At 41.1% G+C, this 55,533-nt stretch carries 69 protein-coding genes, 1 tRNA gene and 3 pseudogenes (1 of these 73 only partly in view); 11 read left to right on the forward strand and 62 right to left on the reverse strand.

Going from position 1 to position 55,533, the window contains the following annotated elements:
* Positions 1–133: 133 nt before the first annotated feature.
* The 18 genes and pseudogenes from JO943_RS08750 to JO943_RS08830 all read right to left on the reverse strand — a co-directional run bounded on the left by JO943_RS08750 (position 134) and on the right by JO943_RS08830 (position 16,495).
* Positions 134–898, reverse strand: coding sequence for a molecular chaperone (locus JO943_RS08750; RefSeq protein WP_202740541.1), 765 nt, complete (start codon positions 896–898; stop codon positions 134–136).
* A 78-nt stretch (positions 899–976) separates the two neighbouring features.
* Positions 977–1,519: a fimbrial protein gene (locus JO943_RS08755; protein ID WP_202740542.1), complete on the reverse strand. Its 543-nt coding sequence runs from the start codon at positions 1,517–1,519 to the stop codon at positions 977–979.
* A 330-nt stretch (positions 1,520–1,849) separates the two neighbouring features.
* On the reverse strand, positions 1,850–2,128 hold the full coding sequence (locus JO943_RS08760) for a hypothetical protein (RefSeq protein WP_202740544.1): 279 nt from the start codon (positions 2,126–2,128) through the stop codon (positions 1,850–1,852).
* 359 nt (positions 2,129–2,487) lie between these two features.
* A pseudogene (locus JO943_RS18645) lies at positions 2,488–2,775 on the reverse strand (LysR substrate-binding domain-containing protein); the annotation flags it as partial.
* Between the two features lie 452 nt (positions 2,776–3,227).
* Positions 3,228–3,809, reverse strand: coding sequence for a glycoside hydrolase family 19 protein (locus tag JO943_RS08770; RefSeq protein WP_202740547.1), 582 nt, complete (start codon positions 3,807–3,809; stop codon positions 3,228–3,230).
* Positions 3,810–3,868: 59 nt separating this feature from the next.
* Positions 3,869–4,090 (reverse strand): hypothetical protein, encoded by a 222-nt coding sequence (locus JO943_RS08775; RefSeq protein WP_005231578.1) that lies wholly within the window; start codon positions 4,088–4,090, stop codon positions 3,869–3,871.
* Positions 4,080–4,361, reverse strand: coding sequence for a phage holin (locus JO943_RS08780; protein ID WP_005231293.1), 282 nt, complete (start codon positions 4,359–4,361; stop codon positions 4,080–4,082). Before JO943_RS08780 ends, JO943_RS08775 begins: the two co-directional genes overlap by 11 nt.
* Before the next feature lie 64 nt (positions 4,362–4,425).
* Positions 4,426–5,094, reverse strand: a pseudogene (locus JO943_RS18650) (phage tail protein); the annotation flags it as partial.
* Positions 5,095–5,153: 59 nt separating this feature from the next.
* A pseudogene (locus JO943_RS08785) lies at positions 5,154–7,854 on the reverse strand (host specificity factor TipJ family phage tail protein); the annotation flags it as partial.
* Positions 7,847–8,209: a hypothetical protein gene (locus tag JO943_RS08790; RefSeq protein ID WP_062846825.1), complete on the reverse strand. Its 363-nt coding sequence runs from the start codon at positions 8,207–8,209 to the stop codon at positions 7,847–7,849. The gene JO943_RS08790 and the pseudogene JO943_RS08785, both read right to left, overlap by 8 nt.
* Complete coding sequence (locus JO943_RS08795; protein WP_069576037.1) at positions 8,206–8,712, reverse strand: DUF1833 family protein; 507 nt, start codon at positions 8,710–8,712, stop codon at positions 8,206–8,208. The genes JO943_RS08790 and JO943_RS08795 overlap by 4 nt, the downstream gene beginning before the upstream one ends.
* Complete coding sequence (locus JO943_RS08800) at positions 8,712–9,110, reverse strand: hypothetical protein (protein WP_202740551.1); 399 nt, start codon at positions 9,108–9,110, stop codon at positions 8,712–8,714. The genes JO943_RS08795 and JO943_RS08800 overlap by 1 nt, the downstream gene beginning before the upstream one ends.
* 57 nt (positions 9,111–9,167) lie before the next feature.
* Positions 9,168–9,317 (reverse strand): hypothetical protein, encoded by a 150-nt coding sequence (locus JO943_RS08805; RefSeq protein ID WP_202740552.1) that lies wholly within the window; start codon positions 9,315–9,317, stop codon positions 9,168–9,170.
* Between the two features lie 242 nt (positions 9,318–9,559).
* A complete protein-coding gene (locus JO943_RS08810; protein ID WP_202740556.1) occupies positions 9,560–14,083 on the reverse strand; it encodes a tape measure protein in 4,524 nt (1,507 codons plus the stop codon).
* A gap of 125 nt (positions 14,084–14,208) precedes the next feature.
* Positions 14,209–14,730: a DUF4468 domain-containing protein gene (locus JO943_RS08815; RefSeq protein ID WP_202740557.1), complete on the reverse strand. Its 522-nt coding sequence runs from the start codon at positions 14,728–14,730 to the stop codon at positions 14,209–14,211.
* An 89-nt stretch (positions 14,731–14,819) separates the two neighbouring features.
* Entirely contained in the window at positions 14,820–15,140 is a 321-nt protein-coding gene (locus JO943_RS08820) for a DUF4236 domain-containing protein (protein WP_202740558.1), read from the reverse strand.
* Positions 15,141–15,148: 8 nt separating this feature from the next.
* On the reverse strand, positions 15,149–15,325 hold the full coding sequence (locus JO943_RS08825; protein WP_202740559.1) for a hypothetical protein: 177 nt from the start codon (positions 15,323–15,325) through the stop codon (positions 15,149–15,151).
* A 99-nt stretch (positions 15,326–15,424) separates the two neighbouring features.
* Positions 15,425–16,495: an Arc family DNA-binding protein gene (locus JO943_RS08830; protein ID WP_202740560.1), complete on the reverse strand. Its 1,071-nt coding sequence runs from the start codon at positions 16,493–16,495 to the stop codon at positions 15,425–15,427.
* Positions 16,496–16,678: 183 nt separating this feature from the next.
* On the opposite strand from JO943_RS08830, the gene JO943_RS08835 reads away from it, so the two are divergent.
* The gene (locus JO943_RS08835) at positions 16,679–17,548 is read left to right on the forward strand and encodes an ORF6N domain-containing protein (protein WP_202740561.1); all 870 of its coding nucleotides are present in this window, start codon (positions 16,679–16,681) and stop codon (positions 17,546–17,548) included.
* A 66-nt stretch (positions 17,549–17,614) separates the two neighbouring features.
* Here the strand turns inward: JO943_RS08835 and JO943_RS08840 are convergent, their stop codons facing one another.
* From JO943_RS08840 to JO943_RS08960, 25 genes are all read right to left on the reverse strand, one after another.
* Positions 17,615–17,782, reverse strand: coding sequence for a hypothetical protein (locus JO943_RS08840; RefSeq protein WP_202740562.1), 168 nt, complete (start codon positions 17,780–17,782; stop codon positions 17,615–17,617).
* Between the two features lie 98 nt (positions 17,783–17,880).
* Entirely contained in the window at positions 17,881–18,396 is a 516-nt protein-coding gene (locus tag JO943_RS08845) for a hypothetical protein (RefSeq protein ID WP_202740563.1), read from the reverse strand.
* A gap of 91 nt (positions 18,397–18,487) precedes the next feature.
* Entirely contained in the window at positions 18,488–19,405 is a 918-nt protein-coding gene (locus JO943_RS08850) for a phage tail tube protein (protein WP_202740564.1), read from the reverse strand.
* Between the two features lie 52 nt (positions 19,406–19,457).
* Positions 19,458–20,870, reverse strand: a complete 1,413-nt coding sequence (locus JO943_RS08855) for a phage tail protein (RefSeq protein ID WP_202740565.1) — start codon at positions 20,868–20,870, stop codon at positions 19,458–19,460.
* Positions 20,870–21,223, reverse strand: a complete 354-nt coding sequence (locus JO943_RS08860) for a hypothetical protein (RefSeq protein WP_032866680.1) — start codon at positions 21,221–21,223, stop codon at positions 20,870–20,872. The genes JO943_RS08855 and JO943_RS08860 overlap by 1 nt, the downstream gene beginning before the upstream one ends.
* Before the next feature lie 101 nt (positions 21,224–21,324).
* Positions 21,325–21,723, reverse strand: a complete 399-nt coding sequence (locus tag JO943_RS08865) for a hypothetical protein (RefSeq protein ID WP_202740566.1) — start codon at positions 21,721–21,723, stop codon at positions 21,325–21,327.
* 1 nt (position 21,724) lies between these two features.
* Complete coding sequence (locus JO943_RS08870) at positions 21,725–22,093, reverse strand: HK97 gp10 family phage protein (protein WP_202740567.1); 369 nt, start codon at positions 22,091–22,093, stop codon at positions 21,725–21,727.
* A complete protein-coding gene (locus JO943_RS08875) occupies positions 22,077–22,472 on the reverse strand; it encodes a hypothetical protein (protein WP_202740568.1) in 396 nt (131 codons plus the stop codon). The genes JO943_RS08870 and JO943_RS08875 overlap by 17 nt, the downstream gene beginning before the upstream one ends.
* An 11-nt stretch (positions 22,473–22,483) precedes the next feature.
* Positions 22,484–22,654 carry a hypothetical protein gene (locus JO943_RS08880; RefSeq protein WP_202740569.1) on the reverse strand — a complete coding sequence of 57 codons (171 nt, stop codon included), beginning with the start codon at positions 22,652–22,654 and terminating at the stop codon, positions 22,484–22,486.
* A gap of 2 nt (positions 22,655–22,656) precedes the next feature.
* Positions 22,657–22,890 carry a hypothetical protein gene (locus JO943_RS08885; RefSeq protein WP_005183589.1) on the reverse strand — a complete coding sequence of 78 codons (234 nt, stop codon included), beginning with the start codon at positions 22,888–22,890 and terminating at the stop codon, positions 22,657–22,659.
* A complete protein-coding gene (locus tag JO943_RS08890; RefSeq protein ID WP_202740570.1) occupies positions 22,890–23,258 on the reverse strand; it encodes a glutamate 5-kinase in 369 nt (122 codons plus the stop codon). Before JO943_RS08890 ends, JO943_RS08885 begins: the two co-directional genes overlap by 1 nt.
* Complete coding sequence (locus tag JO943_RS08895) at positions 23,258–23,638, reverse strand: hypothetical protein (protein WP_202740571.1); 381 nt, start codon at positions 23,636–23,638, stop codon at positions 23,258–23,260. Before JO943_RS08895 ends, JO943_RS08890 begins: the two co-directional genes overlap by 1 nt.
* Positions 23,639–23,641: 3 nt before the next feature.
* A complete protein-coding gene (locus JO943_RS08900) occupies positions 23,642–23,980 on the reverse strand; it encodes a HeH/LEM domain-containing protein (protein WP_202740572.1) in 339 nt (112 codons plus the stop codon).
* 87 nt (positions 23,981–24,067) lie between these two features.
* Complete coding sequence (locus JO943_RS08905; RefSeq protein ID WP_123774757.1) at positions 24,068–25,018, reverse strand: major capsid protein; 951 nt, start codon at positions 25,016–25,018, stop codon at positions 24,068–24,070.
* A 12-nt stretch (positions 25,019–25,030) separates the two neighbouring features.
* Positions 25,031–25,822 (reverse strand): hypothetical protein, encoded by a 792-nt coding sequence (locus tag JO943_RS08910; protein WP_202740573.1) that lies wholly within the window; start codon positions 25,820–25,822, stop codon positions 25,031–25,033.
* A gap of 102 nt (positions 25,823–25,924) precedes the next feature.
* Entirely contained in the window at positions 25,925–26,314 is a 390-nt protein-coding gene (locus JO943_RS08915) for a Gp49 family protein (protein WP_047428704.1), read from the reverse strand.
* 55 nt (positions 26,315–26,369) lie between these two features.
* Positions 26,370–26,585, reverse strand: a complete 216-nt coding sequence (locus tag JO943_RS08920) for a hypothetical protein (protein WP_202740574.1) — start codon at positions 26,583–26,585, stop codon at positions 26,370–26,372.
* 19 nt (positions 26,586–26,604) lie between these two features.
* Positions 26,605–27,714 carry a minor capsid protein gene (locus tag JO943_RS08925; RefSeq protein WP_202740575.1) on the reverse strand — a complete coding sequence of 370 codons (1,110 nt, stop codon included), beginning with the start codon at positions 27,712–27,714 and terminating at the stop codon, positions 26,605–26,607.
* A gap of 12 nt (positions 27,715–27,726) precedes the next feature.
* A complete protein-coding gene (locus JO943_RS08930) occupies positions 27,727–29,067 on the reverse strand; it encodes a DUF4055 domain-containing protein (protein ID WP_202740576.1) in 1,341 nt (446 codons plus the stop codon).
* A 40-nt stretch (positions 29,068–29,107) separates the two neighbouring features.
* On the reverse strand, positions 29,108–30,424 hold the full coding sequence (locus JO943_RS08935; protein ID WP_202740577.1) for a terminase: 1,317 nt from the start codon (positions 30,422–30,424) through the stop codon (positions 29,108–29,110).
* On the reverse strand, positions 30,408–30,956 hold the full coding sequence (locus JO943_RS08940) for a DUF2280 domain-containing protein (RefSeq protein WP_202740578.1): 549 nt from the start codon (positions 30,954–30,956) through the stop codon (positions 30,408–30,410). Before JO943_RS08940 ends, JO943_RS08935 begins: the two co-directional genes overlap by 17 nt.
* Positions 30,957–31,015: 59 nt before the next feature.
* Positions 31,016–31,660: a putative metallopeptidase gene (locus JO943_RS08945; protein WP_202740579.1), complete on the reverse strand. Its 645-nt coding sequence runs from the start codon at positions 31,658–31,660 to the stop codon at positions 31,016–31,018.
* Positions 31,629–32,096: a hypothetical protein gene (locus JO943_RS08950; protein WP_202740580.1), complete on the reverse strand. Its 468-nt coding sequence runs from the start codon at positions 32,094–32,096 to the stop codon at positions 31,629–31,631. Before JO943_RS08950 ends, JO943_RS08945 begins: the two co-directional genes overlap by 32 nt.
* 143 nt (positions 32,097–32,239) lie before the next feature.
* Positions 32,240–33,412 carry a hypothetical protein gene (locus tag JO943_RS18515; protein ID WP_227614446.1) on the reverse strand — a complete coding sequence of 391 codons (1,173 nt, stop codon included), beginning with the start codon at positions 33,410–33,412 and terminating at the stop codon, positions 32,240–32,242.
* A 266-nt stretch (positions 33,413–33,678) separates the two neighbouring features.
* Positions 33,679–33,888 carry a hypothetical protein gene (locus JO943_RS08960; RefSeq protein WP_202740581.1) on the reverse strand — a complete coding sequence of 70 codons (210 nt, stop codon included), beginning with the start codon at positions 33,886–33,888 and terminating at the stop codon, positions 33,679–33,681.
* Positions 33,889–34,234: 346 nt separating this feature from the next.
* Here JO943_RS08960 and JO943_RS08965 point away from each other — a divergent pair, with 346 nt between their 5' ends.
* On the forward strand, positions 34,235–34,411 hold the full coding sequence (locus tag JO943_RS08965; protein WP_202740582.1) for a hypothetical protein: 177 nt from the start codon (positions 34,235–34,237) through the stop codon (positions 34,409–34,411).
* Positions 34,412–34,698: 287 nt separating this feature from the next.
* Here JO943_RS08965 and JO943_RS08970 read toward each other — a convergent pair whose 3' ends face one another.
* The 11 genes from JO943_RS08970 to JO943_RS09020 form a co-directional block, all read right to left on the reverse strand.
* A complete protein-coding gene (locus JO943_RS08970) occupies positions 34,699–34,929 on the reverse strand; it encodes a hypothetical protein (protein ID WP_202740802.1) in 231 nt (76 codons plus the stop codon).
* Between the two features lie 435 nt (positions 34,930–35,364).
* Positions 35,365–35,862, reverse strand: coding sequence for a hypothetical protein (locus JO943_RS08975; protein ID WP_202740583.1), 498 nt, complete (start codon positions 35,860–35,862; stop codon positions 35,365–35,367).
* Between the two features lie 257 nt (positions 35,863–36,119).
* Positions 36,120–36,446, reverse strand: a complete 327-nt coding sequence (locus tag JO943_RS08980; RefSeq protein WP_202740584.1) for a hypothetical protein — start codon at positions 36,444–36,446, stop codon at positions 36,120–36,122.
* A 65-nt stretch (positions 36,447–36,511) separates the two neighbouring features.
* Entirely contained in the window at positions 36,512–36,985 is a 474-nt protein-coding gene (locus JO943_RS08985) for a hypothetical protein (RefSeq protein ID WP_202740585.1), read from the reverse strand.
* A gap of 3 nt (positions 36,986–36,988) precedes the next feature.
* Entirely contained in the window at positions 36,989–37,402 is a 414-nt protein-coding gene (locus JO943_RS08990; protein WP_202740586.1) for a DUF1064 domain-containing protein, read from the reverse strand.
* The gene (locus JO943_RS08995; protein ID WP_202740587.1) at positions 37,402–38,325 is read right to left on the reverse strand and encodes a helix-turn-helix domain-containing protein; all 924 of its coding nucleotides are present in this window, start codon (positions 38,323–38,325) and stop codon (positions 37,402–37,404) included. The genes JO943_RS08990 and JO943_RS08995 overlap by 1 nt, the downstream gene beginning before the upstream one ends.
* Positions 38,322–39,161, reverse strand: a complete 840-nt coding sequence (locus JO943_RS09000) for a DNA cytosine methyltransferase (protein WP_202740588.1) — start codon at positions 39,159–39,161, stop codon at positions 38,322–38,324. The genes JO943_RS08995 and JO943_RS09000 overlap by 4 nt, the downstream gene beginning before the upstream one ends.
* Complete coding sequence (locus JO943_RS09005; protein WP_202740589.1) at positions 39,158–39,448, reverse strand: hypothetical protein; 291 nt, start codon at positions 39,446–39,448, stop codon at positions 39,158–39,160. The genes JO943_RS09000 and JO943_RS09005 overlap by 4 nt, the downstream gene beginning before the upstream one ends.
* Positions 39,445–39,672, reverse strand: a complete 228-nt coding sequence (locus JO943_RS09010; RefSeq protein WP_227614448.1) for a hypothetical protein — start codon at positions 39,670–39,672, stop codon at positions 39,445–39,447. Before JO943_RS09010 ends, JO943_RS09005 begins: the two co-directional genes overlap by 4 nt.
* 96 nt (positions 39,673–39,768) lie before the next feature.
* Positions 39,769–40,044, reverse strand: coding sequence for a hypothetical protein (locus JO943_RS09015; RefSeq protein WP_202740591.1), 276 nt, complete (start codon positions 40,042–40,044; stop codon positions 39,769–39,771).
* 10 nt (positions 40,045–40,054) lie between these two features.
* Positions 40,055–40,240 carry a hypothetical protein gene (locus JO943_RS09020; RefSeq protein WP_202740592.1) on the reverse strand — a complete coding sequence of 62 codons (186 nt, stop codon included), beginning with the start codon at positions 40,238–40,240 and terminating at the stop codon, positions 40,055–40,057.
* Positions 40,241–40,341: 101 nt separating this feature from the next.
* Here JO943_RS09020 and JO943_RS09025 point away from each other — a divergent pair, with 101 nt between their 5' ends.
* The 8 genes from JO943_RS09025 to JO943_RS09060 all read left to right on the forward strand — a co-directional run bounded on the left by JO943_RS09025 (position 40,342) and on the right by JO943_RS09060 (position 46,468).
* Positions 40,342–40,989: a LexA family protein gene (locus JO943_RS09025; protein ID WP_202740593.1), complete on the forward strand. Its 648-nt coding sequence runs from the start codon at positions 40,342–40,344 to the stop codon at positions 40,987–40,989.
* A 17-nt stretch (positions 40,990–41,006) separates the two neighbouring features.
* A complete protein-coding gene (locus JO943_RS09030; RefSeq protein ID WP_202740594.1) occupies positions 41,007–42,089 on the forward strand; it encodes a hypothetical protein in 1,083 nt (360 codons plus the stop codon).
* A gap of 5 nt (positions 42,090–42,094) precedes the next feature.
* On the forward strand, positions 42,095–43,201 hold the full coding sequence (locus tag JO943_RS09035) for a hypothetical protein (RefSeq protein ID WP_202740595.1): 1,107 nt from the start codon (positions 42,095–42,097) through the stop codon (positions 43,199–43,201).
* The gene (locus JO943_RS09040) at positions 43,198–43,881 is read left to right on the forward strand and encodes a hypothetical protein (protein WP_202740596.1); all 684 of its coding nucleotides are present in this window, start codon (positions 43,198–43,200) and stop codon (positions 43,879–43,881) included. The genes JO943_RS09035 and JO943_RS09040 overlap by 4 nt, the downstream gene beginning before the upstream one ends.
* A gap of 442 nt (positions 43,882–44,323) precedes the next feature.
* Entirely contained in the window at positions 44,324–44,521 is a 198-nt protein-coding gene (locus tag JO943_RS09045) for a hypothetical protein (protein ID WP_202740597.1), read from the forward strand.
* Between the two features lie 4 nt (positions 44,522–44,525).
* A complete protein-coding gene (locus JO943_RS09050; RefSeq protein WP_202740598.1) occupies positions 44,526–45,071 on the forward strand; it encodes a hypothetical protein in 546 nt (181 codons plus the stop codon).
* A gap of 11 nt (positions 45,072–45,082) precedes the next feature.
* Complete coding sequence (locus tag JO943_RS09055) at positions 45,083–45,808, forward strand: ERF family protein (protein ID WP_202740599.1); 726 nt, start codon at positions 45,083–45,085, stop codon at positions 45,806–45,808.
* A 360-nt stretch (positions 45,809–46,168) separates the two neighbouring features.
* Positions 46,169–46,468: a hypothetical protein gene (locus JO943_RS09060; RefSeq protein ID WP_202740600.1), complete on the forward strand. Its 300-nt coding sequence runs from the start codon at positions 46,169–46,171 to the stop codon at positions 46,466–46,468.
* Between the two features lie 23 nt (positions 46,469–46,491).
* Here JO943_RS09060 and JO943_RS09065 read toward each other — a convergent pair whose 3' ends face one another.
* The 8 genes from JO943_RS09065 to efp form a co-directional block, all read right to left on the reverse strand.
* Positions 46,492–47,508 carry a tyrosine-type recombinase/integrase gene (locus JO943_RS09065; RefSeq protein WP_202740601.1) on the reverse strand — a complete coding sequence of 339 codons (1,017 nt, stop codon included), beginning with the start codon at positions 47,506–47,508 and terminating at the stop codon, positions 46,492–46,494.
* Positions 47,509–47,762: 254 nt separating this feature from the next.
* Positions 47,763–47,839: transfer RNA gene (locus JO943_RS09070), tRNA-Val, on the reverse strand.
* A 35-nt stretch (positions 47,840–47,874) separates the two neighbouring features.
* Complete coding sequence (locus tag JO943_RS09075; RefSeq protein ID WP_202740602.1) at positions 47,875–49,863, reverse strand: transglutaminaseTgpA domain-containing protein; 1,989 nt, start codon at positions 49,861–49,863, stop codon at positions 47,875–47,877.
* A gap of 2 nt (positions 49,864–49,865) precedes the next feature.
* Positions 49,866–50,783, reverse strand: coding sequence for a DUF58 domain-containing protein (locus JO943_RS09080; protein ID WP_202740603.1), 918 nt, complete (start codon positions 50,781–50,783; stop codon positions 49,866–49,868).
* 13 nt (positions 50,784–50,796) lie between these two features.
* Entirely contained in the window at positions 50,797–51,756 is a 960-nt protein-coding gene (locus tag JO943_RS09085; protein WP_202740604.1) for an AAA family ATPase, read from the reverse strand.
* Positions 51,757–51,834: 78 nt separating this feature from the next.
* Positions 51,835–52,137: a YbdD/YjiX family protein gene (locus tag JO943_RS09090; protein ID WP_005231371.1), complete on the reverse strand. Its 303-nt coding sequence runs from the start codon at positions 52,135–52,137 to the stop codon at positions 51,835–51,837.
* A 2-nt stretch (positions 52,138–52,139) separates the two neighbouring features.
* Positions 52,140–54,242: a carbon starvation CstA family protein gene (locus tag JO943_RS09095; protein WP_202740605.1), complete on the reverse strand. Its 2,103-nt coding sequence runs from the start codon at positions 54,240–54,242 to the stop codon at positions 52,140–52,142.
* Positions 54,243–54,587: 345 nt separating this feature from the next.
* A complete protein-coding gene (gene efp, locus JO943_RS09100; RefSeq protein WP_004652839.1) occupies positions 54,588–55,157 on the reverse strand; it encodes an elongation factor P in 570 nt (189 codons plus the stop codon).
* A gap of 89 nt (positions 55,158–55,246) precedes the next feature.
* Between efp and epmB the strand changes: the two genes are divergently transcribed.
* Positions 55,247–55,533, forward strand: the beginning of a protein-coding gene (gene epmB / locus JO943_RS09105) for an EF-P beta-lysylation protein EpmB (protein WP_199973587.1). Its footprint extends 730 nt past the window's final position; only the first 287 of its 1,017 coding nucleotides appear in the window; the start codon lies at positions 55,247–55,249; its stop codon lies off the right edge, out of view.

The following is a 55,533-nucleotide window of genomic DNA, read 5'->3' on the forward strand; positions in this document are numbered from 1 at the left end:
ACTAATACACATGCCACAAAATATAAACAACTTCTAGCTTGCACTATAATTACCTTTATATTATAATAACATAGATGACATAGATGACATAGATGACATAGATGACATAGATGACATAGATGACATAGATGAATTAATCGAAGGCTATTGACTTGGATTGCTCTACTGGCACTCCATAATCATTAACAAGAACAAATTTTATTTTGCTATCTTTTTGCAGGTAATTTGATTTCTTTACATCTAATTTTAAAGTAGAGTTAGGCTCAACCATTTTATTCTGAGTAAGAACAACATATTGATTGCCAGTTTTTAAACCGATTTCCTGAATATTTGCAAAATAAGGGGTTGGGTTATTTACGACTACTACTTTTTTAGTTGGACTAAAAGAAAAATCTAACTTTTCCATTGCCTGTGAAGAACTCATAAAAGAGTTTATTTTTTTAGGACGAACAAAAACCTTAATTCTATTTTTAAATACAATCATTAAACGGTTGTTATCTACCGCTGTTTCATTCACCTTCACTGAAGGATACTGTATAAAATTAAGATAATATAATGACTCTTTAGAATCTGAATCAGTATCCACACCTAAATAGCGCAATCGAACAATCTGACTAGCATTACCCTCCATACGAAAAATTTGAGGATTAACTACAAAAGGTGCTTTTGTTGTATCTAATGTTGAGTTTTCATCCCCAGCATCGAGCCACACCTGAACTAAGGCAGGTTTATTATCTTTATTCTGAAGATAGATAGTTTTTTCATTCTGCCCGTTGGGAAGAATTACACGCGTACCTACCAATACCACTCCTGCATTAGCACTAGAAATACTTGTTAAACTCAACAAAAAAACACCTACACTCAAGTGTTTTCGAACTAAATTTAGAGAAAATTTCATCTTCAGATCCTACTCAGTAGCAATATATAACAACAGCCATCCCACAGAGATGGCTGTTGTTCAAATAACGAAAAGTGTTTATTGATAGCTTAGGGTATACTCAACCACACCTGTAACAGCACCAGCTGTTGCAGCTCCACCCTCTGCGATATATTGGGCACCAAACTGGTGATCTGCTGAAGTAGCGCCAGACTTAAGTATCAATCCATCAACTAATGTAACTCCATTTAAAGCAACTGGAGTTTTACCTGCTGCATCAGAAGTAAGTTGAATGGATACATTAGTTGCTGGATTAGTTGTTGCCACATTACCTAAGTTCCCTTCTGCTGTAACAGAACGTCCCAAGAACTTGGTCTTAATTTCCGTATCAGCCCCAGCAGTAGCACAATCCTTTACTGAAATAGAAAAAGGTGTAATACCTGTAGTAGCCCCAGCAGCGGCTAAGCTAGATTGAGAAACGGTAGGTAGCAAAACAACCGTATCACTTTGTCCATTTACTTGAGCCTGACAAGTCTGAGTTGCAACTTCCCCTTGAAAAGTTATAGTTGGGGCCGCCATTGTTAAAACAGGTGCAAATACACTTGCAGCAATTACTAATACTAAGTTTTTCTTAACAAACATAACAAAACCTTTAATTCAAATGCACTGATGTAAAAGATCTTTGAATAGCTTATGACTCAAAGAATAATTTGTGATCCACACCACAGAGCATATGATTATCAATTTTGATTTTTTTTTATTACCACTTTAAACATTAAAAATATTCATTTTAAACAAAATATCAATAAAATACTGATTTTTAATGAATTTTTATCATTATCTCTAGCCTCATAAAATTCGCTATCACTATTATTGTTCTATCAGGTTTATATTTTTATGACAGTTCGCCTGTCCATTTAATAAATTTGTTTGTGAGCAAGGTCTAGTTAATTTATAGGCAATCCACCTTGCTCACCCCGTATGAAAATTAGGAAACAATATTTTTTTTGAAACGGTATTCTGCATATATTCTAGATGAGCAATTGCATTTCCACTTGCTACTCTTAGTTCTTCTGCTAAAATATGTACTTGTGGCCAGCTTAATATTTCAAGCTTAATCAATAACAACAAAATCATTTGTATATAATCTTTACTCCTAACGATTTGATCTTCGTACTTAAATTCCATTAAGAATTTAATTTCATTTTTAATATAATCAATAGCTACAGTTGTTTGTTGATTTGGGCTCATCCCCCCTCCACAGACATCAATAAATTTAAGTCAAAAGATTATCTTCAGAACCACAAATAAGATACATAATAAATCTGAACGCCAGTAATCAATCCAATCAAAAACAAAAATAATCTCATATTTATCCAGTTAATTAATTCAAAAACTTATCGTAACTATTAATCATCTCCTATTGGAGTATTCATATTAGCTAACTCAAGGTAACCTATTTAAAAAATTAAACACTGTCATCAGACAGGAAAAAACTGTCATTAAACGCTCAAAAACTATCTATAAGTGTTTCTAGAAAATCTTTCTTATAATTCCTTGGTTTCAACTATTGTTCTTATAAAATTATGACTTAGCACCCTAATAAAATTCTAGCCCATTATATTCGATCTTTTCACGTATAAAATTAATAAAAAGTTGTGTTTTAGCCGGCTTTCGGTTATCGCGCAAACCGGTACGGTAGGCCCTTCCCACTGAGGTAGAATGCGAGTGAGATGACCTTGCTCAGCATCATCAGCAGCAATTTCTTTAGGGATAACAGCTATCCCTTGACCTAACTTTGCGAGACGTCGCATCAAATCAATACTATTAAGTTGAATCTGTCTCGTGACAGAAACATCAATAATTGTAGTTCCATTACTCAAAGCCCATGTAGGCCTATTCCCCCTTCTCGATAAAAGACTTTGAAATTGTTATATATCCTCTGGTCTTTGAGGAATAAAAGCATGTTCAAAGAAGCTTGGAGCAGCATAAAGACCACAATGAAACTTGGCGATTTGGCGTGCAATTAAATTTGAATCTGTAGGCTCTCCAACACGGATTGCGACATCAAAGGGCTCAGTAATTAAGTCTACTTTGCGCGGGGTGAGATCAATATCCAAATCTCAATATAAATTAAGATCAATTGACTACCCAAAAGAGTTAATTGAAGAGGTAAAAAGGAATACAGTTTTTCAAAAAACAACCTATAAAAGCCCTCCTTAGAGGGCTTTCATACATATACCAACATGAATATTATTGTTGATCGTATGTGCTGTACATCCTGACAAAAGTATCAATACTGCAAGGCTCAGTGCAATGGATACTGGTGAACATCTGCAATGATCGTGCATCACTTCCCCAGCATATTTTTCATCGTATTTAACTTTGCCTTTCGATCATCTAACCCATTGTAACCACCATTGATACGGCGTGTAATGAGATTGATATCGTCTTTATCGGCCAGCTCATTTAATCCATTATCGAACCAGTACTTACATGCCACCAGCATCCCGATACTCGGTAAAGCCACAATCTCTGGATTATTCTCAAAGTCTATTCCAAGAGCACGGCCATATTTACGGTAATTTGCACGACCTGTTAACTGGATCGGTCCACGGCCTTTGTATCGAGTACCATCCCCTTTTTCAGTATTACCCAGATCCTTACGTCCTTCGTATGCTCTGCCACTGGCAATCTCTTCCATATAACGGAAATTACCCGATTCATGAGCCAACTGAGCTATGAAGTGCGCCAGACGTAGATCATTATCTAAAATATGATATGTAGGCATGTGTACATTCGCTGCAAGTGCAAGCTCTTCAGCACGTGCATGTGGTGCACCTAGTTTCTTGAATAAGGCTGTTAAAGTTCCTCGGCCAACAATACCATCATCATTAACACCTAATGCTTTCTGTAAATTTTGAATGCTCATCACTTTTCCTCATGCATAAAAAACCGCCCGAAGGCGGTCGCGTTGATTTAAAATTTTAATTACTGATTTGGACTGTCTTTATCTTTCTTCTTTTCCTGCTCTGAACTACCAAAATAGAAGCCGCAGGCCGTTGTCATCGCTCCAGCAATGAAACCTAAGGCGGTATTAATCAGGTTGCTATTTTCCCGTGGCATATCCACAAAAAATAGAGCAATCACCAGGACGAACATCAGCCCAACCAATGCAAAGGCCAAATAAGCCCGAGTCTGTTCACTTGTCATCAAAATCCCCCTTTAAACGTTCTTTAGTCTGCTCATATTGCTTCTTCCGCAATTCATGGATCTCCTGGGCCCGCTTGTCATCTCGCCGTTTAAAATACAGTGTGGTAAAAAAAGTAATCACACCGATAAAGACTGAGGCCCATACTGCCCAATCAATGCTTGCTGCATACGCTGCCACTGATAACCCCGCTGATGTATATGAAACCTTGGATGCTGTTGCTGCGATTGTGTTTGTAGCAGCTTCAACCGCGCTTGCTGCCTGTTCTTGCATTTCCTGTCTCCAATAGACAATAAAAAAGCACCCGTTTGGGTGCTTATAAAAAAATTTAAGACTGTTAAAGCGTTTGTAGGATTTGCCCTCCATTGATTATCTGTAGGGTCAGTAACGGTGCACCAATAATGGCCGGTCCACCTGGTCCTGGCTCACCTTCAATTGTTCCGTGATATCTCCAGTTCCATTCGCCCTTATTTAATGATTTGGTACCACGCTGGCCCCAACCACCACCATTCCCGGATAGCGGCGAAACTTCACTGCTATTATTCCTTTGGTAACCTTGACCCGGAATATCTCTTTGGGCATCGGATACCTTATCGGTCTGGTAGTTATTATTAAAATACCCCCTGAATCGAGGTACTTCACTGGACGTCGGAACAAAGCTCAGCGCCATACCAAACGGTGCACCGCCACCACCACATGTACCCTGCATGGCATAGTTATACTTGGTACTTATACCGTTTGGTGTCGCGCCTCCGCCTGAGCCACCACGAGCAACAATACCGCCATCGATGATCAGATTCACTTTAGCGTGCCGAACCAGTAAGCCCGGTGCACCGATACCACCATCACGCCGCGTTTTGGTAAAAGCAGTCTCGTATTCACTTTGGCCATAGTAAGCCGCATGAGCGATACCGCCCTCACCACCACGGCCCACAGCCGCACCTTTAATGGTCAGGTTCACTACAAGATCAGGGGGAAACTCACCCGTATCAATAGCCGGGATCTCAGGCAAACCATTCACAACATATTTAACTGAGGGTTGATCCATCCAGTGCCTGTAAATGAGCTCGGTTAATGGACGATAAGCACTTGAGCTGCACACCAGTACACCCGGCTCTACAACAAAGTTAATGACTCCAGTCGCTGGTAATTCTCCGCGCTGCATCTGGTACAACCGAGCCAGATTGATATCAAGCTGGTCATAACGGATATAGATCGGGCTATCGTCAATCGGGGTATCGGTATAGTCCTTATCATTCAGGTAATAGCGCTCATCGTAATTGATGGCGGTGATTTTATTGCTCGTCTTGCCCACCGGATCCTTCTTGGCCACCAGATAAGGCAACGAGCCTTTGCTATCATCGCTCACCACGATATAGGTCGTGTTGATGTAATCCTCTGGATTTAGCTTAAGCGGACCATTTGGCAAACGTCCTAACACGACTTTGTTAGGTGTGGCACCTGCAGTCACAGGAATCAGATCCACGCTGCCATCACTCATCTGCAGATAAATCACATAGCTTTTGCCTGCAATAAACTCCACATCATGACTTAAGGTCAGGATCAGACCTTCTTGCTGCAGCACATCACCGCTCCGGTGAACACCATTGCGATAATCCGCCACCGCAATCCGGTCACGCAGAACCAGCAATTCAGACTCGGATGCCGCATCAAAAGTGATAGATCGACGCTGGAAGCGCATCTTGTTCCAGAGCCGGTACGCATTAAAGTGGGCTTGCCACTTATTACGTACACCTATCGATTTCACCACTTTAGGATTCTTGGCACTCTTGTCCGGCAGATAGATATTGATACGGCTATCGTCAGCAGGATCTGTATATTCATAGATCAGGCCGTCATAGTCATCCATCACACCAAAACTCAGATCCTTTTGATAGGTTTCCGGATAAATATTCCTGAAGTTAAACAACAGTACCGAGTTATCCGTAGGCCGTTCAAAATACAGCTTGAGCTTATTGTTCTGACGGTAAGCCGTACACCCTACTGCGTCACAAACGTTGGTGACCAGTTCTTCAAAGGACAGGTTGGTATCATCAATGGTTGCACAGAACTCTGCGGCCAGCGGTGTACCGAAGTAATCCACGATCTCAAAGTAAGTCCGATAGATATTTTCCAGATCCAGCTCGTCAACCGCACGACGACCAATCTTGTCATCCAGTGCCATCGAGACCAGGGCATCAGCAAAGCTTGAAGTCGGAAAGACTTCCTTGGTCATTTCGCCATTCTGGTAAAAAGGCAGCATCCGTTGCAGATCAAAGTTGATCTTGCGTGTCTTAACCGATAGAGCGCCGGTGGTGGCATAGGTTCTGGCACGGAAAACAGTTTCACTGTGGTACCGTGTGCTTTGTAATGGAAACGCTCCGTAGAGTGCCTGCCATTTCACTTCATCAACGACACTTGGCGCATTGATTGCGCCGGTTACGCGACGCGCACGGACACTGCAACGGCCCTGGAATGTGGTCATGTCCAGCGTAACGCCTACGGTCTGACGTGATTTTGCAGATCCCTTCATGGTGATACGCTGGTACATTGGATTGCCCAATGGTTCACCATTCACATTGACTGGAGTAACTTCCACCTCAAGCTCAACATTCACCGCACCCTGAACATTGCCGTTATAGACCGCATACAATCCATTTGAAGCGACAAAATTACACAGTACCCGGTTTCGCTCAACATTATCCAGGACAAAAGGACCAATCCATTTCTCGCCTATCGAAGCAAGTCTTGGTGATAGTTCTGCAGTTTTCTGGGTTGCGAGTTCCTTCAGGATCCACCAGCCTGGATTGACGGCTGCAGGATTGGATAACGTCATCCGGTCATCAGCGACCGACAACACACTATAAACCCCGTCCAGATGATAGAACTGGTTATTGAACCAGAAACCGCTATTGGTGATTTCTACCCGATCATTGCTGACAAACTTGGTGGTTAGATCCGTGAAATTTGAGGCAGATCTTAAAATCTCATTCGGATAACCAAAGCGTAAATGGTTAGTACCTTCCAGTACCTGAGTATCAGCTGAGCGCAGGATCTGGCCATTGACTGAATTTTGTTGCTGTACCGACAACGGCGGCGTTGTAATTTCACTGCCTAAAAAGAAATACGGATTGCCATTAACAATATCGACATCAGGGCTATACACCTCGATCGATGCACCGGCAATATCTACAATGTTGGTTTCACCGTCAAAGGCACCATTGATTTTATAGTGGCCACGGCCAATACATCCGACTATGTGCTCAACTTCGACATTGTTCTCATACACCTTGTAAGGCACGGCGATCAGGTCAGGTGTATCGTTTGCAGCGCCGAATAGATCCACAACACGGCCATTCACCCGCATCTTGTTCTCACGGCTTGAAAGCTCGTTATTTGCTGATGAGGACTGGTTGTTATTCTGAGTGGTCTGTGCGATCGAAGGCGTTGGCATCAACAGCGCTACTGCAAGGCCAACAACTAACGATACGACTGCAGCAACCAATGCGGGGATCCCTTTCGGATTCTCAATCACAATGAATGTGCCAGGAAGAAAATCGAGCTGCTTCAAGTCATGGGCATTTTTAGGTGTGACCTCATTGGCCATCGAAATTTCAGCATGCTCCATATCACTCGGATTGTGAAAGATACGCAGGTGCTCAGGCATATACTCATATTTTGCTGTAAGCCATTGCCCTAAGGTAGCAGCGCGTTCTACCGCCTTCTTTTCAGATAAAGGATCCTGTTTATAAATAATCTTAATCATAGTAACTGACCCGATTAAACCCCATTGCCATTACGACTTGTTCAGATAAATAAGAGACGCCACTTTCCATCAGGTGCAAAACCTTACCCCCACGAAAAAGCCCCACATGCGGGGGCTTGTTTCTTAGTCTTGGGTGGAAGGCGACTATGCAGCCCTCCTTGGGCATGGGCAGCGGATTTAGTAGCTTTATTCTGGATGGCTTGAACTCAATACTGCCCTTAGGCTGCATAAACAGTTCCAGTGCTTCCCCACGGTCAATCCCATACAGATCCATCGCAGCTTCGTGGGCAAAGTGAACACAGTTGTAGTTTTCCTGATCGTATTGCCGATCGAGTAAATGATCATGACCTTTCATAACGCCCCCTTGAGACCGGTGAAGCGATCCAGTGAGAAGATGTCGCCCGTCTTGGCGGTATTTAATCGCGGTGATTCAGCCTTGAATGTCACAGCTTTATGGTCCATGGCCACGCCTGAGAGTTGCAAACCAAGTAAGAAATACATCGGTGTATTGAGATTGTCCGAGCTATACAGCCGGTAATTAACCGTTGGCTTAATATCGGGATATTGCCCTTCCATTACCCGCTCAAACTCATCCGGCAGCACATCACCCAAGCCTGATATTGAAATCGTCAAGGACTGGTCCAGATCGCCGAGCATACCCGAACGCTGGATCTCGGCAGGCAGATATTCATAGAACAACTGGCTGTCATTCTCCTTGTGCCGGACATAAACACCCTGATCATCATTGCGGACCACCCGATAGGTATTGATGAATGAGGGATGTGTCAGTTCGATACACTCCAGCTGATAAATGTCGACTGTACGGTTGAGAAAGAACCTTGCATATTCCTGATCCATCACACCACCCAATCTTTAATTAAGGCCTGATCTGCTGCCAAGTCTTTCTGATTCTGCACAACCTCCAGCTGGGCATTGACCCGGTACAGATTGCCGTTGACCTCATTGGTTTTAAAAGTACCTGGCATGAAGTTGCACAGGTATTGCTGACGTGTGCCCTGATCGATCACCAGATCCACATAGAATGATGCAGGCTGGCTTTGATAAACACGCCAGAAAGCCATCATCTTGTTGAAGTCGGCTTTGCTTAAGCTCCAGTTCACATCGACTATGTGGCTGTTACGCTTTACATCGATGTAATAGCGGCCACGTCCTCCATCAAACTGCTGGCGCTTCACATCATCACCTGGTGTCACGCCATAGCCGCTCGTTTGAGGATTAAGTTTTAACTTGTACATAACTTTCCTTCAGGCAATAAAAAACCGCCTGTCGGCGGTACGAATAAATAATAGCAATTATTTCAAGGCGAGAATAATTGAAACAGCAATAAAACCAAATACTAAAAGCATATTGGTTAATGCTTGGATATGGCCCGCTCGATCAGCACCTTTTTTGCTCATTTTACCTTCTACCTTTAACTGTGAATTTGTTGTATGCTTATTCATAGAAATACTTCTCCTTATCTTTGCTCGGTTGAGTTGTATTGAAAACCTCAGTGTTGGCGCACTGGGGTTTTTGCTTTTGTGATGATTCTAAATTGCTATAGAATTTGATTCATCCGTCGGTTTTTCCGCATAAAAAAGAGCCACCTGTAGGCAGCTCATTCATTGTAGGGATGGTTGGCTAGTGATAGAAGGTGGCAGAGCGATGTGCTGTCAACAGGTACTACTTATACGTATGTATCTAATTAACGATTACGCCTTGCTGTCGTATTGGTTGAAATGGCCCGACTAATTGATGAGTTAGGTTCCTTGATTTGATCACTCACAATCTTCGGCACCTCACGTGGAAGCTCCTTTTTCAATTCATCTTTTACGATAAGCCGGACAGTATTCTCATCCAGTTGCTCTGCTTCGACCGCTACCCCTTTCACCTGGTTCACCACTTCAATCTTAAAGTTGATCGTAGGTGCTGATGGTTGAACTGAAGCAATCGCTTCAGCCTGTGGCCGTGCAGATCTGCCCAGAGTGAAATCATGGACATCCTCAAGATTTGAGCGATCCTGAACCAAGCCATTCGGTGAGAAATACACTTTGCCATCATGATACAGATCAGAACCGGTAGAGACTTTTGGAGTCTCTGCAGTCTGACTCGCCTTATAGATAATCTGGCCATCTCCGGCTTGATTGAAGATGTTTGATTTCTTCTGGCTTTCCATAAAGGCATTTGAGCTCATCAGTGCACGGCGCATAATATTTTCAGCCGAGTTGTTTTTGAGGAATGCTTCAGGGTTCGCACTCTTACGCATACTCTCAACTAAATTGACACCACCCCAGCGTTTAATATCATCCTGTGACCATACGATCTCGCCTTTATGAACAGATCCGGCAACCTCGTATTTACCACCTTTACCCGTATAACCACCCTCAGCAAAGCCTTGGTCCTTAATTGCACGGATATTGCTGATAATGCTGGCACCTTGAGCAATCGCCCCTGCAATTAATGGCAAGTTTTGAGGAAAACCAACCTTGGCAGCCTGAGCAATGTTCTGTTGAATCGCAATACCAGCTGCTGCGATCGCATAGGCTTTATCTGCAGCAAACATGATCTTGTAGGCCTTGGATTGCTCACCGAACATAGAACCAAACATCGATGTTACTGAACCAATCATTTGCCCACCGAGAGCAATTTGTGCATTCAATCTATCTTGTTGGTACTTATCTTCAATCTCTTGGGCATTTTGAGCATATTCATCATAAATGATATTCCTTTGCTCAAGAGCGGCTTGCATGATCGCTGTTTTCTGATCTTCAAAATCCTGCTGTGATAAAAGGCCGGCCTGGAGTTTGGAGTTGATATCTTCAATACCACTCTGCTCGTTGTAGTCAACTGCTGCAGACTTGCTATCAAACAGATCTTGAGCTGCACCAAGACGGCTAAACCGGTCTTGATCCTGACGATAAAACTCGCCGGTACCATTCATATCAGCCTGGATACTTCCCCAGTTCTGAACAGCTCCAGTAATCTTGTCACGCATCTCCTTTTCCTGATTGGCTTTGGAGAACGTAATCATTTTTTGGCGCTCTTCAATACTCAGCTTGGTATTTTTTAAAATTTCCTCCCGTTCTAATCGATACCGTTCCTGCATGGCTTCGGTTTCAGACAACAAAGCTAATTTAGCCTGGAACAATCGCTGTTCTTGTGCCAGTTGCATCAACCCTAGCTCTTGCTGATATTGTTGCTCCAGTAACTCAACCGCCTGTTTCTGTTCAGCCTTGCTGAGCTCAATATCATGGGCAGCATTGAACTTTTTACGAGCAAAGCTTTCTTCAAGCAACTCAGCTTCAGTTTTTTGGAACTCCTTGTAATCATCCAGTTTGGTTCGTAAAGCCTGTTGAGCGATTGCAATGTCATTGTCTGCACGGGCTTTCAAATCGGCAATAATCTCCGCTTTACGTTCAGAACTAAAATTGGCTTTATCAACCTCCTCTAATTTTTGAGCCAGATCATTGCGGATCCTGGTTTGTTGATCTGCAACTTCATTCTCCAGTTGAATCCGTAAACGTGCCTGTTCTTCCGCCATTTTGGCGTCATCTTGAAGTATCTTTGAAAAATCTTTTGATGAAATATCACCGGCAGAATATCCATTGATGCCTGCCATGTAGCCCTGAAAGTCTTTCCAGTATTGGTTGTTATATTTACCAATACCTTTACCTTTTTGAACGTTGCCTTCACCCGCATGGTAAGCACGTACAGCCTTTTCCAGATCACCTTTAAACAGTTTGAGTAGGTAAGACATATACTTACCCGCACCCTCAGCAGACTGAGCCAGATCAGTTCGATCTTTAACTCCGTATTGCTTGGCGGTACCGGATAAGAACTGAAAGCCTCCAGTTGCACCAGTGTCTTTGTTATATGCTTTGGCGTTACCTCTGGATTCGATCATGTGAATCGCAGATAGTGTTCCTGCAGGTAGTCTGTATTTAGACTCAATGTTGGAAAAACCAAACTTTGCTGCATTGGCCTGAACCTTGGCATTTACAGATAGAATTTTCTGTTGTTTAGACAACTCATCTGTTGTTTCCTTTAATGCCTTATTTTTAGCCTCTATAACCTGGTTATTTTTCTCCTCAATGGCTTGAACTCTCAACGCTGCCTGATACATCTCAGTAGTAATCTGCACACCATTTTTTCGCGCCCAGTTTGCCAAATCTAATAATGCCTTTACTTGAGCTGGAGTGTAGTTCTTGGCAAGCAGTCTCTGTGATAGTTGGGCATCAAAATCACGATCAAATAATGAATCGGCATATTTCTTTTGAGCCTCTTTTGCAGCCAAAGCAGCCTTTTCATTTTCAGTTAATGACTTGGTATTTTTATCAAGACCGACGATCGCATTCTCAGCTTTATTGCCTGCCAGAGCTACCTCTATCCCAAACAAACTATAGGTTTTTTTGGTCTTGTTGGCAGTTTCAGCGGCCACATCATAGGCGCTTACTTGTTTAAGCAATGCATCCCTGAGATCAGAAGGGATTTTCTGATCCTTCAGTTGCTCTATCGCTTCAGTATATGAAATGGTACCAAGACGGGCCTTATTTGAAATATCGGTAACTTTCACATTACCCAGTGCATAGTTTTGAATGGCAATTAATGCTGATGCGACCGCCTGCTCTTGTTGCTTCAACTTCTTGTTTTGATCATCCAGTGTTGCAGCCAGATCAGCAAGCTTCTCTTTACGTTGCTCCTCACTCAGCGCCTTGATTTCTTCTTTAGTTAACTTTGCAGCCTCCGCTTGCTCTTTTAACTTTGCCGTTGCCTCCTCTGCCTTACCATTGAAATACGAGTAAGCGGCAGTCAAACCGGCCACGCCCAAGGTAATTGCACCTATTGGTCCACCAATTAAGGCAAACGCTCCACTAGCCAATCTTCCAACATTGATGGATGCAGCCGCAAGACGTCCTTGCGCAGCTGTTTGCGCATTCGTAGCCGCAGTGGCGGCAGCTTGAGCCTGAGCATAGCGTGCTGCCGCTGCCGTAGCGCCGTATTTAGCCTGTGCTTCAGCATTGGTCGCTTGGACATTCGCAAGATGTGCTTTAGCCGCATTAAGTGTTGCTGTTGCTTCTGCAACCTCAGCCTGAGCATTTGCAACAGATGCCTGACGACTGCGGATGGTTGAGATAATCCCGGTATCTGTAGCAACAGTTTTGGCAATAATTGTCTTGGTTAAATAAGCAAGACCGCCCGCCATTGCAGCATTCATCACAATATCAATATTATCGGCTAATAATCCCAAGCCTGCCGCTGCAGTATTGGTTGCACCTGTACTCATATTGATTTCACCGAGCAACTTGGTCACGGCGTTAGACAATGTGGTCAGGCCATCTGCCAGACTATTCTCCATTGCATCCGCTAATTCCTGATTTGAGTCTCTCGTTGCATTTAATGTCTTGATCAGGTCTTCTAACGAAATTTTACCGGTTGCGCCCAGCTCTCGAATTTGTACCTCTGTCTTGCCTGTGGTTTTAGCCATATCTGCAATAATGTTATCGGCAGCGGTAACAATCGAGATCCAGGCATCAGCATCAATTTTGCCTTTGGCCATAGATTTTGAAAATGCATCAATTGCTGATTGCGCCTGATCAGCACGTGCTGCATTTGCCGTAAATGAAAAGGAAAGTGAGTCAGACACATCCAAGGTATCATTGGTGGCGTAACCTAAGGCTTTCATCCCACCAGCCAAGCCTAAATAGACTTCCTGCGCTTCACCAAGAGCACGGTATGTGCTTTTTGTAGACGCATATAGACGCTCCTGAACAAGATCAAACTCAGCAGCACTATCTGTTGCATTACGAATACGTGCGGCCATCTGAGTCGCACCATCAGCTCTGGCAATTGTCTCATTTACAGTAACCAGCCCCAGCATAAAACCGGCCAAGGCTTTAATCGATGTCCCATATGAATGAATCGACTTTTCCTGTTTATCCAGTTCCTGCGATGTATTTTTAATTTCCTGTGAAAACTTTTGATTCTGCTGAGTCGCCTGCTTGGTGACTTCAACCGTTTTTTGCACGGATGAGTTGGTATTGTTTACCGTGGTATTAAAGTTCTGGACAATGTTATTGGTCACAGAAAACTGTTTACCCATGTCTTTTGTAGATTGTGATGCTGAATCGCCACGCTCTGTAATTCTAGACATTTCATCAGCCAAGGCTTTAGCGTTGCGTTCAGCATTTTTTGAGTCAATTACAATGACTAAGCGGGATTCTTGCGTCATGTTTACTTTCCTTTAGGCAATAAAAAACCGCCTTGCGGCGGTTATACGTTGGATATAAAAAAACCCACTTTCGCGGGTTTAATTAAATTTACTTAGTAAGTTGAATATCTAAAAACTTTTTAATATTACCAATCTGCATTTACCTTCTGTTGTGTCTTAATTTTTTCTGCCATTGCATCAGAAGATTTATTTAACTCATCTACAATTATTTTAGCGGATGGGTAACCTTCTGTTATAGGTCTATTTGTTTCACTATAACGAACACCATTAATCATCTGTGCTGGTTTATAATGAGTAAGGTTGTCATAACCAACCCGCATCCGACCATCTTTTGTATCTACACGAACAGTAAAATCAACACGGTCACCTGCCGTAACAGTCATACAATCAGCAAAGCCACTGCAACGGTATGCCATATTCCCTTTTCCAATGATTGATCCAGTAGTCTTATCTTCGTACTGAATAACGGCATTAGCTGAACGAAAGGCTGTAGCGAACCATTGACGAGCTCCATCATAAACTTGAGCTTGATTCAATCCGTCAATTTGATATATTTTTTCAAATTTTACTGGTTCTGCTGGTTTTTGTGGCGTTGTAGCACAACCTGTTAAAACTAAAAAAGAACCAATTAATATAAGTTTTTTCATAATCAACACCCTCTTTAAAATCCCGCACAATTTAACAAATAATTAAAATGAAATCATTAAAAAACCCACATTAAGTGGGTTCTCTGTTCTCAGCTAATGATCCAAATAAAGAAAACAAGCGCAAAGAACCCAATGACTCCAGCAATTATCCATTCAGATTTTGGATAACCCAATAAATTGTCTGGATTATTAAAATTAGGCTCTTTTCTTGCAGATTCTTTTTTATAGCTAGAAAACTTAGAGTATGAAATTCCAGTTCCAGGCAATCCAGCTGTAGTCTTTACACCCTTCTTGCCAACATTTATTCTAGCGCCATTTTTTCCAATAGATAAGCTACTTACACCTTTTTTAGTGATATTTACTTTCACTCCAGGCGCTATTTTTAAACTCTTCCTAAAATTAAGCCCCATATTAATACCTATCTTGAACACACCTTCTTAGAAGCGCTGATTGAACCATCATTGCATACAAATTTCTTTCCATCACAATGACTAATTCCTCCTTTTTTACCAGAACAAGGCTGTCTGCCTTTACCAGCTTCAGCTAGATTAACTGCTCCAAAAACTAATAATATACTTAAAATAACCTGTTTCATAAAATACCCCTTATAAATAAAAAAGATAATTTATCAGAAGGTTGAAATTAAGTCATTAAAAAACCCACATTAAGTGGGTTTGATTTCAAAATATTAAAATTATTTTTTAAGTATATCAAAGTCATGCATAGTTATCCGTTGGCTCACGTCTGATAAGTATTTATCCTCATTAACACATCTTTGTATATGGCTAGATATTTTCCTAAACCCATCCCAATAACTATTAGTTACAGACATTTTTTCATCCCAAATATCTTCCCACCAAGTATTATTAGAGCAGTATTTTAAAACCTCTAGAGGATGTAGAACCCCTTCACATAAGTCATTAAACTCTGAGTCCGATACAATAAAACCTTTCACGAAAACACAATTTTCTAATCTTGAATTGGTATACAACTCATAAAGGAACTTTAAAGTAACGAATAAGCTCTTTAGCATACTCTCACCACCAGCACCAATTACATCACTCACATGTATAGGAGTTTTTAAAACATCTACAACCCATTCATTATATTTTCTAACTATAAGGAACTCACCTGCTTTTGAGTCATTCCTAACTAAATAGATATCTTTTGGCCTGACAGGTGCAAATGGATTATTCTCTTTATGATCTTCAGGTTCAATTTCTATGGGGCTATATAATGGAATATTTAAAATTTCTTTTACAGCTTCTTCTGGCCTTGTTGATAGCCTATCATATTCCACTTTGAATTTTGGTAAATTCCCATGCTTCAACCATTCAGAGTTAACTCCAAAAAAGCGGGCAAAATTATCCAATTCAAAAAAACTAGGTTGTTCTGTGCCTGCAAAATAATTTGAAAATTGATGTGCAGAGTTCTCACCCATTATTTCAGCAACTTTTGAAGGGGTTAGTTTTAAATGTGATATCTCATTTGTCATTTTCAAACATTCATTTAAGCGAGAAGCAATAAGTGAATCATTATCAAACTGGAACCTTTTGGAGTTTAATAGCATTTCAATATTTTTAAGGCTTTCAACAATAGTTAACTTTGAAACAGCTACATCACTATTAAGAACTTTTTCTAAAATTTGTAGAATTGCTGCATTCTGAGAAAGCCCATTAATTTCAGCATATCTATTTAATTGCTCATGAACTTCAGGTGGTAAGCGTACTTGAGTACGTTTCCAATCATCTTGTTTGAAAATCATTATTACGACTCAATCCTCAATGTTGATAAAAATATATTAGCTTTTTAATTTAGTGTCAAATTAACATCACATCATAGTGCCAAAAATGGAGTTGACTATTTTTTAGTTCTTAAATATATTAAAAACGCCCTGCAACTTTGGACGGTGACAGGGCGAGTTATCAACCACTACGAGGTAATTGATATGGCTAGTTTAGCACAAATCAATGATACGCATGTATCAATCATTAATTTCAAATCTATCCCTGTTCTAACTACTGAACAGTTAGCTGGTTTTTATGGCACAGGATCTGTCCGCATCCAGCAAAACCATACACGTAATAAAGACCGCTTTATTGAAGGGAAACATTTCTTCAAAATTATTGGACAAGAATTAAAGGATTTTGTGACTAGCTTAAAGATAGTTGCAAATTCCCCATCTATTTCAAACAAAGCTCGCTCCCTGATTCTATGGACAGAACGCGGCGCTGCCCGCCACGCTAAGATGCTTGATACTGACCAAGCCTGGGAGGTATTTGAACAACTTGAAGACTGTTATTTTGTCCGAAAAGAAATCTTAGCCAAAACCCACAAATTAGAACGCACCCCACTACATGATGCACATGCTTTGCTTGTTGCCAAAACAAAACACTTAAACTCAAGTGATGCGTGGAAAATTATCAATCAACGTTTTGGTACAAATAGTATTGATGAAATCCCTTATGACTCCATCCCTGTCGCCGTGGAGTACGTTCATCACCTGATTGCGCTTTACAGCAATGCCCCAACTCACTTTCCATCACAGAATCCAGAATTGGAATCACGCGCAAAAAACGTAGCAATTCATATGTACTGGGTATCTGCTTGGTGGCGTTGTTTTGGTGATTCAATCAGAATATTGAACCCCAAAATGGCAGGACGTATTCACGATAATTTTGCAGACGGCGCTTTTAGTGCAGGTCTAATTCTAGGTAGTAAATACAGAGAAGAGCTTAATGTTCACATCCTAAAGGAACTACCATACGATCTAAGCGAAAGTGAGCGTATTGATCATTTTCGCCGTCTCCAATATTAATAAATAGCAAAGCCCTTCGGGGCTTTTCTTTTGGCATTAAAAAACCACCCGAAGGTGGCAATTACATTATCTCGTTTGAGTATTTGTAGTTTTAGCCTTCACCTTTTTATAGGCTTCTTCCAGAAACAGATCATCCAAAGCAAAGATGCAGTCGTTAAATATATGTGGACCAACAGGCAGATCATTATGCTCGGCATAAACATTAATGGCCTGTTGGTCTATTGATAACGGCATACCCTGCTCATAGCGTCTGGATCTGCAAATCGTGCTGAAGGCTAAGAGCATTGATTCAGCGGCATAGGATGATTCAGGTGGCTCAGGAATATGGCCACCTAAGAACTTGATTTGTTCGATTTCGTGCGGCGATTTCGATGCGTACGTTTTTTGGTATTTGTAGAGCTCAATGACTTTCCCAGGATAACGGCCTTGTCCTTATCAGCATTTTCCTGAATCTTTTGGGCTTCAGTTTTAACGAATAACCAGATGGCCACACCGATGTCGCCAAGGTTGAATAGCCTGGAAGCATTCTCGGCTGTGTATGGCATGTCAGTCTCTACAGTCTGGCCATTGACGACCTCAGCAAAAACTACGCCCTTCCAGTCTTCAATCAGATGCGCTGCACAGGCATCCATAAGCAACTCATGATAAAGCTTGTCAGCAGGATCTGTGGCCATCACGTCATAGCCTTTGGATGTAATCTGATTACCTGCCCGTTCGATCGCCACTTGAAATGGTTTATAGGCAATGCCACGGATCTTGAATTCGGCCTGAACCTCGTCTTTATCATTTTTGAACTGGCACCATTTAGATACCTCTGAACTTTGTACAATACCGACTTTTAACGCCATAACGACCTCTAAAATTTAAGCAATAAAAAAGCCCATGGCATTACATAGGCTTTGGTTTTGAATTAATGAATAATTGCGTTATACCCGCTTACTACACCAGTGCACGTACAATGGTTGGGCTGGTACGCACTTGGGCAAAGTTGATGTCTACCGTGATGATGTCATCACCACCGCCGTCAGGATGATTAGCTTCCATGACTTCCAATTGCGGGAAACTCAAAGAGTACTTGCTACCTTTGTTGTCCTTGATATCAAAGCCCAGCGTGAATACATCACGGGTTTTGATCGCATTGATCCAAGCTGCAGATGTCGCCGAGAACATGAAATTACCGTTTACACCGATATCTATCATCTTCTCCAAGTAGAACTCTGGCGTGTATTTGCCAGATCCAATACAGCGGATCGCTTCCAGGTTGTTATTAAAGTTAATGGTGAGTGACTGCAGACAAGCTTTACCTTGGATCGACTGGCCATTAATCAGTAACTTTTCAACATTTGGCATGCTGACAACTGGACGGCTTGAAGCTGGTACCGGATTGGTCACAGGGTTGACTTGCTGAGGTGTAAAGGAAGTACCGACCAAGCCAAAGTTACCTGTAATCTTTCCTGTGGTCTGAATCGTGATTTCACCGGTATTGACCTGTATACCACGGTAAATAAACACCTGACCAATATCCTCAAAAACCTTAACCAAGGTCAGAGATTTACGTACACCAGCGGCAAAGCTTAGGGAGTTGGCCGACCAATTATTGAAAGCCAGCACACTCAGGAATAAATCAAAGGTCCCAAGTGATAACTCAAATTCCAGCTGGCCAGTGACTTCAACTTCAGTTACCAAAGCACCCTGACGGAAGCGTGAATCCACCACTTCATTGCTTTGTTCGGTAGATACGTTTTCGGATAATCCATCCGACACACGGCGAACGGTGTACCACACCGGATTTGCTGGAGTGGTACCGAGCACTGCCTCTTCACAAGCATATAACCGGATTTTTGCGCCTGAACTCATTTATTGTTCTCCAAAATTTAGGCATTAAAAAACCCGCTGATTAAGCGGGCTATTAAAGTGATTCGTTTGTCTGTTCTTCTTTGATCTCAGGCGGTTCCACACCATCCATCGCAGCAGCTACGGCCTGAGCCAGATTGGTTGGCTGGAACTCAACTGGTGTTTCAGGAAATGGCTCATCCGGTTCCAGTTCAGGCTCAGGCAAACTATTAAGTCGAATACTAATAAACCGGCTTTCTGGAATATCCATCGGTTTATCAAGATCAGAAACAATTGATGCAGATTCAAAGTCGAATTTTTTCTTATAGGTCTTAATGGAAATATCACCATTTTCTAAAGTCTGATATTCGACACTGACAAGAATATTTCCTTTGGCATCCTTTGGCATCTCGATGTACCAACCTTGTTCTGCAAAACCTGTAGAACCTTGTAAGAGATAGCATCCTACGTCATTCCGGAAGAACTTAATTTCTTGTTCCTCAGCCTCACCGTTTGGTTCGATTCGATCAGCATAAAGATTGACTACTGGAGAAGCGGCCTTAATAAAACCATTTGAATCTGTTTGCGTATTACTCTCATCCAGAATTTTAAAATAACGCTTAACCTTCATTGAACCAGAGTTAACCGTCATAGTCCCATGATATAAACTATGGCGCACATTCATCGGGTACATCATGGCATGTGCATTTGCCACTCCCACAGTAAAGTACTGCGCGGCAAATGTCCCTGCAGGTAAACCAATTGCATCACCTACTCCTTCGCCATGTCCCGTAGAATCTCCACCAGTACATCGAATTACCTGGCCATTATTGTATTCAGCAATGTTGAGAGGCACCCGACCATAATCTGGAGTATTAGTTCCTAAACCAAAAGCTCCAACAGCCATTAGATCACCCGAATTCACCCCGACGTTATATGATGCCGCCGAACCTAAGCTGGTTGGTGAGAGTGATGTCACAGCATATCGCCAAGGTGTATAAGTACCATCTGAACCAGCTGTTCGTAATGCAAAATCAGATTCTAATCCATAGGAATAAGCCAGTTGTAACTTGCCTGCATTGGTTGTATATGCGCCCTTTGTCTCTACATAAAACAAACGGGATTTTAAACCTATAGGTCTGTTCGCCATTTCTCCATCTGATCGGGCAAGCAATAATCTGGTACCCGTGGGTGCCTCGTTAAGATCAGCAAATGGGGGTGGTGGTGGATTTGCTCCGTTCCCAGACCAGTAAATATCTACGCCATTGGAGTAAGCTGCTTTAAAAGTATCTCTGGCAACAGGAATATTATAACCATCAGCTCCAATATTTGCTTTTGCTGCTGCTCCCGCACCTTGGACTTGGGAAATATCCGGTGTCAGATTCGGAATACCAGAGGCAAAAGGCAGCATAAATTGTAACTTACCAGGTGCGGCATTATAGGGAAAAGGTCGATGCTCCCAATTGAACTTAAAAACAAGATTGGCCATTATGCTGTTACTCCATCAGCTACCAGAAACATCAAAGTTTCAGAATGTTGAGTTACACCACCACCCACAGCTTTAAGATCCATCTGGACTAGTCCCAGAGGCCACGCTGAAGTACTTGCCCCAGACGTCACCTTTAACCAGCCTTTCTGTGTAGCCTGATTTAATACAGTACAGGTTAAAGTTGCAACGGCAGCACCGGTATGCAGCTCTTTTACTTGAGATGTAAATACATAACCTGTCAGGTTAATCGCACGGCGGACATCATCAGGCGGGAATTGCAGAGCCTCGCTCATATCGACAAGCTGCAAATCCAGATTAAAGGTGTCACCGCGCTTAAAAACAAAATTGCTCATAAGTGATTCCTATAGACATAAAAAAACCACCGATGCGGTGGTAGTTAAAAATAAAAAAATCGCCCTTAGGCGACCATTCAATAAATCTTATTTTGTTTTACTCAATTTACTTTATAGCCGATCGTTACGTTGAACTGGATGAAATCGCTATCCTTGCCTGCATTGATCGACTGCCCCTGCAAACACTCAAGATGATCAATATTGAAATACTCGAAATGAGCCAGTAATGCATCACTGAGTTCGGTAATCGCTTTCTCTCCCGTATGCTGCCGGTCGAAGCATTGAATCATGATATTGCCGGTTCGCCGTGTGCATGGCTTGTCAGCTATACCTGAAATAAAGCTTGATCCACCCGCTATTGTCAGACGACACCACAGGCCAATTTTAGGCACTTTAAATTCTGGTGCATTCGGATACTGGATCCGCGATTGATCGATACCAGTAAAGCCCTGCATGCGAGCAATGATGGCTTGTCTTGCTTGTTCAAGTGTCATTGCCATATTAGCCACCGTACTTTTGAGAGATAAAGTTAAATGTGGTGCTATAGATGCCCTGAGGTGCCTGATCTGACCAGCCATTTTCCAGACGTTCAGCATAAGGCTGATTGTTCTGGATATAGACCAGATTTCCCAGCTTGATTTTAACCGCTTGGACCGCTGCATCCTGATTGGCATTTACCTCAGGTTCACGTACCCCCATATCAGCAGAACCGATAGAAACAATGTGTGAAGCACGATAAGCACCAGTGTCAACTGGACTGGAAACAACCAAGGACTGAACTGTATCCATCACAATATTTTTTACATTTTGTTCTGAATCGCTGACGATCTGCACGGCGAATTCATTTGGCTTTTTACCCTTCCATCCCAACCTTCACCTCACTTGCCTGATACATCTCGAAGAGATCCTGAGCGATCGCTTGAATTGAATAAGCTTCAAATTCAGTACTAGGTTCACGCTCACCCATAAGTGTTTTAACTCGCTGCCAGACATGCACCGCTTCATGCAAAAGCAGCCCATATACTTCGATTAGATCTCGCCCCGAAGTATCACCAAGTTGAACGACTGCATAAGTCCCTTCCTGGTAATAATCAACTTGAGCAGCGGCTCCTTCGATAGCAAGGAATTGATCCGCCTCCTGCATGTCATCGAATAACAGATCCATGTGAATCTGATTGCGGGCCAGCGTATATTGAATATGCTGAAATGGTGACATATACCATTCAGGCACATAGTTTGTATTTACCATGGGATCTCCTGTTAACTTGGTAATGACGTTTCAGTGAGTTCGCGTCCATCAAATGAGTAATGAATAAAAATGCCATCCTTATAATCGGGATGGCATTCGCAATGAAAAAATGTGTGTGGTTTTAGATCATCATCAGGTACCACCTGCACACTGTCGTGAAATTTATATACGGTCCAAGTCATATTTACTCCAACTTTGGCCGATAGGTGATTCGATGTTTCTTTCCTACGGTGAATCGGCCAGAAACAACCGTATCCCGATTTAATGAGTACCAAAGTTTTGTTTGCTTGATACCTTCACTATCATTTTCTTCAATTTCCCTTTTTTCCCTATCCCACTCATTGTGAGTTCCAATCAGAAGGCGGCAGATTAAAAGAATCACGATAAAAAGAATCGCAGCGATAACTAGCCATTTCACTACACCTTCCTCAACTGGCATTTCCAGATTGTTTCAGCTGGATCTTGTTGAATATGCATGACTCGAAAATTGCCAAGTGGTGTAAACCACTCATCATCAATTTTCGGTACCATGGTTACTTCATTCTGTAGAACAACCGCCTTTTTATCGGTGGCCAAGACACCGAGCGTCTGGATCTCATATTGATTGTATGAGCCAAACAAAACCCCACGGCCAGAATAATTTTCTTTGATTGTCTTGTGGGTTTCAGTCAGAGGATCCCAATCTTTTTTGATGATCCGCTCACACGAAAGGGATTGAACGGCATCTATGAGATCTTCATTAAATGCCTCGGCAATGTCTGCCTGCAGCTCGTCACGTAAGCCCATTAGATCCTCCGGATAAAAAATACTGAAGAGCGCTTGGTGAATGGCTTAATCAGATCCAGAATGTATTGCTCAGTGGCATTCAGCTTTATGGACCCATCCTGGTATTCCTTTTCCGATTCAACCGAATCAGCCTTAATCTTTTTACGTTTTAAGACCTGTTCCTGCCCTTGGTAGAGTTCACCCTTCAGGATGCCCTTAATGATCTCGTATGAGGCTGTTTTTAGTGCCTTAGGCACTTGTGTCACATCTTCATAAGGTTTCACGTTACGGGCGATCAGATAGGCTTCGGCCTTTTGCAAATAATCAGCCTTATCACTGGCAGATAAAGCATCAAAGCCTTGTACATGTTCAATCGCTTCTTGTTCAGTGATAAAGCTCATGGATTATTCCTTTGGCTCTTGAGGAATGAGTGCAAGTAAATCGTCTTTACGGGTAACGCCGTCAAAAGAAATGCCTTTTTCAGTCAAGACAGCTTTGATTTCATCTACCTTCAGAGATGAATAATCAATAGGTTTATTCTGTTCCTGGTTATCACCTGCACCCGTTTGATTCTGATCACCCGCACCAGCTTCCAGCTCGGCAATACGCGCCTTCATTGCATCAGGATCATTTTTGAATGCAATAAACTCACCTTTTACGCCTGCCAGTTGCTCTTCAAGTTCATTCACCTTTTCTTGTGTCATTTGTCGTTCCCGTGCTCGGTTAAATGATGAAAGTCCCATGTGAGGATCTCCAAATAATTATTAAAGTTGCCTTCCAGTAGTTACCGAAAGGCAAAAATACTAAAGGCGGGTTATCCCGGCTTTTCGTTATTTGACCTTGTGTTTAAACGCCACAATACGAATCTGCTTTGGATCGTATACGCGTTCCCAGTTACTTTCTGTTGAAAGGCCTCCATTGTTCGGTGCAACGCCCATTGCGCCAGCCCATTTAATACCACGAGGATGCAGAACAAAGTGACGGCGGTTAATCAGAATGTCTGAACCGGCTAAACTGTCACGGTCAGTTTCAACTCCAACCGGTGCGCCGATATCCTGGAAGCCGATTGCTCCCTGGCCAAACAGGAATGAAGTGAATACATCACCGTCTACAGGCATGCCATCATCAACAATGACACGGCGGTCCATAAAGGTTTTATAAAGCACCACACCATCTGCATCACGTACAGTTTCAATCAGACCTTGTTTCGCCAATGCAGCCATCGTTGCTGAGTGCATGGCAATTGCAGTTAATTTATCAACAGCATCACCCAACTTATAAGACGCATCGATAAAGGAAACGCCGTCAATAACTGCTGCAGCGCCCGCACCTGCTGAAATATCGTGGATATTACTGGCCATACTGGCAGAACCGAACACACCTTTAAGCGTATTCACGGTAAAGCCCTGAAATTCACGAGCCCAGTAATCTGCAACAAGATCACCAATCGCACCCAGTGGATCATCACCAGACAATGCCTTGGCTAAGTCATTAGCACCCCAAGCTTTACCGCGGGCATGTAAAATCGCAATATCCTGACCTGCTGCAATGTTATTTACGGTTAAGGCCTGACTATCTGACAGAACTTCAGACTCACCATCCAGATCGTTCCAGAACGGGATATTTACGGTAGATCCGCCTTGGGTACCGAATGCAACTTCAACATCCAGCTCACCAACAATACCGGACTGCCATAAAGCAGATTTCTTGGTAGTTTTGTTTAGAACGTACTGTGTGAATAATTCCGGAACAATTACATCAGCAATTTTTGTTTCAGCCATTTGGCCTTCTCCTTAAAGTTTAATACCATGTTTTGCAGCAAGCTCTTTGGCTAACTGCGGATTTTCATTTCGTAATTGAGCTAATTTAGTGAGGTTCACAGATCCATCAGGTTTAGTGATATCGACCTGAGTTTTTGTATTGGTGCTGCCAGGTGAACCTGAACCATTTGCTTTTGGCCAGAAGTAAGGTTTTTGTTCACGCAAGGTTTCGACCCATTCCTTTGGTGATAATGGCGTCTTGCCATCTTTACCAATGACGACGTCACCGTTTGAATCGACTGCGACCGCTTTGCCATCCTCGTCTAATACAAATTTAGACTGGGCAAGAAATGCGATATCAACAGTTGCTTCTGGTAGTGCTTCAAGTTCAAGAGCAGCCTGTACAATCTGGCTTTGAACCACGGACTGTTTAAACTTATTGGCATAGGCTTCAGCCTTATCCGCACGTTCTTTTTCAGCATTCAGTAACTTGTCATGTTGTTCACGCATCTTCTCGGTACGCTTTTGAATGACTTCACCGACTTTGCCTTCAGCAATTAACTTTGCATCTTCATCAAGTTCCAGTTGGGCAAATAACTTTTTAACGGTTTCAGGATCGATACCCTCAAACTGTTTCTGCAGGCGTTGTAATTCGCGTTGTGCAGTCTTAGCGGCATCACGCTCGCTTTGAAGTGCAGTTTTTAGGCCTTTGGGATCTTCGTAACCTTCTAAGTCAAAGCGAAACTTCCCGTCCTCCTCAACATACAAAGCACGATGTTCTTCTTGGATCTGGTCCAATGAATCTACAATAAATGGCAATGACATGTTCAAACCTCTCGTTTGGTTAAGTTGTGCCTTATCTCAAGGCAATAAAAAAAGCGCCCTTAGGACGCTTGAATTGATAAATATTTAGAACTTTGTTGAGATTTACTGTTGTTGCAATTTCTCCTTAAGCAAATAACCCTCTAACGCCCAAATTTTATTACGGGCATTTTCATACGCAACTTTCCGGCCAATTTCAGCATTAAAGTTTTCAGGGCTTGCACATGCAGATTCACCTGTAACCGTAAAACCATTTTTAAGTATAATTACACAAAATGTCAGTAGGTCTAATTCCTGAGGAGTAATTACCACACGCTCCTCTTCAGGAAGATTGTTAAATTCTGCGGAACCAGTAATTGCTCCAACAAAGCCATCTCCTGCGGTAAAGTAGGCAACATGTTTAATAACTGAATCGATATGACTCGGTATTAAGCGAGGTGCATTTAGCCCCTTACTTTGAATTTCATTTTCAATTTGTTGCTCGGTATTTGACATTTCTTTTACTCACAAAAAAGCACCCTTTTGGGTGCCTTACGATTAATGAAAATAGTTAATCAGATTCTAGCGTTTTGACTGTGACGCTCGTAAACACATAACGATCAGGCCGATCAATTTCAGACACATCAGTAAAATTCAGGTAAATATCATGAATATTGACACCCGTTTCGATTTCAAACTTATTGACCAGTTCTGCAATCTGAAACGTTAGAGCTTTTTCCAGTTCTTCCTTGCGCTTTTTGCATTCGCAGATTGATAATTTAGACATTTTAAATACCTTCCTTACTTTAAATACCCAGCTCTTTAAAAGCTCGTTCATCCAGAAGTCTTAATTGCTCTAATGTATAAAGCTCACCTTCAGGATCGAAGAACTTTTCAAAATCAAACTTTCCCTCTTTGTAGAGCTTGTAACGTTTTGGACCGAGCCATTCCTTTTGAAAGAAATCATCTGTTTTTTTGAAAAATTCTTTAAAGGTGGTGTTTGCGTCTAACTGGCCAATCAGCTGACCACGTTCCTCTTTAGGAATGTCCTTAACTTTGCGCTCATCCATGACAAAAGGTCGTTGACCAGCCAGTTGCCCATCCTTCTCAACAGGAACCAAGGTACTTCGGCAGTTAGGATGTAACGGCGGGACACGTTTTGCAGGATCATCAATTTTCCAGACCGAGCCATCCAGGGAAGCACAAACTTTGGAAGTTCTTCCATCGAGTACGCTGATAAACCTGACATATTGAATATCTAGCTCTTTAAAACTGTTTAAATAGGCCTGATTGGAGACATGAGTACGTATAGTCCTTACCGTACGATCAATATCAGTTTTGGTACTGTTTAAAAGCCCGTCTTCATATTGAAGTCTTTTGGTACCACGGATACGTTTAATAATCTGGTGATTGGTCATCCCGGTATTAATGCCATCACGAATCGCATATTCCACTCTCTGACGAGCAGTTTCTGCGATTTTAGATAAAAGTTCATCAACGAGTGCTCCACCCGCCAAAGGGACCTGTTTCGCTGCTTTATAAAGCTGTTCTCCTTTATGAGCTTTCTTTGTTGAATGGCCAAACAGTTTTGACGTGTAATTCGCTTCATAAACTGCAAATGAAATGGCTGATACGGCGAACGTCTCTGGTATAGCAACATGAATTGACGTAAACCACTGGTTAATGAGATCCCGAACTTCACGTAAATTTGAGGTTGTATACTGACCACCAGCAAGTGCAATCTTCTCAGCATCGCTTAATTCATCAAGCAAACCATTTAATCGGGTCAGCATATCTAACGTTGCATCATTAAAAATGCCTTGCAGTTCATTCACTGATCTCGAAGCAGCACGATATAAATATGCCTGATGCTGTGTTAGAACATTAAACAGAATTTTTTCATCATGATTTGCCATAAAACGTTACCTCTATAGTGGCGCACTCTCCTGTTCTACTTCTATACGCTCTAATTCATCTTTATATTCATGTGCTGGTAATTTCCCAGTCACCAGATACTCCCAGTATGTCTGGAATGAATTCTTGCCTGCTAGTGCACCTTCGTAAAGTTGTTTAGCAAGATTGATATCGTATTGCCCTACGACAAACTCAGGCTTCACCGTAAATGCGTATCTGGAAGGATCCAGCTTTAACCACTGAGCCGCATATTTAATTGCTTGTTCAATGGCTTCAGCAGCACACATCACAATACTGTGCAAGCTGGCATGCTGATCATCCTGACGTGCACGGCGGGCTTCACCAGATTCCTGGCTATTGGTATCAATGACCTTTGCACCGGCTTCAAGCGCCGAGTTTTTCTGGGCATCCATTTCCTTTTTGGTCATGTCGATGCCATCGCCCGAAATCTCGAGATAACCACAAGTCGACTCGTTAGGGAGACTCCAGACAGCCATGACTCCAGTCACGCTAATATCGGAATCTTCATCTAATCCACTAACCCATGGTTGTGGATGCGCCGTATGGTGCAATGACTGGTAATAATCTGCACTTAACTGGTAATACTTCAATGCAGCTTTGGCCATCGTCAACAATGGTACTGAACCTACATCAGGTGAGTTGTCTGTGGTACCGCAGAATACAAACGGCGTAAAGGAAAGCTGGTTACCCCCCAGATCTGGTGTTTTATCTTCAGGTAGCGCCCCATCAAACAGCCGAACTGTTAAAGCACCATCCTGCATGGATAAAACACGGTGCACGGTTTTCGTATCATGACCAAACTCATCTTCGCTATTATCAAACTGCTCCTCGAGCACCAACAGCTTGAGATCCTTACGGCCACCAATGCTGTTTTCTTTCCAGTTAATGATTGATAGCGCGTCATACATTGCAAAATAAGGAACGCCGTTGCCATCTACGTCCACCAATAAGCCGCATCGGCCACACTCCAGCAGTTCAACACATACGCGAATAAACAACTGCTTAAGCCCAAAACCGTCATTGGTCGCGTTATTGATCAACCCCTTAAGCAAAGAACTTTCAATCACAATATCTGGCTCAAGTTTTGAGACCAGACCGATCATGGTCCGTAATGAATCCTGAACCCATAGCGGATACTGAGCACGGTTCACGTATGCCTTATAGATCTCACCTGTAGTATCACCCTGCTTCTCAGCCTCGATCATGCCAGCTGATTTAGGCAAATAACGAATAGTCGCCTGCTTGATCTGCTCTTCACCAGCAATGGCATCACGCATCATCTGCCAGCTTTTTTGTGCAGCAATATACTGCGGATGTTTATCAGTAACTGCCATAAAAACACCATAAAAAAAGCACCTGTAATAGGTGCGTTGGTTAAGACATGCCTCGGATCCTTCGCATTCCTGCTGACTTTTTGTCGATCGGGAATAAATATGCGATTGGATAAGTACCTGCATCATTCATGTGGTCAAAGCCAGACTTCTTATCTGGTTGCCCATAATCATCATAGATCTGACGTTCCAGGCATTTTGCAAAGTGCGGACACTTGGTCACATTTACGAATAATCGACGCTCAGACAAGGTATTGCAGAGCATGCCATTCATTGAATTGATTCGATCCTTCACAGCAGGGTTTCTGCTGTTGACGTGGACCTTAAATCCAGCCTTTCTAAGTAGCGCCAGATCGGTTTCGCTTGCATTGCTAGACTTTCGGTTCTCACCCGAAGCATCGGGATAAACAGCAACCTCATGATCAGGATAGCGTTCCTGAATTGCATCAATCATTGCAGGGGTATCAAACAGGTTTACAAACTCATCAACCGCATGCATCTGCTCACCACGGCGAACATAGACCACTGCTGCCATCTTGGTAACGTTAAAGTCCATACCGATGTGCAGTACTTCATTCGGTTGAACTGTTTCAGTAGATGCGCTTAACGTTCGATTAAAGCAATAGAAGATAACGCCCTGATAACTTTCAAAGCTGGCCTCATATTCCTGGCTAAACGTCTTAGGATCCATCTTGCGTTTCGCAACGATGATCTCTGATTCAGGAATATTCCCACCCTGTAAGGAGGTATAAGAGAAACTCTTACAATCAGGCTCATGTCCAGGCTGACCATCCATGAATGTGTCATAACAGTGGTTAAAGCCTTTGGGTGTCCCGATCCTTAATACATTTCCCCCAACCCGCTGTTCGCCGTTGACCACATACTTACAGGTTGAAAGCATTGGTCGAAGTACTTCTTCCCATGCTGCCCATTTACAGTCGGCCCATTCATCAATAATCAGAAAGAATAAGCCAGATCCACGAAGATCATCATAGTTGTCCAGACCAACAACACGAATAACATGGCCACTTCTTAAAGTAATCGAACACTCGGTTTCATTGGGCTTGCCAGCTCTCCATGAGGCAGGAATTGCCTGTTTTAATCTTTTCCAGAATACCCGCTTGGCTTGCTTAAAGGTCGGTGCTGCATACCAGATCTCATCTTCAACCGAAACATTCCATTGAGCGGCCAGTCTTGCTGCCCTGCGCATCTCGGCTTTGGCCAAGAAGGTTTTACCAAAACGACGACCACACACAGCATCACGAAAACGCGCTTCTTTCTGCCAGCCCCATAAATAGATATTGGCCTGTTTTGGTGTTAATTGAACTGAACCTTCTGGAGGATTAAAGAATTGGCTCATCTGGTATCTCCTCATCAGGATTCAAAACAAGTTTGTAATCCTCACCAGGTGGACGATGCTCCGGTGGATTCACTTCACGCTGCAGCTTTTGCAGTTCTAGCTTTTTAATCTCAAGTTCAACATCGGCTTTAGTCTGGCCTGCTTCACCGCCGTTGGAAGCCGCACCCTCTTGGCGATTGCTAAACTGCCCACCAATGTCCTTTGCAGCTTGCTCCAGTAACTTCATTCCAGTTTTAACGTTTCGGGTTTTATCCAGATATTTTTGATACTGCCGCAAACGGTAATACTTGTTTGCAATCGGAATATCTATCAGGCCTTCATCGAATTTCGCCCTTGTCTCCTCAAAAAGCTCAACATACTTCTTACTTAGATTGCGGCCTGAATATTTGGTTGGATCGTACGCTTGGCATTGGCTTCGGGTAATATCCATATCAAACTCTTGTTTGACGCTCTCCACTACTTCCTGAGGGGTATCACGGCAAGCAAGAGACTGAACTATAAAGATTTTTACAGGCTCTTTTAGTGCCGCCATAAACGCACCTCCGTACAACTACGTACAACAAGACAGGCAAAAAAAATGAGCCCTAAGGCTCAACCAATAATGCATGTCCCACAGCACCTAGAAATATTTACATCTGATACAAACGGCGCTTGCTTCGCCACTTCAACAAGTCGCTTCACGTCTTCGCTTGCTCCCCAGCGTTTGACCACACCAACAAACTCTTCAACGTCATGGCCAGCCAAGTAGTGTTTCGGCAAGCCTGTCATATCGCTATAGATCAGCTCGCCGTCTTCAGGATCTCGCTCAACACCTATGTGGTAAAGCTCATGTTCGATCAAAGCACAGAAATCCCGATCTGAAGCCTGTTCGCAAAAGCTAGCATCAATGGTAATGAGATATACCGGTACATAACCGAACCAATCCCGCATCTGCTGCTCTTGTCGGGCTTTACGCCATCCGCCTTGGTTAAACATCACCTTTTCACACTGGCCGAGCACCATACGCTTTTTAGCTACACATGCGGATGATGCCCAAGCAAATGCAAGGAACTCTTCGCTGTCGTGGATGAGCTCAGCAATATGGTCATGATCCGGATTGTGTAGTGGTCCACCAATGGTTAAAAAATTCTTTACCACCCAATCCTTCATATCCTGTGCCGGTGCCAAGCGGATCGCTTCTTCCTCATCGGCTTGGTCCATCAATTCAGTCGGTGGAAATGGTCGAATCTGGCTCATTGAATTTATGCCTCTTTAAACTTTTAAGCCATTGGTCAGCATGACTTGCTTCTATCTGCGTTGGTCCTGATTCATCAATCTTGTATCGAGTAGATGATTCAATACGTATAACGGTATAACCCTTTTCCCAAGCCTCATCATATTTATCCAGGCTCCAAGCTTTATTTGCCAATTTACCTTTACGTCCACCGGACCAGGGTCCACCAGAAATCTCAATTAAAATCCTGTGCTCAATAAGGTGAAAGTCATAACGCCAATGTTTTGTTGATTTGAATTGGAATAATTTTTCGTATTTGATCTCTAATATTTGTAAGGCACGTTCCAGATCTTCAAATGTATCTAGGTAGGCTTGTTTGGCTTTCGGCAGTGGTCTGCTTTTAGGCTTGGGTTTCGGTACAAGTTTTCTGGTGAGTATAAAATACTTGTCGATATGCATTCTTTCACCCGTATGTCACGGCGACCTTTCAGCCAACTTAACTTTTCAACTAACAAAAAAATCGCTCATCTGAGTGAGCGATTTTTTCAGAGAGAATCCATTCACATGAATTCCATTTGAAAAAGTAAATTTATCGAATTTTATTAATAAACAAAAGAAAAGCCATTTTCGTAGATTTTATCTGTTGGAACATAGAAATATCCGTGACACGCTCCTGTTACATCATCCATTGCTCCAAGAGAAAGAATACCACTTGCAATAGTTAGCGCCGTAAATACTGGACCACCACTGTCACTAGGACCACAGGTATTGGTATTAACTTTTACCCAAAAAGAACCAGGAAAGCTTGGATCTCCAATCGAGGTCCCAACAACCTCTACTTTCCCACAACTATATCCTGTCGCGACGCCGTAGTGACAAACACTATCACCCACTTTTGTAGATGATAAAGTTCTACGCCCTGTTAGGGTACGCGTAGTATTTGGCCCAACATAAAATTTATTTGTGATATTTGCTACAGTACTGTTCCATTGCAAATCATTCGATTGAGAAAATGGTTTTTCTCCAACAAATATGTATTTTGTCCCATTTTGTTTATCTTCAAAATTATTAGGACAATGAGCAGCTGTACTCATGTATTTGGTACCAGCTGAGTTCTTAATACCGAATGCTGTCGTACAATCATAATAGGTTGGAGCTTGAGACTTATCGACTACAAAACTTCCACCATGAGCATCAACTAAAGGCTTAATTGTCCAATTAACAAAATTAACCTCTAAAGGAATATTAGGGTTCTTCCACTCAGATTTAATCTGCTGAATTTTCTTGAAATTCTCTGATGTATTACTACCTTTTACATTTACAACAATACTTCCAGTTTTTTCATCATAACTAGCTGTTTGTACATTAGTAAAATATCGTTTTACTAGCTCTTGAGCCTTCTTAATTTGCCCCTTAGCCGTATCCCTTGTTTCAGAAGCTCCATATTGTACTTCTATAGGAAGATTACTTTTTGCTTTGGCATTGCTAATAGCTACATTCCGCTTTTGGTTAGTGCCATACCCTTTAACTCTTACAACGATCTTATAAGTTGGTGTATTTTCAACGTAAATACCCGCAATACGCCCTTTAAACTCTTTCTCAATTGCTTCTAAAGCAGCATCCCTATTTGCCTCTAAAAAAATAGCTTGATTAGCTTCAGCAGTACTCACACCATGTAATACAGAATAACTACGGATATCTTGCTCAACACCATTATCAGAGGCTGCAAATGCGTAAGAGGATGATATTAATAATGTTAATAATATTTTTTTCATTTTTTACCAACTGTTCTAAAAATAAGTTTCACAATATAAGGATATATTATTTAAATAAAAACCAAGTAAAGCAGTAAGATCAACATCAACACTTCTCTATAAGAACTAACACTTTCTCTCAACCATTGAATATATAAGTAAAAAAAATTGAGATTTCAATTTATAAAAAGCAATCTTAGTAATTGTTATTTTTTGTTCAACTTGTTTTTCTAAACCCATCGTTGTAATTAAAGCGCAAAATTAAAAACCCGCCGAAGCGGATCAATTCATTTTATATAATAGCTATTTCCATCAGAGCTATTAAAAACCCAATCTAAAGTAGGATAAATAATTTCACCTTTAATCAAAATATATTCAATTTTTGCACTTGGGATACGTTTTCTTGAAAGTGTAACTTCTGTATTTTCCTCTAGATAGCATGCCTGTGCACTTTTTTCGCTACCCTGATAATCAACAACTGTAATGTCTTTTAGCATCAATATGCTCCAGTTTAATCAATCATAGTATGCCTAGGAGTACATTTATACAAACTGTAATTTTCTAACTATCAAGTTTTATTAATTTTAGACTTTTTAAAATAATCCTGATCAAAAATATATGTGTTCTTTATGTACCCCTACTTGAAATTTACAACGTATGTTTCCAGCCATTAAGTGATAAGACTCAAGTAGTTATATATAATTGATTTTATTTGTGAAATATTTCATCGAGATAAATATCATCTGCAGCACATATTCATACATATAGGTCTTATAACTACCGTAGTGTAACGGCTTTTAAAGCGTACTATGGGCTCTCCACAGTGAAGTTAAGAAGATAAAAATGTCAGGTTTCAAAAGTTTTTCCCAAAATACAACCAGCCATGCAAATACGATTAAAGCTCAATCAAATGAGCATACAGAAGTAAATTCCCCTACTGAATCTCAACCTTCACAAGTTCCAGGCCTCGATAAAGATCAGCCAGGAAATAATGAACAGCCAGATCCTAACAACAAATAATTTCTTATTAGCAGCGCTTTCGAGTTATTTAATGTACTGCTACTATTAAGAATAAATTAGTGCACTGATTTATTTTACTTTTAACTACTATTATCAATTTGATTTGTTTAGTTATTTAAGAAATTACAACCATTCATTCCCTAAAATTGATATGACTAGTCTCTCAGATCTGAGGGGCTTTTTTAATTGTTTTCAGCACTTTACTCCTCTACCAGCATTTTTTTCGAGTATCCTCTATACAAAAAAGCCCACATTTAGATGAGCTATATCCTTTAATATAAATTAAATTACGAAAGATATGGGTATTTTTGAGCTAAGTAATTGTTCGCAATCCTAGTTGTTACTGCATAGGGCAATTCAGCGCAAAGCCAAAAACGATATGTATTTTCACCAATGATATAGCTTTGGCGATTGTATGTAGACTCTTTAGTAGAATCTATCTCGCTTGCTTCAAAGTATGTTCCTTCACGGTTAGTCACTACTACACCGTCTAAATCACCACCTATACAGATGTGCATCATACTTATCCTTAAATTTATGATTTAAAGCTTAACACATAAATTAAAAGTGCCTGCCACAAACATGTCTATCAGAATTGGTTTTTATCAACTACGAACATGACTTATAACTTTAAACTTTAAAGAAGTACTTAACTCTTTAACGGGGGTGGCTCCTCTTCTTTCTCTCAGAATTCGTCTACGTCTCTCATGTGCCGCATCATATTTAGCAGTAATTAAACTTTCTTCCTCTTGCTCTTGATCGGGAATGTATTCAATCACTGTCTCCATCCTTATGAGTCTGTGTACTTCACTAGAGATAAAGCATACATCCATTAGAAGCAAGCAATTTAATATTTTATTTCTAAGGAAAAGCCCGCAAATACGGGCTTTAGCTGTATAAAAAAAGATATTTATGCATAGAAGGAATGAAGGACTTCTAAAAATTTCATCTTTTTAGTGATTCTTAAAATGTTTATATTCATCACTTTTAAAGTATGAATCAATTAAATTTGCTGTAACATCCTCTTTTTTATCAAAAATATTCTTATTACTTTCGTCAAATGAAATTTTTTTGTTTTCTTTGAATATAGTTTTTATATTATTCTCAAAAGAAAACTCAGGTGGTATTTCATCAAATACTGGCGGTATCCGTTTTACTCCACCTTCGGTATTTTTTTCAATAAAACTAGCCAGCCAAAGAATGAATTCATCTTTGTTCTTATAGTTTGGAACTAGACTTATATCTATATGGATATGACCATCTGCGGGGTCACAATGAAAACCGTCAACAAAGTCTATAAAGTTGCAAAGCAGCTTCAGATCTGTATCTTTAAGTTCCTCACGTAGCTGTTTAATTATCATATTTAAACAGTCTTGAAATGAGGTGTTAAATTTTTTACTTTTTTCAAAATGCTTGTAAACTTTCTCAGCAATACGTAGATATTGTGGCATTGCACTACCTCCGTTTTTTTAGATAAGAAAATTATTAAAAATTAAATAATGAAGAATACGTAAATTTTATTGTCTATTTTGTGAGCAATGTAAGTTTTTATAAATTTCTACCGCCGTGGATCATATTGCTAAAATTTTTTGATCAGCTTACAACACAAAAGCCCGCATAATGCGAGCTTTTCATGATGGCTTTAAATATAAAAATTCCAACGTGACATAAATATGCCATAACTTGTGTACACAAGCAAGTACCTACTTTACCTGCAACTTGCATCAGGCTTCTGGTTATAGAAAATTGCCGTCATCTCATGAGTCAAATAATCTAAGAAAGCAAACTTTTCGGTTGGTTCCGGTGTTTCCACAAGCCAAAGCGAGTACTTCACCTCATTAAGCCAGTAAATTACAGTTTGATTCTTATGAATAATTCTCCCTTCTTCCATCTTTAATTCATTTATTACCTTTAAACACTCAACCAAGAACTTTGCTTTTTCTAATGGCTGATCTATTTGGTAAAAATTACTTCTAGAAATCTTATATACAGCATTACTAAAATCATAAATAGCTTGATCCGGAGTGGATTTCATAATGGTCACAGCAGAACCTAAGTCAGTTAAGCGAGTCTATAGAACTTTCAATTTTTTAGTATCTTTTATTGCAGTAAATCCGATTTTAAATTTGGATATCTACCTGAGATGAATGCCAACCCACATTTCATGTCTTGGCGAATCTGAATAGTAGAAGTCTCAAAAATTTCTGCTGCTTTCCTTAACTTTGTGTTATTGACACAGACACACCAGAGAACATCTAACCACTCTTGCAATACCTCGCTTTCATGCTGTCTTAAATCTAAAATTATGCGCTGAAATGCTCTTGCTTCATTATCAGTGATCTGACAAGTAATCCCTTTATGATAGCTAGGCTCCTTAAAGCTTTCATCACTCATATATTGTGCAAATAGCTCATCTCGCTGCTTTTTGCTTAATTTCTTTTTAGGTAAGCATTTATAAAATTTCTGTCTATTTTCACTATCTCCATTAATCCATGCCCCAAATTGACGAAACCAGCCCTCAGTACTGTATTTTGTCCAATCTGTTGTTTGCATGATTGTTAATTTTGCGTTCATATTTTAAACCTCGCGTACATCAATATTTAGAACCGTTTTCATCAAATGCTTTTTATTTCTATAGCTGTCTTTCTTTCTGGTAGCAGCTGACTTCACATCTTCAACGACATACTCACCAACAGTGTTGTAGTAGGTGAAATCAGCAAAATAACGCAGTGCCGGCTTTGTCCGCTTTTCTCCATCGATCTTTGTTTTTGGTGCCAGCTCAAACTTAGTGTGATGTTGTAATCCGGTAATCTCACCACGCTGTTGCATAGCCTTGAGCTCAATGTACCGCTTGTGCTCTTTCTTGCTATCGAAGGTCATACCATCGCATTCGACCTTACTGGCATTGAACTTGTTGCGTTTGGCAGCCTTAGGTTGATGAGACAGCTTAAGGATTTCTTCACGGTACTGGGTGAGGCTCATACTACTCATCAGGCTGCGCTTCCCTTGTATTCATTGCTGATGTTGATCAGGTACTCAGCCCATTTCTTGAGGTTTGCAGGATCCTTGAGCATTGGTTCCAAACGCTTAGCAAGTTGCTCATAGCTTTCGTTGCCTATGGAATATTTAGCGAACTCAGGTAAACGAGATAACTTGCTTGCAAAGAAATGTCTTTGTTTGTCAGTCAGCGTGTCTTTGGATTTTGCTGGTTGCTTCTGGTTCGGTTGAGAAGAGTTTTTCAAACGGTCTTGTTTTGCTTTCGCTTCAAGTAACCAATTTGCAAAATGGTAGATCATGAGCTCATCACACAGGTTCTTTTCAGCGTTAAATAATTCAAACGCTCTTAACTCACGGTTGAACCAGGTTGATGAGATAATTTCATTTGGGTTGATGTCGGGATTTGCTTGAGCAATTTCCAAACTTAATTTTTTTGAACAGAGCCAGTGTTTTTTATTTATAGATTCTATTGATAGATTCATTGGGAGGTTCTGTGTCCCAATATTGGTACTGGTTGCAGTACCGTTTTTGGTACTACTGGCAGTTCCATTATTGGTACTAGTACCGTTTTTGGAACCAGTACCTAAATTGGTACCCGTTCCGTTTTTGGTACTAGTTCCATTTTTGGGACTGGTTGGATCATCATCCTCCCGACCTATAACACCGATCAGTTGATAGATCTTTACTCCGTTACCTGTCGTTTTACCCGTAAATTTTATGAATGCACCTTCTTCGAGTTCATCCAAAACTTTAATGATGGTTTTACGGTTGAGTACTGTGTCTTTCTCCAGACGTTTTAGGCTCGGATAGCATTTGTGCTCGTCACCGGCTCGATCGGCCAAGGCAAGTAAGACAAGACGCTGACTTGATGTTTTGACTGCTGCCTTAAATGCCCAGATGGTTGCATCTAAACTCATAAACCTGCTCCTAAGAATTCAAATGCGCTTTTAGCCACGACTGGTACTTGTCCATTTCCAATGGCTTTAAGTCTGTCCACCCGATGGGCCACCCCATCAACCACCCGACCCAATCCGGGTTCAGTCGTCCACCAATTGACACTCCCATTTGTTGCTGTACTACATTTGGCAACTGCCCCATGTGGGCTCGCTCCCCACGCATCAATTTCTTTTGGTTTGTTTGCAAGGCATTCGCGCCCTTGTAATCTCTCCGAGTCGGTGTTGGAAAATTGGCAACTGCACCCGGCAACCCATTTCTTGGATGATTGTTGAGCTTCCCTCCCTTGTTCCCGTCCGAAGCTTTGGGAGTAGGCAACAATCCAGATTCGGTCACGAATATGGGGCGCTCCAAAGTTAGATGCTGAAAAACGTGCCCAGTGCGCGTCATACCCCATTTGGGCAAGGTCACTGATGACTCTGGCAAGTCCTCTGGAAACAAGCATTGGTGAGTTTTCCACCCAGACTTCGCCAGGTCGAACTTCACTGATAATTCGTGCCATTTCTGACCAAAGTCCTGAACGCTCTCCATTGATCCCGGCACCTTTGCCGGCAGATGAGATGTCCTGGCATGGAAATCCGCCAGAAATAACGTCAATAATTCCTCGCCATGGTCTTCCATCAAAAGATTTAATGTCAGACCAAATTGGGAAAGCCGGGAGAATTCCATCATTTTGTCGTTGCGCCAAAACTTGTGCGGCGTAGGCATCACGTTCAACTGCGCACGCTGTTGTACATCCCATGAGATGCGATCCGAGTATTCCGCCACCAGCGCCTGCGAAAAGAGCCAACTCATTCATGCATTCCCCTTAGGGCGAACGTATCCGCCCATGTATTCAATCTTTTGGGCCTTATGTAGGCTCGTTTCAATTTCCCCGGCTAAGTGCAAGGTAATTCGGCCACGGCGAGCAAGCTGCTGTCTAAACTCTTCACGGGTTATTGCTGCATTGTCTTCGTTGTACCCGCGTTTACGGAGATTGGCCTTATTACGCTCAAGTAGATCATTGAGAAGTTTGAGTGCTGGCTCATACCAGGACTGGATCGACTGAGCTTGTTTATAATCTGGCAATCTGGAGGCAATGTTCATGAAACCTCCGTTAATACTTTCTCAGAATTTGAGAGACGATGTTTTGCGCTAAGCTCAACAATAGACGCATGACGCAATTCAGAATGTGCCGCAATGATTTTCTTGTCCTTCAACCAGATTGAGACCCCACTGTTCTGTACGGCCATAACCGTAAACAGATCATCTGAGTCAAAAGTGCCATCTACAAATTCGAGTGGCGTGTTTATTACGACGACATCCCCCACGATAAAGTCACTGTTGTGGGTTGAGTAGTCGTTTGATATATTTGTCATGTTCTTAATCGCTCTAGATTTGTGGACATTGAGGCCTGATCTGATACATCAGGCTTTTTTATTGCCTTGAATAATTTGAAGCGGGTATTTTCCCCCGTTCTCCTTATTACTCCCCTCGTCGACCACGATTGACCGCATCCGCTCATTTCGTCGAATTCGCTCAAGCCCTAAACTGACGATATGCCATTCACCAACTATGGCTTTTTCAAAGAGGATTGCTGCTTGTCTATTCATCTCTATTCCGTAATAAGCGGAAATATCACGAAGTTTGTCCATAATTTCTGGATCATGTTTTGTTCTGAGGTCTTCTTTTTCAAGGCTCATTTTTATATCCTTAACCAACTATAACTTTATTTTTCAAAGGATTATTCCCTTTGGCTAAATCCAGTATTTGATACTCACGGGCTAATGGAATTTTTTCTTCAGGCCATTGGCTGATCGCTTGGGTGCTAATGCTTAATTTGCAGGCTAATTCAGTGATATTGCATTTCAACAAGGCTAACGCCTCAGTCTTGGTCATCTATTTCACTCATAAGGTAACTTTACTTACCTTTATTTAAGCACATAAAACTTACCTTATCAAATGGTAAGATTACTTACGAACGGAAATGGCATTCAACTATGGAAACGTTAGGTACCCGATTAAAAAGCTTGAGGAAGTCTAAAAAACTAACTCAACAACAAATTGCTGATGCAATTGGAGTTTCTAAGACATCTGTAATTTATTGGGAAAAGGATGAAAATCTACCTAAGCACGATAGTTTAATGGCATTAGCCCAAATTTTAGGGGTTAACTCTGCCTATCTTTTACAGGGTAAAGAAAGCAATTTTTTAAATAAAAACGTTACATCCCCTTTCCCAGTAGCGGGTCGTTTAGTACCGGTTATTTCTTGGATACAAGCAGGAACCTGGACTAGAGCAGATTCAGTTCCAATGGACACCCAATTTAAGGAATGGTTACCTCCAAACCCTAAATGTGGCAAAAATGGTTATGGTTTAATTGTAGTTGGGGAATCTATGTCTCCAGACTTTAGACCAAGTGACAAAATATATGTAAATCCTGACTTTCAAATAAGTGATTTAAAAACAGGTGATTTGGTTATCGTTGCATGCGATGGAGAAACGGAAGCAACTTTCAAGAAATTGATAGTAGAAAGCAACGGTATGTATTTAGAACCCTTGAACCCTAAATGGCATGAAAAAATCATACCTCTCCGAGAAGGCTGTAAGTTGGTTGGTAAAGTCGTTGGGTTATATAGGGATGTTTAAGTTAAAAAGAGGGGCTTATGTCCGAAACTATTAGAATTGCCGAACTTGCAACAAAAATTTCCGATGAACTATTCTCATTTTTTAGATGGTCTACATGTAGCGAAAATGATTTAGATTTTAAATGTAATACTCCGACTTTACATTTCCATAACACAACAGAAGAAAGTAGTAAAACCCATCCTACAGATGTCGTTTTCTATTATCATGATCCATATCTAAATAAAAAGATTTACTTTAATACCGACCTAAAAAGCTATGCTGAGAATACTATTAAATATGATGAAGTAAAAGCTTGGTTGATTTCACTAATAAAAGGGACTGAGTGTGCGAAAGGTAGTGTTGAATGGAAACAAAGATACGATATAAGGGGGGCAACAGAAATACGCGGGCTCTTGTTTGTATATAATCATGATGGTCTTTTTAAAAAGTCAATTTATGATTTTATTCATGATTTGCCGAATCCCAAAATAAAAGAAGGACAATCTCGAAATAAAGGGTTTTATTTAAAAGACTTGAATATACCTAAAAATATGAAGTTACATATGATTGATCCCCTATTAATTGATTATATGTTAACTATTAAGCATGATATAGCAACACTTAAATCTGTAGATAAAATTCCACATCCGAACAAACTTAACTTTTTTTATCCAAATAAACAACTATATAAACCTGCACTCGCTCCTAGCGAAAGGCCGGCTACTATTGAAATGCTATCAGGGCCTTTCCTGATTATCACTTATGAGGAGTTTAAATATATTTCTGAAGATGACGATAGTACTCAATTCGGCCAAAGAGGAAACATTATTTATTATAAGGGTAAAGGTGAAACTCCTGAAGAATTTATGTTCTTGATTGAGTCATTAATGTTGTTTGATCTTATCAATGAAAATGTTAAAACAAGAATTCGTTTATATGCTAAGGATTTACATTCAACTGCAATTGATAATTTTAGGTCTGCAATTGATAGATATTCTAGGACTTGGGGTTATAGTAAAAGTATGCAAGAAATCATTCGTTCTATTGAAATAAATTCCATTCCATTGATGCAAAAGCTTTTCTGCAATAAATCTATCAGTCGTTCAGAATCGCAGGATTAATTATTATGAATAATTCTTTTAAAGTACCAAATGATCACAATATCTATAGTGCATTAAATACTGGAAAGGTTTCAGACTCAGCATTAACTGAACTTTTTTTAAGTAGAGGTATATTAATTTCTCCTAAAACTGATAAAGAACAAAGGGCATTTTACTTTTCAAGTTTTATACATGGCTTTAAAGATTATGAACTAATCTCTTCTCAACATGCCAAAGGGTCAAGAACTGAATTCACAACTTCTGCAAAAGTAGAAGGAGATATTGAGTTTAGTAATGTATTAGCCGCTTGTGAAGCGTTTGAAGAAACAGTAGATAAGTTATATCAAAACACACAAATTACACAGATTGATGTTGAAACACTTAATGAACATAAAATAAATTTAAAAGTTAATTATCAGAGGTTTCACCCAGATAAACAAATGTTCTCTCAATTTGAGCCTAAAGTTGCAGTTATAGAAATTAATGTTACTGATGATAAACTTTATATTGAATCACCTTCAACACCCGAAGCATATGAATGGCTTGACTTACTAATTACTTCAGTAAGCCAAGAAGATGAGAAATCAAAAGTTAATTTAATAGATCTAACATACCTAACAGATCCAGATGAGTATTGGAACTTTTTCAATAATTTAACATCTAATTTACCAGGATATGAGCGTGTAGATGTATTGGAAGTTGTGCTAAAAAAACCAAAGGTTGCTGATGACAGCGATGATAGTGATGAAGAGGAATCTGCACTAACTTATCGAATAGATAGCGCCTCTTATAAAGGGAAACAACTACACCGCGCAGAAGAATTTAAATTAAAAATTTCTGAAGGTTTTCAATTAAATAAATTCTCTTGGGATTGTAAAGAAAAAGGCAATATCAATTCTGATATATTTAAATTATGCGTAAAATTGAATGATTCAAAAAATAAAAAGATATTATCCTTTATTTCTAAAGGATTCGTTAAATATAATATTGAAAAAGGTGAACATCTTAAGAACTCTCAATCACTTCCTCGATCAGTTGAGAAAAAATTTAATAAAATTATATTTGAAGCTGCTCTAAGCCTATTAAATCCCCCTACTGCTAGCTTAATAAATAAAACGGATGACTCAGCATGATCAAAATATTTATACAAGAGTTTTCTCTAAGAGATATTTCATTTGGCTCTTTTCTTGAGCTGTTTTTGTCAAAAAATAGCATAAGATCAAAAGAAGATGAAGCAATCTTAAAGATTGATTATGATGACTACAAACTGAATGGAACTTTTTTTCAAAAGATTCTTCTTAAGGAGCCAACAAACAACCCGTATGACGATATAGGTTATGTTGAGTTTGAATATTTTATTAAACAAAATTTCTTTTTCATTAAAAATAATGATAAGAACTTTTTAGTTATTATCAATCCAAATAAATTTACAAAAAACTTCTACAACTATTTAGATAGTCTCACAGGTCTTCATTTGATTTTTAAAGATAAAAAAATAAATTTAAATAAATTAATAGATGAAAATTTAAAAAATTTCAAACATAAAATTATTAAGGCCAAATTTAATTCTGTGGTTTTATCAGAAAGCTCAAAAGCAACTATTGAGATAGCATCATCTCAAAATGCTATTAATGATTTTACAAATACTTTTGGTAATACTTATTATGAAATTAATAAAGTTAAAATAATTTTATCAGATAAAAAGTATACTGAATTGGATTTGGATATTTCAAAAACAGGATTAATTCAAACCTCAAAATTAAACAGCATTAATGAAAATGAAATTATTAATATAATAAATCTTCTTTATTAAAGGTATATAATATCTTTAATAAAGTTTGCTTTAATAATTACTAACCGTAACTATGCCAATTTAATTTTAGCGGTTGTTTCAAATAACATAAGCGCTTAACTAAGAGGGTAATAATTTATTGTTATAAGATTAGATATAAAAACTTTTAACTAAATATAAAATAGACAACTTATTAGAATATAAGCTCATTATTTTGATTAATTTTAAAATAATAACCCCTAAAATGTTACCTTATTTTTAACTCTTTCTAATTAAAGTCTCCTCCTATATTCATATTTGAACAATACTTTATATGTACAACACAACAACCCCAAAAGGTAAGTTTATTCACCATACCTATTGACTATTTTGGTAAGTTAACTTACCTTTGTATTCAAGACAACAAAAAGCCCCGAAAAATCTTGGCGGACTCGACGGGGCTTTGCATTACTGCGAGACAAGTATGAAACAAAAGCCTATACATAGTCAAACGTCCCAACGTTTACACCAGCACCCTACTGCTGCTGATCTTCAGGTTAGTACATTAGAAATCATCAAAGCCAATCTAAAAGATGCACTGAAGCTCTTCCCTATTATTTTAGCTGTTTTCCTACTCTGGCTAGTCCTTACTGCTGTCGTTTACGGCATTTTTGGAGGATAAGCCCATGGGGCAATTACATTCAGCTTCTAGCCTAAAAACCAAACCATTTGACGGCTCATTATCGAACAAAATACAACCGACAAGCTATGACGCACATCGACTTGAAAGCTCTGTAAATACTGGGGTTTCAACATCATATAAACATGGTAAGACCAGTAATATGGAGCCTGTCATGCAAAAGAAACGCTATACCACACCATTCGCAGAATTCATCTGTAAAGACGTGAATGGCTACTACAACGTACGCCTTGGCCCAAAAATTTATCTGGTCAAAGTATCGTTAAATTACACCCCTGATTTTGATACGGAATTCTTCGGTGGCATTCAGGCTGCTGCTTTTGACTGGCACTCTATCCTCATCAAGGAAACGCCAGATAGCGAGCCTCGCCCGATCAATGAAGAAGAATTATCTGTGTACTGGCTAAAAGGTAATATCAAGAAGCTCGTAAATTACCAACGTGCCATTCAACGCCGTGCCAAAAGCCAAACTCCACGCTATAGCAAAGAACAACGTATTGATTACCGTAACGCGCAGTACAACGGTGCCTAAGGAGATTTAAGATGAATGCAGCAGTGAATCAACAAATGGCATCGGCAACTACACTTGATGCCTTACAACTGATCCAGCTTGAGTTAAAAGCACCAAAGAGCAAATACAACAGTTTCGGTAAATTCCATTACCGTAGCCTTGAAGATATCCTCGAAGGTGTAAAGCCACTCTTGCAAAAATACGGCGCTACCCTTGTGGTGACTGATGAAGTACAAGAGATCGGCCCGGTTGTGGTGATCACGGCCAAAGCAGTCTTTACCGATTCCCAAGGCAAACAAACCATGACGACTGCGCATGCTGGTGTCGAGATTAATAAAAAAGGAATGGATGTGGCCCAGACTTTTGGCTCATCCAGTTCCTATGCACGTAAATATGCATTGAATGGCCTGTTCCTGATTGATGATACTCAAGATGCTGATACGGATGCTTTCCATCAACAGACCAATGCACCTGCCCGGAACAACCAGCAGAATGCCCCTGCTCAAAACCAGCAGCGCAATCAGAACCAGCCACCGGCTCAGCAACAACGACAGCCGCAGCCACAAAACCAGATGCCCCCTGCAAATCCAGCTCAACAACTGACTCAGGATTTTCAGCAGGCCTTAAACGCGATCCATCATGCGGATAAAGAAGCAGATCTGGGCTCGATCTATAAACAGTTTAAGGGCACCCGCTATGAAGCCCAGATTGTGCAGGCCTGCAAGGCAAAAAAGGACATGGAGGGTTGGAGTGCGTAAAAACCTACATCTTTAAGTATGTGGCCAAGCTTCACGGCAAAGGCAGCTTACGAGGACGTGTAGAGGCCACGACAGCTCTCCAGGCAAAACAACAGGTCCTGCAAGGTAATGAAATGATCAAGGATGTCTCAGTCTCCTTGTTAACCAATCAGAAGGCTGCCCGCACGCAGTCTTTTGAAAAGTTAAATAATTAAAAGTTTTTGCAGGTGGGAATATGAAGAATTTCAGAAATCCTATTAGACCTAAAATTTAAAAACACACTTCTAAACAATAGAACATTCTTGGCAATGTTCTCCAGAAGCGATCGTATTGTTGACCCATGCGGTTGTTTCTGGAGAACATTGCATAACAGGTAGAAGCATGAGCATTATGCAAAAATATATAATTGTTGTTGAATCAGAAAAACCACCAAGAGTGTGTTTGCAGGATGTGATACCACAAGTGGGTAAAGTTTTAGAATTGAAATCTGAGCAGTTGCCTCATCGAGTTGATACCAAGTGGGTGATGGAGCGGTATGAGATGGCTCGAACCACAGTAATTGAATTCTTAAAACCATTCAATAAAGGTTCGGGTGGCAAGTATTCTTATGACCCTTTAGAGATTATCCCAGTGTTGGATAATCGCGATAAAATAAAACGCGGTGCAAAGAGAAAAAACTAAGCCCCTAGTAAGGGGCTTTTCTTTTATGCAGCATTTAACATTTTGGCAATCTCAGATGCACTTGGATTGTAATAAGTATTCACCAGTACATTAATCGTTTTATGACCTGTAATTTTAGCGAGGATCTCAACAGGGATTTTCTGAATATTTACCAAACGTGTAATAGCTTCATGGCGCGTATCATGGAAAGTAATAACCCCATTCAAACCCACTTTGGCTAAATTCCTTTGCCAGATAAGTCGAAACGAATTGCAGTTATGTTTTAACAGCTTCCCTTTTCTACCCTTTAACAGATCCAGCAATTTACGTCCACGTGTTGTTAAGGGCACATCCCGTGCACTTCCATTTTTGGTATCTGGTAAATGCACATAGTCACCATAATCATGGATGTCATGAATACCAAGGATCTCACCCCTACGCATAGAGGATTCCATGGCAAACAAAAATGCCCATGCGACCTCTTGAGCTGGTGTAATCGGCTCTTTTTCTTCATTGTAGTTATCTAAACCAGCCAGAATGATTTTTACATGTTCATCAGTGATTCGTTGATTTCGTGGCGGTGGTAGAGATGGCTTCTTGATGACTTGAACGGGGTTATTTTTTAATAAGAATAATTCACTAACAGCATATGTGAATACAGCTGAACATAAACTTAGTTCTCGGCTGACCGTACTTGATTTAACAACCTTTAAGCGACGATCTCTAAGGGCAACCATATCTTGTGGAGTAATATCGTAAATTGAAGTATTTGCTAGATGGCCACAATAATAGTTGAGACGTTTAAGATAGTTCTTTATGTATGAGCTGCTTTTTTTATGTTTCCCTACATTTTCGTAATACTGGGTGAATAGTTCGGAAAAAGGGATATCTGGTTGTTCGAGTTTTTTTAATTCTTCTTGATATTGTAGCTGGAGTTCCATCAGTCGACGTGCTGCCCAATCTGTACACTCTTTAGCGGTGTCTCTTGTAGCTGCGTCACGGAGATGTTTGTATTTTACTTGGATGCGATAAGAATTACCGCGCTTGACTGGCTTTTGCATATTAACCTCTTAATATTTGTGCTTAAATCAAGCGCAACAAAGAGGAACGAAAAAGTTCGCCCGTTGGCGCCCGATCCGAGAGCCATACTTCAGCATTAGATGCTAAAAATGGCGCCCAAAAGCGGAATATAAAGTAGTTTTTATGCCTTTTTTGAACTTTTTGAAGGTTCAAATTTGACCCGAAGGACAATAAAAACAAGGCCGAATTCGTTAAAATTCGGCCCTAAAACGCTGAAAAACAACAGCTTTTATCTTGGTAGGTATATCCAGACTCGAACTGGAGACCTCTACGATGTCAACGTAGCGCTCTAACCAACTGAGCTATACACCTAGAATGAGAAGCATGATATTCATTTTTTTGTCGCTTCACAAGTTTTTTTGCGACTGTTTGATGACAATCGCACAGTCTTTAAGCAACCGTTTAAATTCTTGGATATTGAGCTGGTCGTTTTGCTCTAAAAATACGATTTTTTGATATAACACAGACACTTGTTCGAATGGCATCTGGTCCTCAACCAACACAGCGATACGTTTTAGCCAGCTTTGAAAGGTTTCCGCTGGATATTTATGCAAATGCTGGGGTAACTGTTTCTCAAATTGAATAATCAAGCGTTGATATTGTTCTTGCTTGCCTCGTTGTCCCCACCAGTACCAGCCACCGTAGAGCAACAAAATACTGCCTATACCAACGACTAAAATAATCACATAGCCATAGCTTGAATCCAGACCTAATCGGGATAACCAGTTTTTCTGCTTTTCTGCATCATAACCGACCACTTTGCTTTGCCATTGATAGCTGAGATAGTCACTCCAGATGCGCATATTTTTGAGGAATTTAAACTGCTGTAAACGCCAAGCTTGCGTTTGCCCTTCGCCCCAGACATTTTGGTCTTGCGCCAGATAATCTTGCATACCGGTATCAATTCGTTGTGGTGCAATCATGGCGGTAGGATCAACTCTTTGCCATTTCCCATCCAGATAAACTTCACTCCATGCATGTGCATCCAGCTGGCGGACTTCCCAACTTTGTCCGTCTGGTGCCCATTGTCCACCTTGATATCCTGTTACTACGCGTGCGGGAATTCCCACATAACGCATCATCATCACAAAGCTCGAGGCATAATGTTCACAAAAACCTTTGCGACGAGAAAACAGGAATTGATCAATCCGGTCTCCACTCAAAGTGCCCGGCGTTAATGTGTAACTAAAGCCATTTTTTCTGTACCAGGACAGTACCGATTGTAGGTATTTTTCAGGCTGTCTCTGGTTCTGTTCAAATAACGCCTGCGCCAGTTGCTGTGCTTTTCTATCTCGCCCCTGATCAAATCGAGTATTCAATTCAAGTTGACGCGGTGATAAGTAAACCGGTTGCATTGCGGTCTGTCCTAACCAAAGCAGGTGTATCGGTTGATTGCGTTTAACCAGTGTGGAAGGACGAATACTATCGTCTTGATACAGCTGTAAATAACGCTCTTGGGGAATCGAATATTCCAGTCCCATGATCCAGTTGGCCTGCTCATCGGCAGGTAAATATTGATAGCTCACACGGCGTGTGGAGACAGGAATACGCTTGAGCTGCTGATTATCAAAACTACTGCTCCATGTGCTGCCATCATATTGGTCTAGAACCAGTGCCCGCCAATATAGCTCTGGCCGTCCGGGAAAATCAGACATCGATGCAATGACACGGAAAGCCAAAGCAGAAGATTGAGATAGTTGTGCAATATCTCCCGGTGACATCCTGTCACTGATGCCTGTGGTTGCGTGGTTCTGTTGAATGGGAATCGCCCACAGCGGTGGTAACCGCGGAAAGAACATAAACAGCAGAATAAAGAATGGTGTGGCAATCCCCACAAACTTCAGGATTTGCCTTATATCTTGTTTTAACTGATTACTGGTCTGATTCTTCTGTTTAAATAAATCAGTTTGAATCCGATAGAGGCCCATGAGGCACATCAGCAATGCCCCAAACACGATCATTGCCATCCAGAATGCCTGGCTATATAACAGTAAGCTGGCACAGACAAATAGGGCAAAGTTAAAGACAATTAGTAAATCGCGGGTATTTTTGGACTCCAGACTCTTGGCAAATAAACAGGTGGTTAGAAATGCAACCCCCGCCTCTACGCCGAGTAAACTTTGGTACTGAATATAAATCAACGCAACCGACACTAAGGTAAATGCCACCAAAAGCAGTTTAGGCATTGGCGTAATTTTTTGTTTGTGATAGCGCCATACCAAAGTTAGCCAGACAATGCCCCACAACCCACTGAGTGTGACTGGAATAAAGCTCACTTGACCGATCAGGATCAATCCTAGGGCAGCTAAAACACAAAAATAGATGGCTTGGGTCATATTTAAGCCTGCGCAAGTAAAAGTCTGGCTTTGATTAATTGGCTTTGGCCTTGTCCACTTTCCAGTCTGGCGTGCGGCAAAATCACAGCATAGTCATTCCCGGATTGTTCACATTGTTCAATCAACCCCATCATCAAGCTTAACTTCTGTTCATGGCCCAGCGCTGGAATGTGCTGATAATCGATGTCTAGATGTTGATGACTGGTCTGCGCTTCAAACATCTTGATTAAAAAACCCTGCCCACGTGCAACCTGCTTCCATGCTACATTCTGATAAGAATCCCCATACTGGAAAGTTCTGAGCTCTTTAAATTCATCCAGACTGTCCTGCGCCGGATTCGGCTGAAGTTTATGTTCTTTTTGCCAGTCAGTGGCCTTTGGTGCGATCCAGACCTCTTGTTGTGGATATAGATAGGTCCATGCACGGACCAACCCTAAAGGATAGGTCGCATAAATTTTCAAGGCATCCAGTTCATATCTACCACGTTGTTCCGGTAAAACGGCTAGCTCCAGACATTGCTGAGTCTGGTCCAGATACAGGAAATGTTCTTGTTCTTGCCAATTTAGACGCAAATATCGAACTGTTTGGGCGGATTGTTTTAATAAAATTTTCAAGATCAACGGCTGATCTACTTGCCCCACCTTTGCAGCGACCAGTTCAATCTGCAAACCATGCAACTGCTTAAAGGTCAGATAAAAGCTGATACAAAGAATGGCACTAATTAAAAAGCAAAAACCGAGAATCAGGTTATTGGCATAGTTAATGCCTGCAATAAATGTAATGACAATCAGCACCAGATATAAAAAACCTTGCTTATAAATAAACACCAGTACATCTTTCTGCAATAAGATTTTGCTGCCTTCGACCTGAAAGCGCTTTGCAATCCATTGTTGTAGCTGTCGCTTGAGTCCATTTTGCATAGGTCAATCTCAACTATAAGACATCAACTGATTGCAAAATCTGCCCAACTTCAAGCTCACTCAGACTTAAGCGATGTGCGACCACCGCAACAAAAACAGCTTGTACATCGTCTGTCATTACAAAACCACGCCCCTCAACCAAGGCATAGGCTTGTGCCGCAGCCTTCAACGCCAATACCCCACGTGTGGACAGTCCATGACGTAAATTCCGAGTTTCAGCAGCCAGATCCAGAATATAATTCAGTACTGCCTCGCTAAGGAAAACCTGCTTTGCCAGCTCCCGTAAATGTAAAATATCAGCTTGATTAAATACAGCATCCAGTTGATGGATCAATACCTGTCGTGAACGCTGTTGTAATAACAACTTTTCCGCTTGTCGAGAAGGATAGCCCAGTGATAACCGCATCAAGAAACGGTCGAGTTGTGATTCAGGTAATGCATAGGTGCCACTTTGAAATAACGGATTTTGTGTGGCGAGGACCCAGAACGGTTGCGGCAATTCATAATGCACGCCATCGACGGTGACCGCCCCTTCTTCCATTGCTTCCAGTAGTGCACTTTGAGTTTTGGGACTACAGCGGTTAATTTCATCTGCCAACAAAATCTGGGTAAAAACTGGCCCCTGCTTGAATTCGAACAGATGTTCTTTCTGGTTAAAGATATTGATGCCAATCACATCACTGGCCAACATGTCGTTGGTGAATTGAATGCGCTGAAAATGTAATCCTGCCAGACGCGCCAAAGCACTGGCCAATGTGGTTTTACCTAGCCCAGGTAAATCTTCGAATAACACATGACCACCCGCTAGCAAGCAGGTCAGCGCCAATCTGGTTTGTTGCGGTTTATCTAAAATCAGTTGGTTTACTTCAAATAAGAATTGCTCAATCTTCTGGGCAAAGCTTTGAATATCTTGTTCTAATGCCTGATTCTGCTTGGTTTTCTCTTGAGCTGATGACTTTTCCATGCCCCACATTATTCTATCCCCCAAAATAAAACAGTGTATGTTCAACATACACTGTTTTGGTTTTTTTTCAAAGAAATCAAATAATTTCTAGCAAGGACACTTCTTCATATTGCCACCCGCCGAAGGATAACGTGCATCGATACAATGACGATAAAACGTCTTGGCATCCATCGGGGTTAAATCTGGATGATGTGCTTTCATATGCGCTAGATAAGTTTCATAATCAGGCACACCGACCATCAACCGGAAACTCTGCTGCAAACGTTGCCATAAAACAGCGATACGCGACCAATTCTTCGGTGACAAGAGTAAATGTTTTTGCGACATGATGGTGAATTTAATAATCTTCACAATCACTGCACTGCCTTGCCGGGCAATTTTAAAATCCATCGTTACTCTCCTTTGATGCTATTCGCAGTCATCGGTGTGTCTGAATAAACGGCTGGTGCTTCATTTACGGTTGGTGTTGGACTTGCCAAAGCACGGCGTACAATGCCAATTGACGCAATCACCATCACAATCGCAACAATCATAAAGAAGCCACAAAGTGCCGCATTGATCTGATTTGACATCACAATGGTCTGCATTTCAGCAACGGTTTTGGCTGGTGCCAATACTTCACCACGTGCAATCGCATCCGAGAAACGATTGGCTTGTGCAAGGAAACCAATCTTCGGATTTTCATGGAAAATCTTTTGCCAGCCTGCGGTCATAGAGGTAATGAACAAGAAAATCGTTGGGACAATCGTCACCCAAACATATTTCTCTTTCTTCATTTTGAATAAAATGACGGTACCTAAAATCAGTGCCATCGAGGCAAGAATCTGGTTACCAATACCAAACAGTGGCCACAACGAGTTAATCCCGCCGAGTGGATCAACCACCCCTTGGTAAACAAAGAAACCCCAACCTGCGACCGCGACAAAGGTTCCGACCATATTGCCGAAGAATGAACTTGATTGCTTGATCGCCGGAACCACAATCCCCACGGTATCCTGCACCATGAAACGACATGCACGCGTTCCTGCATCTACCGCAGTCAGAATGAATAAGGCTTCAAACAGAATCGCAAAGTGATACCAGAATGCCATCATTGAGCGGTTATTGAAAATCTCTGAAATGATATGCGCCATACCAATTGCAAATGTCGGTGCGCCACCGGTACGAGACAAGATTGAACTCTCACCCACTTCCTGCGCCAGTAAGGTCAACATTTCTGGACTAACTACAAAGCCAAGATGACGCACCGCTTCCGCTGCGGTCTCTACCGAGGTCCCTAAAACTGCTGCTGGCGCGTTAATGGCAAAATAAATACCCGGATCAAGTACTGTCGCACAGATCATGGCCATGATGCCGACGAATGATTCCATCAACATACCGCCATAACCGATCATACGAATATTGACTTCATTATCGACCAGTTTAGGCGTTGTCCCTGAAGCAACCAGGGCATGGAAACCTGAAATTGCACCGCAGGCAATGGTGATAAACAGGAAAGGAAATAAACTACCCGCAAATACAGGGCCTGTACCATCGACAAAATGCGTGACTGCTGGCATTTTCAGGTCAGGCATCGCAAAGATAATCCCGATCGCCAAACCTGCAATTACACCAATTTTCAAGAAAGTTGATAAATAATCACGTGGGGCTAACAACAGCCAGACCGGTAATACCGAAGCGATAAAACCATAAATAATCAGTGCCCATGTCAATTGGGTGCCACTGAGGGTAAATAACTGTCCCCAATAGGGATCTTTCGCCACATCACCCCCGTAGACAATCGCCGCCATCATCAGCACAAAACCGATAATCGATACCTCAGCAATTTTCCCTGGGCGTATATACCGCATGTAGATACCCATGAATAATGCAATCGGAATCGTCGCAGCGATACTGAACACCCCCCACGGGCTATGCGCCAGTGCTTTAACCACCACCAGTGCCAGTACGGCCAGAATAATGATCATCACGCCAAGCGTACCCAGCATCACAATCACACCCGCAAAAGTGCCAAGCTCCTGTTTCGCCATTTCTCCCAAAGAACGGCCATCGCGTCGTGTAGAGATAAATAGCACCAGAAAATCCTGGACGGCACCGGCAAGAACAACCCCGACCAATAGCCAGATCGTCCCGGGTAAATAACCCATTTGTGCGGCAAGAATCGGCCCGACCAAAGGCCCTGCACCTGCAATGGCTGCGAAGTGATGTCCAAATAAAACAAATTTATTGGTCGGAACATAATCCAGACCATCGGCAAGGCGATGCGCTGGGGTTAACCGTCTCGGATTTAATTCAAAAACTTTGTTTGCAATAAATAAACTGTAGAACCGATATGCAATGCTATATACACAGACCGCAGCAAGAACCAACCAGACTGCATTGACATGCTCACCACGACTAACCGCCAATATCCCAAATGAAATTGCCCCGACAATGGCAACCAAACTCCATAGGAGCTTTGAGGAAAGTGTTGACTTTGCTTGTGTTGTCTCCATTCAAAACCTCTCAATTACATAACGCGTGGTTAGGGTCTGTTGACATTTCACAGATGCGTGCGACAAAGGACATTTTTAGAGGACACAAAGCATGTCTTATGCAATTTAGCTATTCTAAATAATGAGCAGCGATTACAGCTGTACAAGATAATGCAATGGCAGTAAAAAATGTCAGCAAACCCTCTTAGCTTTCCCTTTCTATATTTTCTGTAGAAGAAATATCTTTGTAAGTTTACCTTCTGACTACAATTATTTATCTAATACTTTGGCATAAAAAAAGGGATGATTGTTCATCATCCCCTTCGATAATTGTATATCTTGCGTAGCTCAGCTACACAGGCACAATTATGCACGCTCTAGGTAGTCACCAGTACGGGTATCTACACGAACACTTTCTTCTTGCTGTACGAATAATGGAACACGTACCACAGCACCTGTTTCAAGTTTCGCAGGCTTACCGCCACCGCCAGAAGTATCACCACGTACACCTGGATCAGTTTCAACGATTTTGAGTACAACGAAGTTCGGTGGGCTTACGGTTAAAGGTACGCCATTGAACAACATAATGGTACATTTTTCATTTGAATCGTCTTTTAACCATTTCGCAGCATCACCCATTGCGGTTTTATCAGCAGCGATTTGCTCGAAAGATACAGGATCCATGAAGTTCCACATTTCACCATCGTTGTAGAGGTAGTCCATTTCAACTTCTACAATATCAGCTGCTTCTAAAGAATCACCTGATTTGAATGTTTTTTCTAATACTTTACCAGAGCGAAGGTTACGTAATTTCACACGGTTAAATGCTTGACCTTTACCTGGTTTTACATATTCATTTTCCATGATTGAACATGGGTTGCCATCAAGCATAACCTTAAGGCCTGCTTTAAAATCATTTGTAGAATAATAGGCCATGAAAGGCGCACTCCAAACTTAAAACTCAAATCTATTAATGTTAGACTACACGCACTGGTGTAACACTAACACTATTTTTAACGTATGGCATGATAAACTATTTACATCAAGAGCAAAACTGGCAATCACAACTCAGTGACCTAATTACTGATCCTTTAGAGCTGTTAAATCTGCTTGAGTTATCTACCGACCAACTATTATCAGGGGCAATCTTGGCCTCTGAACAGTTTAAATTGCGCGTCCCGCGTGCATTCGTCGGAAAAATGAGCATTGGCGATCCGCTTGACCCCCTGTTGCTTCAAGTCTTGCCACATCATCTGGAACTGGAAGAACATCCTGAGTTCGTGACCGATCCGCTTGGTGAGGAAGCCGCCAA

The organism is Acinetobacter sp. 'aerobic (ED)', assembly GCF_904886855.1.
Classification (GTDB): domain Bacteria; phylum Pseudomonadota; class Gammaproteobacteria; order Pseudomonadales; family Moraxellaceae; genus Acinetobacter; species Acinetobacter courvalinii.

Excerpts from the sequence above, each read along its gene's own strand:
- JO943_RS08750 (WP_202740541.1), bottom strand. The coding sequence starts at position 898 with ATGAAATTTTCTCTAAATTTAGTTCGAAAACACTTGAGTGTAGGTGTT.
- JO943_RS08755 (WP_202740542.1), bottom strand. The coding sequence starts at position 1,519 with ATGTTTGTTAAGAAAAACTTAGTATTAGTAATTGCTGCAAGTGTATTT.
- JO943_RS08760 (WP_202740544.1), bottom strand. The coding sequence starts at position 2,128 with ATGAGCCCAAATCAACAAACAACTGTAGCTATTGATTATATTAAAAAT.
- JO943_RS08770 (WP_202740547.1), bottom strand. The coding sequence starts at position 3,809 with ATGAGCATTCAAAATTTACAGAAAGCATTAGGTGTTAATGATGATGGT.
- JO943_RS08775 (WP_005231578.1), bottom strand. The coding sequence starts at position 4,090 with ATGACAAGTGAACAGACTCGGGCTTATTTGGCCTTTGCATTGGTTGGG.
- JO943_RS08780 (WP_005231293.1), bottom strand. The coding sequence starts at position 4,361 with ATGCAAGAACAGGCAGCAAGCGCGGTTGAAGCTGCTACAAACACAATC.
- JO943_RS08790 (WP_062846825.1), bottom strand. The coding sequence starts at position 8,209 with ATGAAAGGTCATGATCATTTACTCGATCGGCAATACGATCAGGAAAAC.
- JO943_RS08795 (WP_069576037.1), bottom strand. The coding sequence starts at position 8,712 with ATGGATCAGGAATATGCAAGGTTCTTTCTCAACCGTACAGTCGACATT.
- JO943_RS08800 (WP_202740551.1), bottom strand. The coding sequence starts at position 9,110 with ATGTACAAGTTAAAACTTAATCCTCAAACGAGCGGCTATGGCGTGACA.
- JO943_RS08805 (WP_202740552.1), bottom strand. The coding sequence starts at position 9,317 with ATGAATAAGCATACAACAAATTCACAGTTAAAGGTAGAAGGTAAAATG.
- JO943_RS08810 (WP_202740556.1), bottom strand. The coding sequence starts at position 14,083 with ATGACGCAAGAATCCCGCTTAGTCATTGTAATTGACTCAAAAAATGCT.
- JO943_RS08815 (WP_202740557.1), bottom strand. The coding sequence starts at position 14,730 with ATGAAAAAACTTATATTAATTGGTTCTTTTTTAGTTTTAACAGGTTGT.
- JO943_RS08820 (WP_202740558.1), bottom strand. The coding sequence starts at position 15,140 with ATGGGGCTTAATTTTAGGAAGAGTTTAAAAATAGCGCCTGGAGTGAAA.
- JO943_RS08825 (WP_202740559.1), bottom strand. The coding sequence starts at position 15,325 with ATGAAACAGGTTATTTTAAGTATATTATTAGTTTTTGGAGCAGTTAAT.
- JO943_RS08830 (WP_202740560.1), bottom strand. The coding sequence starts at position 16,495 with ATGATTTTCAAACAAGATGATTGGAAACGTACTCAAGTACGCTTACCA.
- JO943_RS08835 (WP_202740561.1), top strand. The coding sequence starts at position 16,679 with ATGGCTAGTTTAGCACAAATCAATGATACGCATGTATCAATCATTAAT.
- JO943_RS08840 (WP_202740562.1), bottom strand. The coding sequence starts at position 17,782 with ATGCCGTTATCAATAGACCAACAGGCCATTAATGTTTATGCCGAGCAT.
- JO943_RS08845 (WP_202740563.1), bottom strand. The coding sequence starts at position 18,396 with ATGGCGTTAAAAGTCGGTATTGTACAAAGTTCAGAGGTATCTAAATGG.
- JO943_RS08850 (WP_202740564.1), bottom strand. The coding sequence starts at position 19,405 with ATGAGTTCAGGCGCAAAAATCCGGTTATATGCTTGTGAAGAGGCAGTG.
- JO943_RS08855 (WP_202740565.1), bottom strand. The coding sequence starts at position 20,870 with ATGGCCAATCTTGTTTTTAAGTTCAATTGGGAGCATCGACCTTTTCCC.
- JO943_RS08860 (WP_032866680.1), bottom strand. The coding sequence starts at position 21,223 with ATGAGCAATTTTGTTTTTAAGCGCGGTGACACCTTTAATCTGGATTTG.
- JO943_RS08865 (WP_202740566.1), bottom strand. The coding sequence starts at position 21,723 with ATGGCAATGACACTTGAACAAGCAAGACAAGCCATCATTGCTCGCATG.
- JO943_RS08875 (WP_202740568.1), bottom strand. The coding sequence starts at position 22,472 with ATGGTAAATACAAACTATGTGCCTGAATGGTATATGTCACCATTTCAG.
- JO943_RS08880 (WP_202740569.1), bottom strand. The coding sequence starts at position 22,654 with ATGACTTGGACCGTATATAAATTTCACGACAGTGTGCAGGTGGTACCT.
- JO943_RS08890 (WP_202740570.1), bottom strand. The coding sequence starts at position 23,258 with ATGGGCTTACGTGACGAGCTGCAGGCAGACATTGCCGAGGCATTTAAT.
- JO943_RS08895 (WP_202740571.1), bottom strand. The coding sequence starts at position 23,638 with ATGAGCTTTATCACTGAACAAGAAGCGATTGAACATGTACAAGGCTTT.
- JO943_RS08900 (WP_202740572.1), bottom strand. The coding sequence starts at position 23,980 with ATGGGACTTTCATCATTTAACCGAGCACGGGAACGACAAATGACACAA.
- JO943_RS08905 (WP_123774757.1), bottom strand. The coding sequence starts at position 25,018 with ATGGCTGAAACAAAAATTGCTGATGTAATTGTTCCGGAATTATTCACA.
- JO943_RS08910 (WP_202740573.1), bottom strand. The coding sequence starts at position 25,822 with ATGTCATTGCCATTTATTGTAGATTCATTGGACCAGATCCAAGAAGAA.
- JO943_RS08915 (WP_047428704.1), bottom strand. The coding sequence starts at position 26,314 with ATGTCAAATACCGAGCAACAAATTGAAAATGAAATTCAAAGTAAGGGG.
- JO943_RS08920 (WP_202740574.1), bottom strand. The coding sequence starts at position 26,585 with ATGTCTAAATTATCAATCTGCGAATGCAAAAAGCGCAAGGAAGAACTG.
- JO943_RS08925 (WP_202740575.1), bottom strand. The coding sequence starts at position 27,714 with ATGGCAAATCATGATGAAAAAATTCTGTTTAATGTTCTAACACAGCAT.
- JO943_RS08930 (WP_202740576.1), bottom strand. The coding sequence starts at position 29,067 with ATGGCAGTTACTGATAAACATCCGCAGTATATTGCTGCACAAAAAAGC.
- JO943_RS08935 (WP_202740577.1), bottom strand. The coding sequence starts at position 30,424 with ATGAGCCAATTCTTTAATCCTCCAGAAGGTTCAGTTCAATTAACACCA.
- JO943_RS08940 (WP_202740578.1), bottom strand. The coding sequence starts at position 30,956 with ATGGCGGCACTAAAAGAGCCTGTAAAAATCTTTATAGTTCAGTCTCTT.
- JO943_RS08945 (WP_202740579.1), bottom strand. The coding sequence starts at position 31,660 with ATGAGCCAGATTCGACCATTTCCACCGACTGAATTGATGGACCAAGCC.
- JO943_RS08950 (WP_202740580.1), bottom strand. The coding sequence starts at position 32,096 with ATGCATATCGACAAGTATTTTATACTCACCAGAAAACTTGTACCGAAA.
- JO943_RS18515 (WP_227614446.1), bottom strand. The coding sequence starts at position 33,412 with ATGAAAAAAATATTATTAACATTATTAATATCATCCTCTTACGCATTT.
- JO943_RS08960 (WP_202740581.1), bottom strand. The coding sequence starts at position 33,888 with ATGCTAAAAGACATTACAGTTGTTGATTATCAGGGTAGCGAAAAAAGT.
- JO943_RS08965 (WP_202740582.1), top strand. The coding sequence starts at position 34,235 with ATGTCAGGTTTCAAAAGTTTTTCCCAAAATACAACCAGCCATGCAAAT.
- JO943_RS08970 (WP_202740802.1), bottom strand. The coding sequence starts at position 34,929 with ATGCACATCTGTATAGGTGGTGATTTAGACGGTGTAGTAGTGACTAAC.
- JO943_RS08975 (WP_202740583.1), bottom strand. The coding sequence starts at position 35,862 with ATGCCACAATATCTACGTATTGCTGAGAAAGTTTACAAGCATTTTGAA.
- JO943_RS08980 (WP_202740584.1), bottom strand. The coding sequence starts at position 36,446 with ATGAAATCCACTCCGGATCAAGCTATTTATGATTTTAGTAATGCTGTA.
- JO943_RS08985 (WP_202740585.1), bottom strand. The coding sequence starts at position 36,985 with ATGAACGCAAAATTAACAATCATGCAAACAACAGATTGGACAAAATAC.
- JO943_RS08990 (WP_202740586.1), bottom strand. The coding sequence starts at position 37,402 with ATGAGTAGTATGAGCCTCACCCAGTACCGTGAAGAAATCCTTAAGCTG.
- JO943_RS08995 (WP_202740587.1), bottom strand. The coding sequence starts at position 38,325 with ATGAGTTTAGATGCAACCATCTGGGCATTTAAGGCAGCAGTCAAAACA.
- JO943_RS09000 (WP_202740588.1), bottom strand. The coding sequence starts at position 39,161 with ATGAATGAGTTGGCTCTTTTCGCAGGCGCTGGTGGCGGAATACTCGGA.
- JO943_RS09005 (WP_202740589.1), bottom strand. The coding sequence starts at position 39,448 with ATGAACATTGCCTCCAGATTGCCAGATTATAAACAAGCTCAGTCGATC.
- JO943_RS09015 (WP_202740591.1), bottom strand. The coding sequence starts at position 40,044 with ATGAGCCTTGAAAAAGAAGACCTCAGAACAAAACATGATCCAGAAATT.
- JO943_RS09020 (WP_202740592.1), bottom strand. The coding sequence starts at position 40,240 with ATGACCAAGACTGAGGCGTTAGCCTTGTTGAAATGCAATATCACTGAA.
- JO943_RS09025 (WP_202740593.1), top strand. The coding sequence starts at position 40,342 with ATGGAAACGTTAGGTACCCGATTAAAAAGCTTGAGGAAGTCTAAAAAA.
- JO943_RS09030 (WP_202740594.1), top strand. The coding sequence starts at position 41,007 with ATGTCCGAAACTATTAGAATTGCCGAACTTGCAACAAAAATTTCCGAT.
- JO943_RS09035 (WP_202740595.1), top strand. The coding sequence starts at position 42,095 with ATGAATAATTCTTTTAAAGTACCAAATGATCACAATATCTATAGTGCA.
- JO943_RS09040 (WP_202740596.1), top strand. The coding sequence starts at position 43,198 with ATGATCAAAATATTTATACAAGAGTTTTCTCTAAGAGATATTTCATTT.
- JO943_RS09045 (WP_202740597.1), top strand. The coding sequence starts at position 44,324 with ATGAAACAAAAGCCTATACATAGTCAAACGTCCCAACGTTTACACCAG.
- JO943_RS09050 (WP_202740598.1), top strand. The coding sequence starts at position 44,526 with ATGGGGCAATTACATTCAGCTTCTAGCCTAAAAACCAAACCATTTGAC.
- JO943_RS09055 (WP_202740599.1), top strand. The coding sequence starts at position 45,083 with ATGAATGCAGCAGTGAATCAACAAATGGCATCGGCAACTACACTTGAT.
- JO943_RS09060 (WP_202740600.1), top strand. The coding sequence starts at position 46,169 with ATGAGCATTATGCAAAAATATATAATTGTTGTTGAATCAGAAAAACCA.
- JO943_RS09065 (WP_202740601.1), bottom strand. The coding sequence starts at position 47,508 with ATGCAAAAGCCAGTCAAGCGCGGTAATTCTTATCGCATCCAAGTAAAA.
- JO943_RS09075 (WP_202740602.1), bottom strand. The coding sequence starts at position 49,863 with ATGACCCAAGCCATCTATTTTTGTGTTTTAGCTGCCCTAGGATTGATC.
- JO943_RS09080 (WP_202740603.1), bottom strand. The coding sequence starts at position 50,783 with ATGCAAAATGGACTCAAGCGACAGCTACAACAATGGATTGCAAAGCGC.
- JO943_RS09085 (WP_202740604.1), bottom strand. The coding sequence starts at position 51,756 with ATGTGGGGCATGGAAAAGTCATCAGCTCAAGAGAAAACCAAGCAGAAT.
- JO943_RS09090 (WP_005231371.1), bottom strand. The coding sequence starts at position 52,137 with ATGGATTTTAAAATTGCCCGGCAAGGCAGTGCAGTGATTGTGAAGATT.
- JO943_RS09095 (WP_202740605.1), bottom strand. The coding sequence starts at position 54,242 with ATGGAGACAACACAAGCAAAGTCAACACTTTCCTCAAAGCTCCTATGG.
- efp (WP_004652839.1), bottom strand. The coding sequence starts at position 55,157 with ATGGCCTATTATTCTACAAATGATTTTAAAGCAGGCCTTAAGGTTATG.